This is a genomic window from Streptomyces spiramenti (genome assembly GCF_012034385.1).
Taxonomy (GTDB): Bacteria; Actinomycetota; Actinomycetes; order Streptomycetales; family Streptomycetaceae; genus Streptomyces; species Streptomyces spiramenti.
In genome coordinates this window covers 1-55901 of sequence record NZ_JAAVJB010000010.1, presented here as the reverse complement: position 1 = coordinate 55901, position 55901 = coordinate 1, and the positions used below count along the sequence as shown (strand labels likewise).

Here is a 55901-nt window from a genome sequence, read left to right as displayed (position 1 = left end):
GCCGAGCCGCCCGGCCCCGCGCCCGCCTGACCCGGAGCCGGCCGACGCCGGTCACGGACGGTCCCGGGCCGTCCGTCCCCGTCAGTCCCCTCCGGCGGACGGGAACGGCGGCGGGAGGAAGCCCTCGACGCGCGTGCCCACGCCCTCCGCCCGCGCCGCACGCAGCACCAGGTCGGCGACGGCGAGGTCGAGGACGCCCAGACCGAACGGCGAGAACAGCGTGACGCGTTCCGGGTCGCGCGGCAGCGGGGCACCGGCCGAGAGCAGTCCGCCGAGCGTCGCGGAGACGAACCCCCTGCCGCCGGTGGCCTGCTCCGCCAGGTGCACGGAGGTCTCCGCGCGGCAGACGTGGTCGGGGTCGTCCACGATGTTCACCGCCGCCAGCACCGCGGGAACGGTCACGTCCCGCAGCGAGACGTGGAGCACCAGCGTGCCCGGGGCGCACGCGGCCAGGTCCTGATGGGGGACGGTCGCCGTCGTGGCGAGCGAGACCAGGCGGTGCGCGCCCAGCGCCTCCTCCACGTCGGAGGCGACCCGCACCGTCCGCCCCTCGCCGGCCAGCTCCGCCGCACAGCGGTCACGGAACCCCCCGGCACGTTCGGCGTCCAGGTCGAAGACCGTGATCTCGGTGATCTCCGGTCGTACCACCAGCAGGAATCGCAGCACCTCGTAGTTGATGACGCCGCACCCCACGAGGGTCACCCCGGTCTCCGTGCCGCCCCCCGGCGGCAGGGCTCCGGCGGCCAGCGCCGCGCTCGCCGCGGTGCGGCGGGCCGAGATGGTCGATCCCTCGACCAGCGCCTCGGGGACGCCCGTCTCCATCGAGTTCAGGATGATGGCGGCCGAGGCCCGTTCCCGGCCCCGCGCGACGTTGCCGGGGAACGAGGAGATCCACTTGATGCCGGCCTTCGGCTCCTCGCCCCCGAGGTGGGCGGGGAGCGCGATGATCCGGTTGCGGTCGTCGCCGGGGAACCGCAGGAAGACGGAGTGCGGCAGCGCGCTGCGCCCCGCCTCGTGGTGCAGGTAGGCGTCGCGCACGGCGCCCAGGAGTTCCTTCTCCCGGCCGTCGAGGACCCGCCTCACGTCCGCGTTGCCGAGCGTCAGCATCGACCCGCCCCCGCCATCTCGTCCTTCCACAGGTGCGTCACCTCTCCGAACTGGGCCTTGACCCAGGCGTCGTCGTAGATCGTGTCCAGGTACCGCTCACCGCGGTCGGGCATCACCAGAACGCAGTCCGAGCCGTCCGGCACCCGGTCGCTCATCCGGTCGAGCGCGGTCGCCAGCGCGCCGGAGGACCCGCCGAGCAGCAGCCCCTCCGAGAGCGCGAGGCGGCGGCAGCCGACGACGCTGTCCAGGTCGCTGACGTGCATCACCTCGTCGGCGAGCCCGCTGCGGAACAACGGCGGGCGGACGGCGGCGCCGTGACCGGGGAGCAGCCGTCGGCCGGTCGGCGGTCCGAAGATGGCGCTGCCCTCCGCGTCGACCGTCACGACCCGCGTCGCGTGGCCCCGCTCGCGGATCCAGTCGGCGCAGCCGCGCAGCGTGCCGGAGGAGCTGATGGTGCACAGCAGGTGGTCGGGGGCGCGGCCGAGTTCGTCCTCGATCTCGCGCATGGTGACCCGGTGGGCCCAGCCGTTGCGGGGGTTGGCGTACTGGTTGGGCCAGTACGCGCCGGGCAGGGAGGCCACCAGCTCCCGGACCCGTGCGATCCGCACCGGCTGGTACTCGCCGGTGGCGGAGTCGCGTGCGGTCACCAGGTGCACGGCGGCGCCGAGCGCCCGCATGATCGCGATGTTCTGGGGGTTGGTGCGGGGGTCGACCACGCAGACGAAACGCAGCCCGAGCGCGCGGCACGCCTGGGCCATGCCGATCCCGAGGTTGCCCGAACTCGACTCGACCACCGTTCCGCTGCCGGGGACGACCGCGCCGGTGGCGATCGCGTGGCTCAGCATCACGTACGCGGAGCGGTCCTTGATGCTGCCGCCGGGGTTGGACGACTCGAGCTTGGCCCAGATCCGGAACCGGGCGCCGGGCAGCAGCCGGGTGAGCCGCACCAGCGGTGTCGACCCGACCGCGGTGAGGACCCCCGTGCGGTCGTCGCCGTAACCGGCGGCGACCGGGGCGTTCTCGTCGGCGGCGGCCACGGCCCCCACGGCGGTGGGGCGGGGCATGGTCTGGGAGATGATGGTCATCGCGGGGCTTCTCCTCGGGTTGGCGACGCTGCTCAGACCGGGGTGCTCTCTCGGCCCTGCTCCGCCACCGCCCCGGTCGCCGCGCCCACGGCGCCGCTGTCGGACCGGCGGCGCAGGCTGGCGGGCCGCAGGTCCGTCCACACCCGCCCGATGTGGTCCAGGCACTCCTGCCGCGTGCCCTCCGTGCCCTCCGCGTACCAACCGGCGGGCAGGTCCCGGTCGGCCTGCCAGATCGAGTACTGCTCCTCGTCGTTGAGCACCACGCGGAACACGGTCTCGGGGTGTTCGGACATGTCCGTCCCTCCTCGGTGACGTCGGTCGCCGGACGGCCACCGGCGCTCCGCACGAGCGTGCCGTGACGGGCGGACCGGCCGTAGAGACAAACGGGCAGCCGTGAACGCCGCACTCGCCCGCCGTTCCTCCCCTGCCCCGGTGCCGCTGCCGGGCGGTCCGCGGCCGGCTGGTCCGCTTCGGGCCGGCCACCTGTCCGAACTCGGGCCGGTGGGCGCCGAACTCCGTAGAATCGCTTCCGGTAAAGGGCTCCGAGGACCAACGCGGTCCACGCCGTGGCCGGCCGGGACGAAAAACACGCGCCGAGCAACGTTCCACAGACGATCAGGGGGCGCATCCATGCCACGACTGGCGCTCACGGAGGGTTTCCTCTCAGATTTCAGCTTGCTGGGCTCCCATGAACGCAAGCAGGTCACGGAGAGCATCAAGGCTTTCGGGAACTTCTCCGTATCGGAGCTGCGCGCGCACAAAGGCCTCCACCTCGAGAAGCTGCAGGGCGCCAGAGACCCACGGATTCGCACCATCCGGGTGTCGCGCTCCCTCCGCGGGGTCCTGCTGGCGCCGGATGACAGCAGCGAACTCTTCACACTGCTCCGAGTCCGTGCCCACGACGAGGCGAATTCCTGGGCCGTCAGCCGCGCATACTCGGTGAACAGCGCCACCGGCGCGCTGGAGGTGCGGAACGTCACTCAGTTGGAACATCTGGAGACCTACTACGAAGATCGCGCCGCACAGGCGCCGACCCGGTTGTTCGCCGCGCACTCCAACACCGTCCTCCGCGACCTGGGCATCGACGAGCAGGTGCTGCGGTTGGCTCGGATCTGTGTCGAGGAATCGGACCTTGCGGCGATGCGACCGCCGCTGCTCCCGGCCGACCAGTTCGAAGCACTGGAGTACCTCGCCGCCGGGCACTCCGCGGACGAGGTGTGGGAACAGCTGATCGTGCCCCGAGGGCAGACGGTCCGCTCGGCCGACAGCCGCGAGACGGTCACGATGTCCGAGGCCGTGTCGCGCACGTCGGATCGGATCGTCGAGGTGACCGGGCCCGGCGAGCTCGATCGCGTCCTCTCGGGCGACTTCGACCGCTGGCGGATCTTCCTCCACCCGACCCAGCATCGGCATGCCTACCACCCCCGGTACCGCGGCCCGGCTCAGGTCACAGGCGGCCCCGGCACCGGCAAGACGGTGGTCGCGCTCCACCGCGTACGGCACCTCCTTCGTACCGGGCTTCCGGAGGACCGCCTGCTGCTGACCACCTTCACGACGGCGATGGCCTCCACTCTTCGGGACCAGCTGGCACTGCTCCTGGGAGAAGCTGATGCCCATCTGCTGACGCGGGTCGAGGTGACAACGGTGGACGCGTTCGCGGCCAAGGTGCTCAAAGCCACGCCAGGGGGAACACCACGACCGCTGACGGAAGCTTCCGAACGCACCGCGTGGACGCGTGCGCTGCGTGACGAGCGGGGCGAGTGGTCGGAGCGGTTCCTGGCGCAGGAGTATCGGAACGTGGTGCTTGCGCAGGATCTCCGGACCGCGGCGGAATACCTGTCGTGCACCAGGCACGGCCGTGGGTCGCAGCTCGGGCGGGTCCAACGGGCCCGGCTCTGGAAGATCATGGAGCGGTTCCGCGAGGAGACCGCCTCGCGGGGCACGGCTACGTTCGCGCATCTCGCAGCACGCGCCGCAGCGTGGTTGGCCACGCACGGCCCGCAGTACCGGCACGTGGTCGTCGACGAGGCCCAGGACCTCCACCCGGCCCAGTGGCGCGTGCTGCGGGCCGCGGTGGCGCCTGCGCCGGACGACATCTTCCTCGTGGGCGACCCGCATCAGCGGATCTACGACAACAGGGTGTCGCTTCGCTCTGTCGGCGTCCACGTCCGGGGGCGGTCCTCGGGGCTGCGCGTGAACTACCGCAGCACCGAAGAGATCTTGTCCTGGTCGGTCCGACTCCTCTCCGACCACGCGTTCAACGAGCTGGGCGCGGACGACGAGGCGGACGGGGGTACGGATTCCCTGGCCGGCTGCCGTTCGGTCCTCCGGGGGCCGGTACCGACGCAGCGGTCGTTCGCCTCCCCGCGCGAGGAACTGGCCGCCCTCGTCGCCCAGGTACGCCACTGGTCGGAGCGTGACGGCGTGCCTCTTGCCGAGATCGCGGTGGGCGCGCGTCTCAACTCGACGGTGGACGCGGTGGTGGCCAGGCTGCGGCGTGACGGCCTGGCAGCCGTCGGGGTACGAGCGGATCCCGCGCCGGGGTCGGCAGGTGTGCGGGTGTCGACCATGCACGGCCTCAAGGGACTGGAGTTCCGGTGCGTGGCCCTGGTGGGCCTGACCTCCAGCGCCCTGCCGTATCTGCAACAGGTCTCCGCCGCGGACGAGGATCCCGCACAGCACCGCCACGATCTGCTGGCCGAGCGCTGTCTCTTGTTCGTCGCCGCGACGCGGGCACGTGACGCCCTGGCAGTGTCGTGGAGCGGCCAACCGTCGTCGCTCCTCGATCCGACCGTGCGCTGAGCGCCTGCCGGCGACACCCGGTGGTGCGCGCCCGAACGGGCACGCACCACCGGCACGTCCGCCGTCAGCAACTCACCTCGCGGACCCGTACCGTGGACGGCTTGCCCGGGGTCGCCTCGTAGGCCAGCTCGGTGCCCACCGCCTGCCACAGCAAGCGGGAGCCCAGTGGTGAGGACGGCGAGATGGTCTCGGCGTCCTCACACGGCAGTTCCGCGACGGTGTACAGGACCTCGCGGTCCCAGCGGCCGTCGAACTCCAGGGAGACGAGCGCACCGGGGACGACTGCTGCGGGCGCCTGCAGCGACGGGTCGACCGTCGCGGTGTCCGAGAAGGAGCGCAGTACCCCCAGATGGCGGGCCCTGCGCTCACGCTGTTCCCGCAGAGTGCGCCGGAGGAACACCACACGCGCGGCATCGGTCTCGCCTTCGAGGGGGTCGTCGGTGGCGCCGAGCGCTGCCTCCAGGTGGCGCATCTCGTCCATCACCCTTCGCAGCACCGCATACGGAACTGGCTCCCGCGTGGGATCGGGCGAGGACTCCTCGGCGGCCGGTGCCTCGCCCTCGGCGGCGGCCTCGCCCCTCGTTGCTGCGGACAGGGCTTCCCGGCCGGGTGTACCGGCGACGGCAGAGTCCTGCGGCCTGAGGTCGGCCACCGTCTCCGCCGATTCCGTTCCGGCGGACACTCCGACGCCATCCGGTTCGGCCAGGGCCGGTTCGGACGGGACCGGTTCGATGCCGAGGTCCCCCAGGCGTCCCCACAACGGCGCCAGCGCTCGCTCGCGGTCCAGGTGGAAGCGACTGGCCCGGATCCGCACGAAGACCCAGTCCACGCGTTCCAGGTCGCGCTGACGACGCGCGGCGGTCTCGGCGTCCTCCCCCTCCGCGAACGAGTCACCGTCGCAGCAGACCGCCAGCCGCCGGCTGCCGCCTTCGACCACCAGGTCGAGTGTGTGTCCGCCGACGCGGTACCCGGGCCGTACCCGGAACCCCCGAGCGGTGATTTCTCGGTAGACCAGCTGCTGGAACAGGTTGTCGAATGCCGGGTGCCGCACGTCCGGTCGGACCTCGCCATCGACAATCTGCTCGGGGGCGGCCTCGATCGGGCGGCTCAGGTGGTCCAGCCAGTGTCGCCGCAGGTCGCCCGCGTGGAACTGGTCGGCGCGTGCGCTGTGGAACACCCAGACCTGGTCCCGGGCGCGGGAAGCAGCGACGTTGAGGCGCCGCTCGAACGTGGGGCCGTTGAAGCTGCCCGGCACCGTTCCGGCGGCGGTGCTCGCCGAGTTCACGCAGGAGATGAAGACGACATCGCGCTCATCCCCCTGGAACGCCGCCGCAGCGCCGACGCGAAGGCGCCGCTGCTCCCGTTGTTCGTAGCCGATCCGCTCGACCAGCAGGTTCTCCAACTCCGTGGCGTGACCCACGGCACTCCGCAGAACGATGACACCCATCGTCAGCCCCGTGTAGGCCGGGTCGGCACAGCTGCGGGCGACCGCGTCGACAAGAGCTTCGGCCTCCGCGTGGTTGACCAGGCGCTTGTCGACGCCCGTCGCTTCTCCGTCCGGTACCTGGACCGTCCTCACCGGTGGCAGCCGGTCGGCCCCGAACTGGCGCAGCGGAAGCAGGTCACCGCTGTAGCACAGCTCGTTGGAGAAGGAGATGATCTCCGGCATGCACCGGAAGTGCTCCTTGAGCATGAGCGTTCCCCGGCCCGACGACAGCGCCTCGGTCAGGTCGAAGAAGCTGGAGTCCGGCCCGAAGAGACTCCGGATGTCCGGCTCCAGGGCGGTGAGGAGCCGGTCACGCAGCTGGAAGTAGTCCTCCCGTTTGAGGCCCACGTTCTCCGGACTGACCTGCTTGCTGTCGCCGACCACGACCATCCGGTCCGCGAGCCAACTCAACAGCATCGCCTCCAGCCCGGACTGGCTCGCCTCGTCGACGATGACGACGTCGAAGAGCCCGGGGCGGTCCATCGGCACGGTCTCCGCCACCTGGTGGAGGGGCATGATCCAGGCCGGGACGGCGCTCTGCGCCTTGGCCAGTGCCAGCTGCGCGTCCTTCCGGTAGCGCTGCTGGTACTTGCCACGGATCCGGCCCGCTGCCTGCTGGTACGCCTTCAGCGCCCGGGACTGGTCATCGGTCAGCAACCGGAGGCACTGGTGCCAGGCCTGCCGCGCGGCCAGGCGGCCGAGGGTGATGCGGGCCTCGTCATCGGCTTCGGTGAGCTGCCGGAGGAGCTTCTCCTCCGTCTGCGGGTCGGTGAGGCGTTCCAGACGCTCACGCCAGGCCGTCCACGCCCAGGCCTGTGCCAGCCGCGGCAGCTGCTGGTCCCAGGCGGGGTCGGCCGGCGATGTGACGATACGTTCGGCAAGGCGGGGGAAGGCCGCATCCACCCGAGCGTGAGCGGCGTACTGTTCGGCCCTGGAGCGCGCCGCCTCGCGGACCTCGGACAGCGTCTCGCAGTGCTGCCGGTACCGCTCGGTGTCGCGGTCGCGCACGGCGGCATGGGCCTCGGTCACCGCCGCGGCGCAACCGGGGCGATCGGTCCATTCGGAGAGCAGCTTCTCAGCGGAGTTGAGCAGCTGCTCGGCGCTCTCGGCCTGCTGCACCCCCACCACGGCACGCAGGAGGTCCCGGACCGCTTCGCGGGTCACCTTCTCCTGCCACGGCGCGTCGGTCAGGCCGGGAGCGGCGGCGCCCACCGCCCCGAGGTCGATCCGGGCACGCACCACGGCACACAACGCGTCGAGCACCTCAAGGTCCTGCTGGATGCGCGCCACCCGCGACGCAAGCCCCTGCCAGGGACGACTCTCGCCGTACCACTCCGTCTCGGCCTCGCAGAGGCTCAGCTCGGCCAGGACGCGGGCGTGCACGACAGCAGCCGCTTCGGCGTCGTGCGATGACCGCCCGTCTACGGTCACCGTGTCGGCGAAGGTGCCGACGGACTTCGCAAGTCTGGTCCGCATCCCGAACGGGCCCCGCAGTCGACCTCCCTCGGCCAGCCCCTGCGACAACAGGGTCGCGGGGGCGAGAGCTTCCTGGGGTGAGTGCGCCTCCAGGCCTGCGACCCTCCGGGACCCGATCGTGGCGGACGCCGCCGACACGTCGTCCAGTGCCCGCATGAGACCGTCGCGGCGGGCCGTGATCCGGCGGTCGCGGCCGCGACGGGCCTCTCTCTCCAGTTCGACCGCCCAGCTGCCGGCGCCCTCCGCGAGATCAGCCGCTCGGGCGCAGGCGGTGGTGAAGGCGTCGAGCCGCTCCGAGATGCGGTGCAGCTCCGGCGAGGTGAGTCCCCGCACGGCCTCGTCGTAGGGGCGACACGCCTCGTTGGCGCGGGCACGTTCCAGTGCGTCGAACGCCTGCCGGGTGGTGGCCACCGCACGGTCGAAGTCGCCCGGCCCCGGCAACTCGGCCGGGCCGGGGACCTCCGCCGCCAGCGCCTGTCGTTCCGCGGTGAACGCGCGCGTCGCGCGCAGCAGTTCGAGCGCTTCCTCAGCAGTGAGCGAAGGCTGCTCGCCCGGAACCGGCCCGAGCCACCTGTGGGCGTCGGTCTCGGCGACGAGACGTTGCGCGATCTCCTGCAGACTGCCGGCATAGTCACCGATGTCAGGCTCGAAGCGGTGGGTCTCCTGATTCCTCAGCACGGCCAGGTCTGCGAGGCGGACGCGTTGGGCGTCCCGCGCACGGTCGAGGCGCGTGCGGAGTGAGCTGATCTCCCGCTCCGCCGCCCCAGGATCGTAGGTGGCGTACTCACGGAGGATGCGCTGGACCGATGCCTCGAGTTCCCGCTGCGCGGCCGACCCGTCCTCGGTACGGCTGACGCACAGGTCGCGGACGGTGTCGGGGAGTTTGTCCCGCAGAACACGCAGCGCGCGAGCGGTGTGGCTGGTGATCAGGACACGCTTACCCTGCGCCAGCAGGTCGGTAACGAGGTTGGCGATGGTGTGCGTCTTGCCGGTACCGGGCGGTCCCTGGACCACGACCAGACGGTTGGCCCGGAGCCGTCGGGCGATGGTCCGCTGTTCGTCGTTGGCGGGCAGGGCGAAGAAGACCTCACCACCGGTGGGGTCTTCTTCGCCGGCGGCGTGGTCCGCCGCGGTGAGTGAGCCGCCGCGGCCGGCGATGTGGGCGAGCAGCTCGGTGGGTTCCACCCCTTCGTCGACGGCTCGCGCGATGGTCTTGAGCGCGTCCAGCGTGGAACTACGATCGCGTTCTCGCAGGACCAGTGCGGGGGTGAGGCCGACCTGCGGGCTCTCCAGCGTCGCGGGACGTGCCCGCGAGATTCCCTGGTGGTAGGCGCCGGCCGCGTGTGCGGCGTTGACCCAGACCCGCAGGGCGTCGTGCACCGCGGTGAGGTGCGTGGCAGCCGTGAGATCACCGGCGTCCGCCAGGCGGGCGACGATTTCCTCACGTACGCTGCCCGCCACGTGCTGCCCGCCGTCGAGCATGCCCTCTTCGAGCTCCGGCCCCATGGCGAGCGGGGCGGGCCCCGCGGACAGCGCCCCGCTCGCGCTGTCCAGGGCCAGGACCGCACGGTGCGTGACGAGGTGGCGCTCGACGCGGTGCCCCGCCTCGGTCTGCCAGGTGAGCCGCCCCAGCCCGAGGACGAGTTCGTACGCCTCACCGAGCTCCGCGGCGTCCTCGTGCATCTTGTGGAGTCGGTCGTACAGCTCGATCTGGGGGTCCATCGCGCGGCGCCGCTCCGCCCACCCGAGCCACTCCAACCGCCAGGCCTCGTACGTCTTCTCGATGCGCTCGCGCTGCGGGTGGTCGTCCAGAACGTCGTAGTTCTTCTCCAGCGGCACCCCCTCCGACCAGTCGGGGAACTGCGGTTCGATCCGCCGCAGCAGCACGGGCGCCTGCTTCCGGCGGAAATCGCGCAACCCCGTCTCTTCCACCCAGAGCTCGATGAGCTCGGGCAGGGCCGGCGCCTCCTCCCGTGCCGGGCGTTCGACCCGCAGCCACGCCGGTGCCCCCTCCGTCAGCGGCGCGTCGAGCACCACGGACACCGCAGGGTCGGACGGAAGATCGTCGAACCAGACGATCCCCGCCACGCCGTCGAGCGTCCTCTTCGGGCGGGCCTTGGACTCCTCCGCGTCCGCCAGGAAACGGAAGATCTGTTGGACTCGCCTGCTGTCGATCCCCGGCTTCGGCACGTCGCTGTCCCCGTCATGGCCCATTGGCCACCCCACTTCTCCCGAGGGCACATCGCGCCGTGACAGCGCGGTCCCCGCCCCCAAACCCACTGATGACAAGCACTGCGCACCCCAAGATCAACTGTGAACCGGGTACACAGAGGCTGAGATTAGCAGGAAATGACACTGCGTCAGCCTTGATGCCGAAGCTTGAGTTCCGGCGACGCCGCAGCGCCCCCTCGCCGGGTCTCCGCACCGTCACTCTCCCGCAGAGAACGCACCAACCGGCGAGGACTACGGTCCGCACGTTCGGTGCCGGTGACCCGTGAGGACACCGGCCGCCTCCGCGGGGGGCGGGGCACGGTTACGCAGCAGTTCAGCCCTCGCGGCGCTCACCGGGCGGCTGCCGAGGCAGTTCCTCGCCGGCTGCGGTCGCGTGGAATGGCGCCGCGCCGTCAAAGCCGTCAAAGGGGCCCTGCGCCGACGTGGTCGTCGGCCTCCCCCCGGACCCACTCGCGCCGGCCGCCCTCCGCTCGTCCGGTTCAGCGGCGGAACGCTGAGCGGGGAGTTCGACTCCCCGGCTCCGGGAAATCTGGCACCGACACCCAGCAGTCAGCCGCCGCCACGGCGGCGGCGGTTTCGCTCCGCCTGCGGCAGGGTGTCGTCGCTGAGCGCCGCCAGCACGAGGTTGCGCTGCCCGCGGAAGGTGCGGATCACCTGCTGGCGCACCAGCTCGGTACTGGTCCCCGAGGTTCCGATCTGTCCCGACTCCACCAGCCGGGAAAACAGGGTGTTGTCCAGGTAGCCGGGCACATTCTGGTAGCCGAACCGCACGGCGCCGCCCCGACCGTCCCGCAGCCGCGCGTCGCGGCGCAGCGACTCGAACTGCCGCCGGGAGAAGTACATGCCGTGGATCATTTCGTTCGTGTGGCGCATCGTCGACTGCGGGTGGCAGAGCTTCACCCAGCTCGGGCTGGGGTCAAGACGCTGTTCGTCCTCCTCGCCCGCAACCCGGGCGGCGTAACGGTCCAGTGCCTTCATGCGCCGCAGTTCCTTGCCGAACTGCCTGTCGCTGCTCGGGTAGTAGAAGCCCTTGCGTGCCGCGTCGAGCTTCTTGTACTGGACCAGGACGAGCGATTCGCGGGTCACGTTGTAGTAGACGATGTCGCAGCCCAGCAGGGTCTCCGCAGGTGTCCGGTTGGCGTTGGCGACCAGCAGCGTCCGACCGTGCTCCCGGAACTCGCGCCAGGCGACATCGGAGGTCTCGATGCTCAGCCATCCGAGCATCGTCTCGGCGTCGCGCGCGATGAGATGGTCCTCCAGCGCGGGGCGGGTGCGCCCACCCGCCAGTGCGAGGAAGGTGGGAGGTGGCCGATCGACGTCCAGCTCACCCGCGGGCGGGTCCCACTCCGCGAGCTCCGTGGCGTCGAACCCCGCCATCCTCGCCGCCCCCAGCGTGGCGTCGCGTTGCAGCGCCACTTCCTGCGCCGCGCGGTTCTCGCCGAACGTCCACGGGGCGACCGCGCCTTCGATCAGCTTCACCGCTTCGGTGGCCGCCGGCCGCAGTCTCAGCAGCCCATCGCGGAGCGCCTTGCTCACCCCGTCGGTCTGGTGGCCCTGCTCGGCCAGACGACGGTGTTGAACGGGTGCCAGCACCGCCAGCAGTTCGGTGAGCCGCAAGGGTTCGGCGAGTCGGAAGACCAGCGAGACGGTCAGCTGCTGGTCCTGGTCCTTCGCTGCCTTGCCTCGGACGGACTTCCCCACGTGCGTGACGTACATCTGCCCGTCGTCGTCCCGCGCAGCGATCAGCAGCAGCCGGCGGCTCCTGCCTTTGGCCCACGGGGCCCGCGGCCGGGTGAACGACCAGTTCCAGTCCCACCGCCGCAAGGCGTACAGATCTTCCTTCTGCCGGAGGAAGTCGGCCTCATGATCCCAGCACTGCACGATCGCCACCATGCAGGCCATCCTGCACGGTCGCCCCCGCCCCCGTTCCCTGGGCCCACGCAGCCTCCGGGAGGAACGCCCTTCCGGGACACTCCAGTTCGCCGTTGTTGCGTAGCGCCTCCACCGACCGGCCGTCCCCTGCGCTTTCTCTCCACAGGACTCGACGGGCACTGCAACCACGACCGAGCGGGCGGAGGAGGCGAGTCCCGGCAGTGACGCTGCCCGGGGGCGCGGGCGGTGTCCGCCTGCACCGTGCGTCGGTCCGGCGGGGCCTAACGCGCCCGGCGCCGAGAGCCTCTGCCGGTGAACAACGAGGCCGACACGGTTTCCTCACCCCAGTGCCTCGGCCAGATCCGTCAGCAGGACGTCCGCCACCATCTCCTCGACCACGGCGATCCCGTGCTCGGCCATGGCCGACGTCAGCACGGGGTCCCAGGGCGCCTCGGTGAGCCGGCCGGGCGGGGGGCCGTGCCCTGCCCGCGCCACCGCCGCGCGGTAGTCTCCCACCGCCATTCGCCAGGGCCTGGCAGCCGTCCGGTCGAAGAGGTGCGCGGCGATGCGAACGCCCTCCCCGTCGAGGTCTCCGTGGTACCGGAGAGCCGCACCGCGTTCGGCCAGCAGCCGCAGCAGAGCCACGGCGGCGCCGTTGGGCCAGCCGGAGGTGCAGACGAGCGGCGGGCAGTCCCGGCCGAAGCGCCGTACCGCCAGCGCGAGGATGCTCGGATTCTCCACGACGTGAACCAACGCTGCCGAACCCGGGGGAAGCGCGAAGTCGCCGGGGGCACGCAGTTGGGCGAGAGTCACGCTGGCGGCCTGGCCGGCCTCGGCACACGCCCGTGTCACCCGGGCGAGCGCGCCGGCTCCCACCGGGCAGAGTCCCCCGACGAGAACAGTCGACGACAGGTCGTCGTCCGCGACCCCCGCACGGGCCCACAGCGCCCGCCGGTCGGCCGCGGACTCCGGCACCGCCGTCTCGTACAGCGCGGCCAGGGCACGTAGCACCAGCGCGGACAGGCGGGTTCCGTCGTCGAGTGCGTGCGGATCACCCCGCAGGGCTCGCGCGGCGATGACGGGCAGCGGTTCGGCCTCCGCCGGGAGCACCGCGAGCACCGTCAGCGCGTCGCCGAGCAGCGCGCGGGTCCGCTCGACCGAGCCCTCGATCAGACCGGTGCTCCGGCACGCCCCGGCCCAGCCGGCCAGGGCGGGCCGGGCCCGCACCGTGGCGTGCGCGTCCAGCCACGCCCACAGTTCAGCACGATCCTCCCCCTCACGGCTCCGTTGCGCGGCGCGGTCGCCGAGCGGCCCGACGAGCTCGGTGACGGTCTCCCGCACCGACCGCCCGGACAGCTCGGAGACGGCGGTCTCCAGCCGGGCCAGCGCGACCGAGGCGTCGACTCCCGGGAAGCGTTCCAGTCCCAGGAGATCCGCCAGGGCCTCGCGCTGCGCCTCGTCGAGCGGCCCGACACGTACCCGCGTCACGGTGCGTCCTGAGGACAGGCGGCGGTGGAGCGCCTGCCAGAGGAAAGAGAGCTCGGGCCGTCTGAGGGAAGACTCCCCCGGGGCCGGCTCGGCGCGCGTCATCCTGCCGCCAGATCGGTGCCGTTCCACACGAACCGCGCGCTCGTCACCGCGTCGTCGTCACCGTCGGTCAGCAGCTGGTGGACCGCGATACCGGGGAGCTCCCCGTAGGTGCACCACTCGTGGTCGGAGGTGACCATCAGATCGAGGTCGAGAGCGGCCAGCAGCGCGAAGACCTGACCGCGGTTGACCGCGTCCACTCCCACGAAGACCTCGTCGAGAAGGATGAGGCGGGGCGCCGAGGTCACAGCCTCGTAGTGCGCGGCGACCGCGGCAAACAGCGGCAGGTGGAGGGCGATGGCCTTCTCGCCACCCGAGAGCGCGCCGTGCAGCTTCTTGGTCAGCAGCTGCCAGCCTTCTCCCTTCGCCCGATCGAGCCGCACGGTGAAGCGGTGCCAGGCGGTGTAGTCGAGCACCTGGGCGAGCTGTTCCTCCCAACTCGCAGCGGTGTCGCTGCTCTTGGCCTCCTCGATCCGGGTACGGAAGAAGGCGTGCAACGCCTCGCGGTCCGCCGTGTCGACCCGTCCAGGATCCTTGAGGAGCAACTGGCGGGCCGTTCGGGTCCCTTCGGGAAGATCCGGACGGACGTCCCAGACCAGCTGCACGGCGACGTCGGAGGCGGTGCGGACCCGTTCCAGATGTCCGTTCATCCGGTCGACCAGTTCGCCGGCCCTGCGGATACGGGTGGCGAGATGGCGGCGGATGTCACCCGTGAGGATCTGATCGAACAGATGCTGCTCGGCGGAGGTGATGTCCTGACTGCTGCGGTCTCGCTCCTGCGTGAGCGCGGTGAGCAGTCCGCTCGCGCCCACGCGCACCCCGTCCAGGGTGGCGGTGAACAGCTGACTGTCCTCGTCGGGCTCGAGGTCGAGGTCCGCGCGGGCACCGAGGCGCTGGCGGGCCTCGTGGACCGCTTCGGAGAGCCGCGTCGCGGCGTCGCCCAGGTTCCGCGGCGCGTGCGGCACGGTGGGCCAGGCCGCCGCCACGGCGCGGGCGGACTCCAGCGTGGCTCGCGCCCCGTCCTCGGCGTCGAGCTCCGGTGCGATCCCCGCGTCCTGCGCGAACCCCACCAGACACAGGTGTCGAAAGCGGCGCGCCGCAGCGTCCCTGGCCACGAAGGCCTGCTCCCGTAGTTCGGCGTCCCGGCCGCTGGTCGCCCGCAGCCCCCCGATGCGGCCCTCCAGGCGTACGAGACGACCAGCCGCCTCACGTTCCTCCTCACGGCAGCGCGCCAGTTGGGTGCGCGCCTCGTGGACCCGGGCGAGCCGCTTCCGATAGTCCTCACCGACGGTGGCGTCGGCCGTCTCGAAGCGTGCTCTCGCCCCCACCGCCTCGGTCTCCGCTGCGGCGGCGTCGCGGTCCAGCTCCCGGGCGGCGTGCCGCGAGCGAGCCGCCTGCTCGGCGAGGTCACGCGACCTGCCGCCGGCGGCCGAGGCCGAGAGGTGTGCGTCCACCCAGCTGTCGGCGGCGTCCCGGAAGTTCTCGACCGCCGAGGAGAGCTCCGAGAGGCGGCCCCGGTCGGTCGGCAGCCGGTGCGCTGCGCCCTGCGCCCCGAGGGTGCGCAGCGCTGCCACGACCGCGGCTTCGGACTCGGCCAGCCGGGTCGCGGTGTCCCGGACGGCGTCGTCGTGGACCGCCACCTCGGTCTCGGCGCGTTCCAGGCCACGACGGCGGGCGTCGAGCTCCCGGTGGTCCGGTCGGGCCGCGCGGTCCGCGTCCAGCCGGGCTCGGCGGCTGCCGAGCTCCTGCCGCTGGTCGGCGAGGGCGTCGAGCGCCGCGTCAACCTCGTTGACAGCGCCGACCAGTTCGCCGATCCTGCGTTGCCTGGCGCGCTCCCGTGCCGGCGCGCCGATGTACACCGGCTCCGGTTTGCTCCAGCTTCCCGCGGTGAGCGCCAGTCGCCAGGCGCCGTCGGCGGCGACTTCGGCCGGGTGCTCGCCGGGCAGCGAGGTGCCGTAGGCGATACCGGAGAGGATGCGGTCGACCACCTCGGTGGGAACCGAGGCGCCTTCCTCGGGTCTCAGTACCTCCGTGAGATTCGCCCCGGGGGCCGCCACGGCCAAGGCCGCCTCGGCCCGGGTGTCGTGGCCGGGCAGCACGATCCCGTGATGGGAGTCGACCCAGGCGTCGAGGAGCCCCGAGGCCTCCAGCGCCGCCTCCACCGCAGCCTGCACGGCGAGGGGAACGCCGTCCCGGAAAGCGACCAGGCGCCACAGGGGTGCGCCGGCCGCCGTCGCCCGGTCGCTGGTGCGGTGAGCGGGAAGCGGTGGGGACAGATCCTTCTCCTCCCTCAGCCGCCGGAGTTCCTGAGCGCGCCGGTCCCGCTCTTCCCGCAGCGCCCGGCCGGTCGCGTCGGCGGCGGCCTCCGCGGTGGCCAGCTCCTGTTCCAGCGGGCGCGCGGCGGCTTCGATCAGCGCGGTCACCTCGGCCTCGTGCGCGGCGGCGGCCGCCGGCGCCTCGGGGTCGGCAAAGCGCAGTTCCGCACAGCCACCTGCCCAGGCGAGCAGCCGGTCCTGTTGCGCGGCCAGGGCCGACTCCCAGGCGCCGGCCGCCTCCTCCCGCCGGGTGATCACGTGGGCGAGCCGACCGCGGGCCTTCTCCACCAACGCTTCGGCGGAGCCCCGGTCCCGTACGGCCCGCTCGTGCTCGTCCAGCGCCCCGGCGACCTGGGCGAGCTGTTGGCGCCGGGCGGTCACGGCACCCCGCAGCAGTCCGCGCGCCTCGCGCGACGCGTTGCTGGCCGGTGCAGGGCCGCCGGAGGCATCGGCGGGGCCGTCCTCGACACCTTCCTCGCTCCGACCGGCCGCGCCTTTCTCCGGGGGGTGGGACGCCCCCAGCAGCACGCTCATCTCGTGGTGGATCGACTCCACCCCCGCGGCCCGGGCCGACCTGCCCGCGGCCACGGCTGCTTCGCGAGCGTGCTGGTCGAGGGCTTCCGCCCGGGTGGCCGCCGCCTCGGCGTGCCGCTCGTCCTCCCCCGCTGCGGCCCCGGCGACCTGTGCCTCCTCGTGCTGTGTCCGAGCGCGCCTCTCCGCCTCCTGCGCACTCCGGAGAAGCCGGTCGAGTCCCTTCCCGTGCCGGAACTCGTCACTGTCGACCAGCGTGCGCACCGTCTCCTCCAGCGCCACCTCGGTCAGCTCCCGTTCCCGGCGTCGCTCCCCGACGGAGTCCCGTTCCGTCAGGGCCTCCCGTAGCTCCTCGGAACTCCGGCGCGCCGCGCGGGTGAGGTCGTCCATCTCCGTTGTCGCGGAGATCAGCACGGCCGCACCCGCCCGCAGCACGCGCTGTGCGTAGGCGCGTTGCCGGGCGGCGACCGCCGAAGCCGCCGCGACTTCGTCGTCGAGTCGCCTGAGGTGCTCACGCTGGCGGTCCAGCCGCTCGAACCCCTCCGCGAGCTCGGCGACCTCCCCCTCCCCCAGGGGTGGAAGCGCACGGGAGAGCAGGGTGGAGAGCAACGCGGGGTCGAGGCGCTCCGACAACTTGGGCTGCCGCAGCTGGAGCAGGGCGGACAGCAACGACTCGTACCGCTGCTCCCCCATGCCGTCGAACAGCTCCCGCCGGACGGCCGCACGATGATCGCCGGCCGATGCGTGCACCTCCCCATGGTCACCCACCGCGTCGACCAGAGCTGCGCGGGTCAGCGGCTGTCCCGCGTCGTTGACGAGCGCTACACCTCCCGGAGCCGCGATCCGGGAGCGGGTGGTGAAGTAGTCGGCCTGCACGCCGGTGGTGTGCACGCTCGCCTGCAGGCGAGCCCCGCACCCGAACCACTGCTCGCCGCCGTCGTCGTCGAAGCGGCGGAACTCCATCCAGACGTACCCCACGCGGGTCTTGCCCGTAGCACCTTCGCCGATCAGGTTCCAGTGCATGGTGCGTTCCGAACCGCCGAATGTGGAGAGCCGGTTGGGACGCAGACTGGCGTCGAAGAGGAAGGGCAGGAGGAGTTCGAGGGCCTTGGACTTGCCCGACCCGTTCTGCCCCCGCAGCAGCAGGCGTCCGTCGTGGAAGGTGAACGTCTCGTCGTAGTAGCGCCAGACGTTGAGGACGCCGGCGCGGTGCGGTTGCCAGCGGACGCGACCGGCTTCCGCGGCCGGCGCCCGCACCCCTACGTGCTCCGGCTGCCCCTGGGCCGGGATCGCTGTCACACCCACTCCTCGTCACCCTCCGTCGATGCTACTGCCGTGGGACACGGGCCCGGCCGCTCACCGCAGCCCACAGCCCCGGTCACCACCCGTCGTCCCGATCCGGTGCGGCCGCCTCTGCCAGGCGATACCGGTGGGCGGCCGGGCGGGCCACCACCCGGCCCTCGACCAGGCCGGCCAGGCCGACGTCCCGGAGAACCGCCACCGCGTCCTCGGCCAATCGCACCGCTCCCTCCTCGGACCGGTAGGCCTTGGCCCAGCGCGGGAAGCGACGCAACCATCCCGCTCCGGCCTCCGCGAGCTGCTCGGGCAGCAGCCCGGCGGGGGCGGCACACAGTGGCTCCAGCAGCAGCAGCGCGGCAACCCTGGCGGTGGACCCGTCGTCGGGGAATCGCGTGTCGGTGGCGATCCCGTCCGGGTCCACCAGCAGAAAGCCCTCCGCGCGCTCCTCCAGCACGAAACCGGCCTGCTCCACCGTCCGCAGCAGGATCTGGCGCCCGGTCAGTGAGCCGACGTAACCCAGCTCCTCCTCACTGAGGTCCGTCCGGTACACCACGGGGTCATCGAAGAGCCGACGCAGGACGGAGTGCCGCAACCTCAGGTTGCGTTGCGCCTCGGTGGCGGCGCTCTCCCCCTGCTCCGCCTCGGTGGCGTCGTCAACCACCGCGGCACCGTACCGGCGTTCCCGTACCAGGCCGGCGAGCAACTCCTCGAACCGTCCGGGCACCTCCTCCCACGGAACGGCGAGCCGGGACGCGCCCACCGGTGCGGCGCTCAACCGCAGCAGCAGTGTCGCGTCGACCCGGTAGAGGACCTTGGCGTCCGCCGAGGTGACATAGGCGTCGGTCGAACCGTCCACCGCACGCAGCACCTCGTACTTCTCCAACAGCTTCAGCACATCGACAAACGCCATCCGCTGTGGCTTCCGGACCGGGTCGAACGCGGCGAGCGCCCGGTCAGCCGCCGTGGCCTGCACGACGCGGTCGGCCAGCATGCCGATGGTCGTCATCGGCACCTGCAACAGCTCCGCCGCCGTGACGCACAGCAGCACGTACCGCTGCCGGTCGAACGGCGCCCGTCCGGAGCGGGGCCTCCGGGCCGGGCGGGAGCCGTCCGGATCGGCCCGCACCTTGGCGAGCCGCGCGTAGCCTCGACGAGGCTCCACGACCAGGCTCCAGCCGACGGCGTAGTCGAACCACCGGGCCAACGGCACGCGTCGGCGACGTACCAGCTCGAACCCCGACGGATCGGCCGTCGCCGTGAGCAGCGGCCGGGCCAGCAGGAGCCGAACGGCTCGGGCGACCTCCTCCCGCTCCGCGGCGGCGAGTTGATTGGCCAGCGTGCTCACACCACCACCCCCCGCGGCGCGGGGGGTGGTGGGGACGGAAGGCGCGCGGCCCCGGCCGCGGTGACATGGACGACGTAGTCCGGCCCGGTGAGAGCGCCCTTCGCTGTGCGCAGCACCGCCCTGCGCTCGTCCGGAGGTGGCATCAGGACAATCTCCACCCGGCCGTCTCCCGTCGTGGCTCGCCTGGAACCGTCGGCGGACGGCCTCGAGGCGAGGGCACGGCCCACGAGGTCGAGCAGCCTGTCGAAGACGGCGGGCTCCAGAGTCCCGAAGGCGGACAGCCGTACGGGGCCGTCGGTCTCCAGGACCTCCCAGGCGAGGGCCAGTTCGGCCCGCTCGGCACGAGCGCGCTCGGCACGCTCGGCTCTGACGGCCGCGACGTCCCGCACTCTGGCCGTGCGGGTGAACCGCTCGGTCCGGCCGCTGCTCCGCAGCAGCGCCGACACCTCGACCGGCGGGGACTGGGCCCAGCTCTCGGACGGCGGGATCAGCTCGGGGTCGGGGTGGGCGAGATGGGCGTGACGCGCCGACCCGAGACCGAACGCCGCCGACCACAGCCGATGGAGGTCGTCCTCGGCGGGGGCAGCCGCGAACCAGCGTGCCAGCTCCCGGAAGTCCTGTACCGCGCTGGAGGAGCGGCGTCGGGATTCGTTGATCCGTTCCAGCACCTGCAGGAGCGACACGATGGCGCGCCTGGCGATGTCGTGGAGCTGCTCGATCCGGGGGCGTGCGCCTCCGTCCTCGACAAACCACGCGCGGAGCCCCTCCCACCGCGCTCGCCTGCTCTCCAACCAGCCGGCCGCGGGATCCTCGCCGGCCACGGGCGGGAGCTCCGCCCCTCGCAACGCCCTTTCCTGCAGGGCGGGCACGTCCCGCTGTTCGGCGCGGGCCACGGCGGCGCCGACCGTCTGCCCGCGCCGGTCGAGGTTGACCAGGAACTCCTGCAAGTAGGCGACGGTGGCCGCCTTGACCTCTCGGAACACCTCCGGGTCCGCGCCCTCGGCCCGCAGGAGACGCTGCAGCTCCGCGTTGAACGCCTTGGTGTTCTCGACCAGAGCGTCCAGATGCCCCTCCAGCTCGCGGAGCGTGGTGAAGATCCGCCGATCGGCCGAGGCGGGTTTCTCCGCGAGGAGACACAGCTCGTCGAGCCGGTCGGCGATCGCCTCCAGCACCGCCGTCTGCAGCGCCCCCGTGGAGGCGAGGGCGTCGAGTGCGTGCCGCACCGCCGTGAGAGCGGCCTCGCCTCGGCGGGTCAACGAGTACTGGAGATTGCGTCGTTCGTACTCTTCTGCCGTCCGGTAGTTCTCCGCGTGGTTGTGCACCACGTCCAGGAGGCCCCACTGCACGAGCTTCCGGAGAACGTCGTGCAGTTCCTCGTCCTCCACGGCGGCCAGCCAGCCGGCCCCGCGCAGCCGCTCCCGCACGGTGTCGAGTCCCAGGGCGGTCTCCAGGTGTTCACCTGCGACGCCGAAGACTTCCACCACGGCGCTGTAGAGGTCGGACCTCTCCACCGTGGTGAACCGGAACATCTCCGGCGGAACCCTGCGCACGTCCCTCGCCCCTCGTCTCTCCACCTGTCTCACCCCACCGTAGAGGGAGACACCGACACCCGGGGCACGAACGGCGGTGTCGGCCTCGGCGAGGGTGCCGTCGCCACCCGCACACTCGCGACGAGGAAGGACACCGTCGGTAGGACGGTTCGCGCGAGTGGAGCCACGGGCAGATGATGCGCCACCATGCTGTAGGCAGCGCGAGTTCGCAGCGGGCCGTTCCCGGCCTCTCCGCCGACGTCGCCGCAGCGGTCGGGCGTCCGCTCCCTGGCCTGCCGCTGTGCGGCCGCTGTCGCTTCTGGACCGCTGGCTGTCGGTGTCACCGTCTAGGATTTCTTCCGGGAATTCGGCCGGGCGGCCCGGGACGCACCAGCAAGCAGGCGACCGGCGCGCACGGACATGAGCTGACACGGGGCGGGAGCCGCATGGAGGATGGCCGGTGGACGACGGTCACCGAGTCCGAGTTCGAGCACGAGCGCCGCGGTCTTGAGGCCATCCGGAGGCTCCTGCCGAACGAGGAGCCCTGGCGTGCCTGGTCGAACTTCACCTTCACGGCGGACAGGGGGCACGTCCGCGAGGTCGATCTCATGGTCACCGCGCCGGCCGGTGTGTTCCTGATCGAGCTGAAGGACTGGCACGGGTCGGTGAGCGGTGGTGGGAGCAGCTGGGTGCAGACGAAACTCAGCGGCGCCCAGCGCCGGCACGGCAACCCGTTGCATTTGACCAACAAGAAGGCCAAGGAGCTGGCGGGCCTGATCAAGGGCGTCGAGAAGGGCGCCCGTAGACAGCCGGGGATCTGGGTGGGTGAGGCGGTCTGCTTCACCCACGACAAGCTCCGGGTGAATCTGGCGAGCGCCGACCTGAACGGCGTCTTCACGATCAGGCAGCTGGTGGAGATGCTCGCTCGTCCCCCGGAGGGCGACCGGGGGCAGGTGACCGCCGCGGTCTCGCTCCGGGTCGACGCGGCCCTCAAGAAGCTCCACATCGCTCCCGTCCGACGTCAGCACGAGGTGGGGTCGTACCTCCTGGAGTCGAAGTCGTTCGACTCCGGTCCGACCTGGGCCGACTACCTGGGGCGTCACACCCAGCTGCACGATCTGGCACGGGTGCGGGTCTTCCTCAGCGAACGGGGTGCTTCGGACGCAGCGCGCGCCTCGGTGGAGAAGGCCGCCGCGCGTGAGGCCGCGGTGCTCAACCGGTTCCGGCACCCGGGGGCCGTCCAGCTGAAGAGCTACCTGCCGTCAGGACACCCCGCGGGCCCGACCATCCTCTTCGACTACCACCCGGAGACCGTCAGGCTCGACGACTACCTGGTGGAGCACGGCGAGCGCCTCGACCTGCCCGGCCGTCTCGCGCTGGTCCGCCAGCTCGCCGAGACGCTCCGTTCCGCGCACTCCAAGCGACTGCATCACCGCACGCTGGCGGCGCACGCGGTGCACGTGATCCCGCGCAACCGCGGTCCGCGTGGGCACGAGCTGAGCGAGGAGCAGCGCTGGCTGAGCCCCCGGCTGCAGATCGCGGACTGGCAGATCGCCTCCGGCCACAGCGGCAGCCAGGGCAAGCCGCTGCCGCACGCCACCTCCGGCGTCTCCGGGGTGCACCTCTCCCAGCAGACCGACCCGTATCTGGCACCCGAGCTGCGGATCCCGAAGGCGGACCCGGTCCGGCTCGACGTGTACGGGCTCGGCGTGCTCACGTACCTCCTGGTCACCGGGCAGCCGCCGGGTGCGACCCAGGCTGAGGTCCTGGCCCGCCTGGAGGCGGGTGAGACGCTCGCCCCGAGCGCGCTGGTGGACGGCCTCGATCCCGACATCGACGACCTGGTGGAGGCGTCCACCGCGTACGAGCCGAGCCGCCGGCTCTCGACCGTCGATGACTTCCTGGAGATGCTGGAGTTCGTCGAGGAGTCGTTCGCCGCCAAGGACGTCAAGGACGCCGCGGACGGCGACTCGGCTTCCGGCGCTGCCCCGGCCTCGGCGGCCGGCGGCGAGCAGACCGATCCGGAGAAGGACCCGCTGGAGGCCGGCGCCGGTGATCTGCTCGCCGGGCGCTGGGAGGTCCTGCGCCGGCTCGGCACGGGCTCGACCGCGCGGGCGTTCCTGGTCCGCGACCTGGCGGGCGAGCCGCGTCGCAGTGGCAGCCTGCCGGTTGCGGTGCTCAAGGTCGCGCTCAGCGAGGCGAAGCACGTGGTGCTCGACCGGGAGGCCGATGTCCTGGCCCGGATCCACCGGGATTCCAGCATCATCGCGCTGTACGAGCGGGAACCGCTGACCCTCGCGGGCCGCCGGGTGCTCGCCCTGGAGTACGTGGGTGACAGCCGCGCCCTGGATACGGAGGGCACGGGCAAGCCCGCACACCGGCGCGAGGAGACCGTCGCCCGTCAGCTGCGGGACTACGGCCGCCTCCGGATGGACCAGCTGGAGGCGTACGGGACGTATCTGTTCGGCGCGGTGGAGCACCTGGAGGCGGAGGGCATCTGGCACCGGGACCTGAAGCCGGACAACATCGCGATCCGGATCCGTCCCAACGGCACCCGCCAGCTCGTGCTGATCGACTTCTCGCTGGCCGGATATCCCGCGAAGGAGATCGAGGCGGGCACCGAGGGCTATCTCGACCCCTTCGTCGGCGTCATCACACGCAGTTCGTACGACGGCCACGCCGAGCGGTACGCGCTGGCCGTCACGCTGCACGAGATGGCCTCCCGCGAGCTGCCCCGCTGGGGCGACGGATCGGTCACGCCCCGCCAGACGGATGCGAAGAAGTGGCCGTACCCGGACTTGGTGGCCGACGCCTTCGACGACCCGGTCCGGGACGGCCTGGTGGCCTTCTTCCGCAAGGCCCTGGCCCGGGACGTGAAGGACCGCTTCCCGGACCTGAAGCCGATGGTGCGCGCCTGGAACGCGATCTTCCTGGACGCCCGGCGGACGACGGCGCCGAGCTCCGGGCACGGCAACACGACGGCGGCAGTGGAGGGCGCTGCGCCGCGGATCGGCCAGAGCGACGACGACGCCTCGGCCGAGGAGATCCGCGACAAGCAGGCCGAGCAGGCCGACCGTTCCACACCGCTGTCGGTGGCGGGCCTGACGCAGGCGGCGCAGTCCCAGCTGTTCGACCTGGGCCTGAACACCGTGGGGGACGTCCTCGACTACTCGGTGCGGAAATTCCTGACGGCGCCGGGCATGGGCGCCCGGACCCGCACCGAGATCCAGAACCGGCAGAAGCAGTGGAACCTGCGGCTCGGCAGAACGCCGGCGCCGATGAGCAACGAGGCGCTCAAGGCCGCCCGCGAGGAGGCCACCGAGCTGGAGCAGGCGGTCGCCGAGTCGGTCGCGGCGGACGGCGGCGAGACCGGCCAGGAGGTGCTGCGCGGGTTGAGCCTGGACGCCCTCGCCTCCCGCTTGGTGCCGCGCCCGTCGAGCGGCAACGCCCGTTCCAACGCGACGGAGCGCGAGGCTGTCCGGCTGCTGCTCCGGCTTCCCGACGACAACGGCGAGCTGCCCGAGGGGCTGCCCTGGGTCCGGCAGGCGGACGTCGCCAAGGCCCTCGGCCTCACCGTGGGCCGCATCCCGCAGATCGTGAAGAAGGCGCGCGAACGCTGGTACCGCGATGCCGCGCTGGGGCCGCTGAGCGACGACCTGGTCGAGCTGGTCGCCGAGCGCGGCCGGGTCGTGCCGGTGCTGGAACTCGCCGACGCGCTGCTCGCGCAGCGCGGCAGCAAGGTGGCGAAGCGTCGGGACCGGCGCGCGCTGGCGCTGTCGCTGCTGCGTGCGGTGGTGGAGCGGGAGCAGTTCCGGGAGCAGATCGAGGAGACGCCGCCGCGGTTCCGTTACTTCCACGCCCGGCTGCCCAAGGGCGCCGACCCGGTGCTCGGCTTGATCGTCATCGACGTCCGCGACGGGGAGGACGGTGACGACGGAGCGGACACCCCGACCCTGCCGGCGCTCCGCGAGTACGCGCTCAAGCTGGGCGCGCAGGCGGACGAGCTGGCGGGTCTGGAGTCCTTGCCGACGGCGAGCACGGTCCTCACCAAGCTGGCCGCGATCCGGCAGCCGCCGGGGACGCTCGGCTGGGACGAGCGGCGGACGGCCGAGATCGCGGTCGCGGCGTCCCCGGGGGCCGCGCTCACACCCCGCCTGGAGATCTATCCGCGCGATCTGGACCTCGTGCGCGCGCTGCGGATCACCCAGGCCGGGGTGGTCGCCGTGCAACCGGGCGTCGAGGAGGAGCGCCAGCCAGGACTGACCGTCGACGCGCTGCACAAGCGGGTCGCGACCCGCTTCCCCGACCTGGGCGACGATCCCCTCGTTCCGCGCGAACTGCCGGACGGCAGCGCGCTGGTGCGGTTGCTGAAGGAGGCCGGCTTCGAGCTGAAGCTGGCGACCCGCTACGACAAGACCCTCCGGCTCGTCCCGGAGCTGCCCGCCGGGGAGTTCACCGGCGGGCTGACCTCGGCGAGTTGGGGTGCGACCTCGTCGGCGCGGCGGGCCGCGCCGACGCAGTACGACGCGGACGCGGCGGTCGCGGCGGCGGTGAAGGCCGAGCAGCGGCTCGTGCACTCGGCGCGGCAGGACGGGTTCCGAGTCCTGACCGTGCCGCAGCAGGGCGCCGAGACGGCGGTACGACGGCTGGCCGACCCGCCCTACGGGGCGGCGGTCGTCTCGGTGACCGAGCTGTTCCTGGCCGAGCTGCGCGCCGTGATCGCCGAGGCGGCCAAGCCGACCTGGGAGACCGTCCTCAAGGCGGACGCCGCCGAAGCGGGCACCCGGCACCACCAGCAGCTGCGGGTCCGTACGGACAAGGCGTGGGGACGCGTCGAGCCGCTCCTTCGCGAGCGTCTGGCCCAGGCCGGCGGTCCGCTGCTGCTCACCGACACGGCCGCGCTCGCCCGCTACGACGCCTTCGACCTCCTGGGTCGACTCGCAGAGGAGTCCCGGCAGGGCGGCAGCCCGCTGTGGCTGCTGGTCGCCCAGTCCGACCCGGCGCGCGCGCCGAGGCTGGCCGGGCAGAACGTGTCGTACCAGGCCGGGTTCGACGAATGGATCGTCGTGCCGGACGCGTGGGTGGCGCGGAAGCACCTGCCGCCGGACGCCGCCTGACGTACGGCGGATCGCCGTCCCTTCTCTATCCTTCTCGTCTCGCCTTCCACCACCCAGTCACCACTTCGGGAGCAGTCCGTGATCGACCGCAAGAGCCTCCTCAGCGACCTGCAGAAGCAGGTGAAGGCGGCAGAGACCGACCTGGACACACAGGTCAAGGCCGTTCCGAAGGTCGGGGCACGGCTGCGCGGCGAGTACGACCAGGCGAAGAAGCTCGGGCGGACGGCGGCGACCTGGAACTCCTGGCTCGGGGAGCGGGTCACGCAGGTCGCGGTGGCATGGGTGCTCGGCACGGTGTTCGTCCGGTTCAGCGAGGACAACCAGCTGATCGCGGAGCCGTACATCACCGCGCCGGAGGTGGCGGGGCGGGAGGTCGCCCAGGCGCGGTACGAGGAGTACATGGCGGAGGACGCCAACCCGACGTATCGCGGGTGGCTGGAGAGGGCGTTCGCAGAGCTGGGCGCAGGGCAGGCGGGACGGCTGCTGTTCGACCAGGACCACAACCCGCTGTACCAGATTCCGCTGTCGCACGACGGGGCGGGAGCGCTGCTGGCGTTCTGGCGGGAGCAGAAGTCGGTGGAGGGCGAGGAGGGCTCCGGCAACACGTCGGTGCTGGTGCACGACTTCACCGACCCGCTGAGCGAGGACGGCACGGAGGGCTGGGACACCCGGTTCCTGGGCGACCTGTACCAGGACCTGAGCGAGGCGGCGCGAAAGACGTACGCGCTGCTCCAGACCCCGGAGTTCGTGGAGGAGTTCATCCTCGACCGGACGATGACGCCTGCGGTGCGGGAGTTCGGCTTCGAAGAGCTGAAGATGATCGACCCGACGTGCGGGTCGGGGCACTTTGTGCTGGGGGCATTCCGGCGGATGGTGCGGTTGTGGGCCGAGGAGCGGCCGGAGGTCGGTGCGTACGAGCGAGTGCGGGCGGCGCTGGAATCAGTGCACGGGGTGGACCTCAACCCGTTCGCGGTGGCGGTGGCGCGGTTCCGGTTGCTCGTTGCAGCGATGGCGGCGAGCGGGATGCGGACGTTCGCGGCGGCGCGGGACTACGAGTGGCCAATCCAGTTGGCGGTGGGCGACTCGCTCATCAAGGACAGGCAGTTGGAGCTGCAGCTGGGGCTCGGGGAGGAGGGCGCGCCTGGTGACCCGCTGGCGGAGTTCTCGTACGCGACGGAGGACGTGCACGAGTACCCGGGAATTCTGCAGCAGGGGCGGTACCACGTGGTGGTGGGGAACCCGCCGTACATCACGGTCAAGGACAAAAAGCTCAACGAGCTGTACCGGAGACTTTATAACGCCTGCTCAGGTAAGTACGCGCTGTCCGTTCCCTTCATGCAGCGATTCTTTGAACTGGCCAAGCGGGGCAAGCGTAACGGAGACCACCGTGGCATGGTCGGCCAGATCACCGCAAACTCCTTCATGAAGCGTGAATTTGGAACCAAGCTTATCGATGACTTCTTCAGGAGTAAAGCCGAGCTTACTGAGGTGATCGACACTTCAGGAGCTTTCATCCCAGGCCATGGAACTCCGACTGTTATCTTGGTAGGCAAACCGAATGACGGTAACACTCGATCAACGACGGTCCGAACCGCCCGAAGCGTTCAAGGCGAGCCGAGCACGCCGGAGAACGCAGAGGACGGGGTGGTTTGGCGGGCCATCACGAATCAGATCGACGAGCCTGGATCGACCAGCCAGTGGGTATCCGTGGGCGAATTGGAGCGAGATCGCTACTTCCAAAATCAGCCATGGGTGCTCACTGACAGTGGCCAGGAAATGCTTGATCAGATCTCCAAAAAATCTACCAAGACGATCTCGGAATCGGTCGAGTCTATCGGAATTGCAGCCTTTACCGGCGACGACGCCCTGTTCGTGTACGAAAGCCCTGGGGCAACTTGGCTGAACGCCCGTCCAGTACCCGCGCGCCCCTTCGTCACAGGCGACCAAGTGCGCGACTGGTGCTGCCATCTGGCCGCAAATGCCATTTTTGCTCCCGATGGCACCGCGCAGCAACGCCTCTCCCTTGAGGCCCGAACCCTTTGGCCGGGCCGAACCCTCCTTCGACGAAGCTTGGTTTTCTCAAAGACCAAGGAAGAACGGGGCCTTCCCTGGTCGAACTACTCGTTTGAGATTCCCTCACGCCTACGAGCAAAGTCCCTGATCACGTTCCCTTTCGTTGCGACACATAACCATTTCGCCATGGCCGGGCCAGGACGCGTCTACAACCGTCACGCACCTGTAGTAACTCTCCGGGATGGCGCAACCGACGAGAATCACGCGGAACTCCTCGGACTGCTCAACAGCTCGACGGCGGGGCTGTGGCTCAAAATGGTGAGCCACAGCAAGGGAACCGAGGGGCACCAGTCGGGAATCAAAACGGAACTCTGGGAACAGTTCTATGAGTTCACCGGAACCAAGCTGCAAAACTTTCCCCTTCCTGTCGAGTTTCCCACCACTCTGGCCATCAAGATCGACAATCTCGCCCAGCAGCTCTCCGCCGCAACCCCCGCCGCCCTCGCGACACAAGCCACCCCCGCCGCCCCTACTCTCCGTGAGGCCGAAACCCGCTACGCCTCCACCCGCGCCCGAATGATCGCCCTCCAGGAGGAACTCGACTGGCAGGTGTACTCCCTCTACAACCTGAACTCAGAGGACCTGCGCCTGCCTGACTCCTCCGCTGTGCCCGAACTTGCCCTCGGTGAGCGCGCCTTCGAGATCGTGCTCGCGCGCCGCGTCGCTGTCGGCGAGGCCAGCGGCGAATGGTTCAAGCGGCACGGGTCCACCCCCATCACCGAGATTCCCACTCACTGGCCCGAGGACTACCGCGCTCTTGTCCAGAAGCGCATCGATGTCATCGAGTCGAACCGTGCCATCGGCATGATCGAGCGCCCGGAGTACAAGCGGCGCTGGGCAACCGAGGGGTGGGACTCGATGCGGCAGAAGGCGCTGAAGTCCTGGCTGCTCGATCGCATCGAGAACCGCACCTACTGGTTCGACGCGAACGACAACCCCACTGTCACCACCCTCGCCCGCCTGACTGAAGCCCTCTCCGCCGATGAGGACTTCACCTCCGTTGCCGACCTCTACGCACCCCGGCAGGACCTCGCCAAGACCGTCCGCGATCTGCTCTCCGAGGAGCACGTCCCCTTCGTTTCGGCCCTTCGCTACAAGCCCGCCGCGCTCAAGAAGCGGGCCGACTGGGAGCATGTCTGGGATCTCCAGCGGGAGGAGGACGCCGCACCGGACGAGCCAGCCAAGCGGAAGATCCGGGAGCGGACGCCCGTACCGCCGAAGTACACGTCCGCAGACTTCCTCAAGCCCAGTTACTGGCGAGCCCGGGGCAAGCTCGACGTGCCCAAGGAACGGTTCGTCTCGTACGGCACGGTGAACGCGCAGTCGCCTGAGCTGTACGGGTGGGCCGGCTGGGACCACCTGGAGCAGGCGCTCGCGCTCGCCTCGTACATCCAGACCGCCGGTCTCGGCAACGAGGAGATCGTGCCGTTCCTGGCCGGCCTGCTGGAGCTCCAGCCCTGGCTGGAGCAGTGGTACGGCGAGTACGACGCCGACTTCAGCGCCTCCCCTGCCGCCGAGATCCTCGCCTTCCGCCAGCAGAAGCAGGGCGAGCTCGGCCTGAGCGACGACACGTTGCGCGCCTGGCGCCCCGCCCCCGCCACCCGCGCGAAGAAGGCCGCTGCCCCGAAGAAGAAGGCAGCGGCCTCCGCAGAGTCCGACTGAACCGTGCGTCTGTGAGGTGGCTGATCCGCCGCCTCACAGACGCCGGTCAGGCACCCGACACGTGCGCGGTGAAAGCTGCCCAGGCGCCAGGTGCGACGGCGAACGAATCGCTGTCGAGGTCCTTGGAGTCCCGGACGCGGACTGCTTCGGCGCCCAGCGCGACCTCGATGCAATTGTCACCGTCGCCACCGCTGTAGCTGCTCTTGAACCAGCTCAGGTCTTCCGTGGTGCTCATAGCACTCCTCGCATCTGTTCCAGCAAGCCCACCGTAGCCCGGCAATCCAGGGCCTGGGAACGCAGCTTGCCATAGCGCTGGAGCAGGATGCTGACTTCGCCGGGAGCGGTGATCAGGGCACTCGACCGGTGTCCCTCGACGTAACCGAACCACTGGTTACCAGCACTCTCCGCCAAGTACATCTGACCATCGACCCCCGTGTGATCCTCCTGCCGCGTCGGCATGACCTGGATCTCAATGTTCGTGCGCCGCCCAAGCTCAAGAAGGTGGTCGATGACGGCCTTGGTGACAGCCGTCCCACCCACGTGCCGCTCAAAGATGCACTGCTCGATGATGAAGCTGAAGGCGGTGTTCGGGCGTTCGGACAACAGCCGCTGCCGTTCGGTGCGAGCCGCCACCTGCCGTTCGATCTGGTCCGGCGTGAGCGGCGGCAACTGCCGCTCGAACAGTGCTCGGATGTATCCCTCCGGCTGCAACAACCCCGGGATCCCCCGGCACTCGTAGGCGTACAGCGTGATCGCCTCTTCCTCGATCCCCGCCCACTGCAGGAACCATGACGCCAGCCCCGCCTTCCTCCGCAGGGTCTTCGCGGCTGCCGCGAGAACCTTGCCCGCGACGGGTCCGAGCGCCTCGCCCGCCTTCCCCGGCAGCGTCTCCGGTGGGAACCGCCTGCCCTGCTCGATCTTCGCGACGTACGCCGGCGAGTACCGCACCCGAGCCGCGAGCTCCTCCTGCGTGAACCCTCCGGCCTCCCGCAACGCCTTCAAGACGGCCCCGAACGTCTGGAGACTGTCCGACAGTTCGGTTTCCCCGCACACCGCCGTGCCGCTGCCGTCCTGGTCCGCCGTCATCGCCGCCCCGCTTCCCGTGCTCTGTGCCATGCGCCCCGTTCGCCGCGTCGGCCAACCAGCCCAAAATTACCTTGGGTCACCCGGTCAGCCCCGAGAGTGAACCAGGACAGACGCATCTGTATGGGCACCGTCCTGGTAGAACGGCAGGCACAGCAGGCCCTCCCGGACGGTTATGCGCACGACGCATCCCAGGCCACACCGCCCCGGACCATCCGCCGATCGCGTGGCAGGCGACGGTCTCGGTCGGCGGCACGACTCACCAGCTTGGGCAGGCCCTCGCAGCGGCGAGCGTGCCGCTCATGCTTCCTCCGCCGCGTCGGTCACGTCCCCGCGCAGGAGTGCCCGTTTGGCGTCGACCGCCGCCTGGCCCACGGGCCCGTGTTCGGCTTCGGCCTCCGCGATCAGCTCGCGCAGCCGCTCCCGTTCGAGCCGGCGCTGCAGGAGGGCTGCCGCGGACACGGACCTCCCGCGAGTGCCGGTGCGCGCCCCGAGGGCGGCGATGACGCTGCCGGGAGAGCAGACGGAGACCGGGCGGGCGGGGCCTTCGCCAGCGATGGAGTCAGGGTTGGCGGTCATGGAGCAACTTCACCCCACCGCGGTGCGCAGACGCGACCGGATCAGCACCCGCCCGGTCCAGAGCGTGAACCCGCACAGGTGGATCTGTACGGGTGGCGTCCCTGTCGGCACGACGGGCACCGCCGTAACCCGGCTCGACGACCGGGGTGGCTCCTCCTCGTGTCACGCGGGGTCCGTGCGGCCGGTGAAACGCGTGGTCGCAGCTGCGTCCCCGACATCACGCACCGTGCTACGCGGATGCTGTGAATCGCACGGCGCGCTGTCGGTGGCGCCCACTACGATTGCTCGGGCAGCTCAGCTGATCGAGCTGCCCGAGGACCGGCCGGGCGAGGAGCTTCACAGACACCATGGCGTTCATGAGCAGGAACACCCCCCGCCCCGAGGACCGCCCTCTCCTGCGCGAGCTGATCCGCATCCCGGAGCGGGTCTCGACCTCCGACTTCGTGCTGAAGCTCGGCGAGGCCGTCACGCCCGAGGGCGCCGAGGCCGCGCTGCGGGACTACGTCGTCACCGACCGCCTGCGCGGCAACTTCGACGAGGCCCTCGACCTGATCAAGTCGGCGCTCGACAGCCACTCCTCCAAGGCCGCCTACCTGCACGGCTCGTTCGGTTCCGGTAAGTCGCACTTCATGGCGGTGCTCTACGCCCTGCTCTCCGGCCACCAGGCCGCCCGCTCCAAGACGGGCCTCGACCCCGTCCGCGGCAACCACTCCTGGCTGGACGCGGGAGACCGCACGTTCCTCCTCGTCCCGTACCACATGCTCGGCGCCAAGTCCCTTGAGCAGCGCATCCTCGGCAAGTACGTGGAGCACGTGCGCAAGGTGCACCCGGGCTGCGATCTGCCGCAGGTCTATCTGACCGACGGCCTCTTCGAGGACTTCGCCGCCCATCGCCGTGGCAGCGGCGACGACCGGGTGATCGCGCAGCTCGCCGAGGCGGACAGCGGTGAGGGCGACGAGTGGGGCGAGGCGTTCGCCTGGACCACCGAGCTGCTCGACCAGGCCGTCGCCGCGCAGGAGGAGCACGAGAACACCAAGGGCTTCGACCTGGACAACCCGACCACCCCGCAGGAGCTGCGGGCCCGGCTCGTCCAGGACCTGACCAAGACCCTCTTCCCGTCCTTCGCCCGCAACGCCTCGGAGAACTCCGACGGTTTCGTCTCCCTGGACAAGGGCCTCGGCATCATCGCCGCGCACGCCAAGTCCCTCGGCTACGACGGCCTCGTCCTCTTCATGGACGAGCTGATCCTGTGGCTGGCCACCCTCATCCACGACCAGAAGGCGCTCGGTCGCGAGGCGGGCAAGGTCACCAACTTCGTGGAGGGCGCCGACGAGCGCCGCGCCATCCCCGTCGTCTCGTTCATCGCGCGCCAGCGCGACCTGCGCGAGCTGGTCGGCGAGGAGATGTCCGGCGCCGCCGAGGCCGCCGTGCAGGACACGCTGAAGCTCAACGGCGGCCGGTACGACTCGATCGTCCTGGAGGACCGCAACCTGCCGACGATCGCACGGGCCCGGCTGCTGAACCCCGTGGACGACGAGGCCGAGGCGAAGGTCGCGGCGGCCTTCGACGAGGCGAAGAAGCTCGGCCCGGACGTCTGGCAGACCCTGCTCGGCCACAAGGACTCCACCACCGGCGCGGACGAGGACGCCTTCCGGCGCACCTACCCCTTCCCGCCGGCCTTCATGGACACCCTGGTGCACATCTCCGGGGCTTTGCAGCGCTCGCGCACCGGCCTCAAGCTGATGAGCCAGCTGCTGGTCGACCACCGGGACGACTGGCGGCTCGGCCAGCTCGTACCGCTCGGCGATCTGTACCCGGCGATCGTCGGCGGCGGCGACAAGGCGTTCAGCGGCGAGACCAGCGTCCACTTCGAGGCGGCGGACAAGCTGTACCGCGAGAAGCTGCGCCCGTACCTGCTGAAGACCAACCAGGTCACCGAGGACGACGTGGAGACGTACCGGCGGCGTCCGGAATCGATCGACGACCCGCAGCTGAAGGCCCGCTGCCGGGACTTCACCGGTGACAGCCGGCTGGTCCAGACGCTGCTCCTCTCCGCGCTGGCGCCGAGCGTCCCCGCCCTGTCCGACCTGACCCTGGCCCGGCTCAACGCGCTCAACCACGGATCCATCACCACCCGGATCGCCGGAACCGAGATCGGCCGCCTGGAGCAGAAGACCAAGGAATGGGCGGCGACCTTCCCCGAGATCAAGGTCGCCGGCACCGGCCCCGGCGCGGTCGTCCGCCTGGAGCTGACCGGCGTCGACCTCGACGCGGTGCTCGCCAACGCCCAGGTCCACAACAACCTGGGCAACCGCCGGACCACCATGCGCACCCTGCTGAAGGAGGCGCTCGGCGTCACCGACGGAGCCGGCGGGTTCGACCCGTACGACACCCTCGACCTGGTGTGGAAGGGCACCGAGCGGCAGGTCGAGGTGGTCTTCGGGAACGTCGCCGACGTCGACTCGCTGTCGGACGCGGCGCTGCGGCCCAGCCAGGAGGACGCCTGGCGGCTCGTCGTCGGCTTCCCGTACGACGAGGGCGAGTTCGGGCCGATGGACGACCTGCAGCGGCTGCGCACGCTGCGGGAGAAGACGGGCGGCGCCTCCCGGACCCTGGCCTGGCTGCCCACCCACCTCACCGACGCGACCCGCGGCGACTTCGAACGTCTCGTCGTCATCACCAAGGCACTCTCCGACGAGGCCCGCTTCGACTCCGAGTTCGCGCGCAGTCTCAACGCCGACGACAAGGCCCGCGCCAAGGGCATGCTGCAGTCGCAGCGGGAGGTCCTCACCGAGCGGGTCCTGGGCGCGCTGAAGCAAGCGTACGGACTCGCGCAGAAGCAGGAAGGCATCGTCGACCTCGGCTTCGCCGGCCACCTGGAGGCCCAGCAGCAGGTGGCGGGGCTCCAGCTGCCGATCGGCGCGCAGCTGGGCGACGCCGCACGTCAGCTGGCCGGGAAGCTGCTCGGCCACCAGTTCCCCGCCCACCCCGAGCTGGACCCGGAGGGCACCGGCAAGCCGCTGCGGGCCGCCGAGATCAAGACCGTCTTCGAGTACGTGCGCAAGGCCGCCGAGGACCGTGACGGGCAGGTGGAGGTCGAGGCCAAGGACCGCAAGGTCATGGCACGGATCGCGGGCGGCCTGGGGCTCGGTGCGATGCACGAGGCGTACTACCGGCAGTCCACCCTCTGGCTCGACCACTTCACCGCGCAGGCCCGCCGGGACGGCGTCGCCGAGCCGACCCTGGTCAAACTTGCCGACTGGACCGACCGGCCCGACCCCCGCGGTCTGCCCGAGCCGCTGCGTCGGCTGCTCGCCGCCGCGTACGCGGAGATGTCCGACCGCGTGTGGGTGCGCGGCGGAGTCGCGGTCGAACCCGCGCCGCTGCCGAGCGACCTGAAGCGTGACTACGCACTGCGGGAGCAGCCGCTGCCCACCGAGGCGGACTGGGCGGAGGCGCGCAAGCGGTACGAGACGGTGTTCGGCACCCCCGCGCCGCAGTTGCGGCGCGGGCGGATCGTGAACCAGTTCGCCGGGCAGATCCGCAAGGCCGCGAACGGGTTCGCGCCCGACGCGGAACGGCTCGTCACGGAGCTGGAGAAGCACCGGAGGTTCCTGCACCTGGACGACGCCTCGCCCCGCCTCGTGCTCGCCCGGCGGGCCCAGGAGCTGGTGGCCGCGGTGCGCGAGGAGAACCTGGGAGCCAAGGCCGTGGTGGACCGGCTGGCCGGCTTCGACCTCGGTGGCTTCACCGCCCACCGGTACAGCATGTCGCTGACCGGTGCCCGGGCTGTGGCCGACGCGCTGCAGAACACCAGCTGGAGTGAGCAGCTGGAACTCGCGGACACGCTCGGCCGGGACGGGGCGGCCATCATGGAGCGGGTGCGCGACGCCGCCGCCGGCGACCCCGGCGACTACCCCGACCTGCCGTCCGTGCTGAAGAAGGGCAGCCGGGAGGTGATGGCGCTGCTCCGGTCCCGGCAGAGCCCGACGCCGGCCCCGGAGCCGCAGCCCGCCGCTGCGGGGCTCGGCGCCGAGGCAGTGCCCCTGGACGGCGGCTCCGCCCATCCGCAGGTGCTGCCGACGCCGCCCGCGCCGCGTGATCCGTCTCGCCCGGTAGCCCGATCCGGTGGTGGCCGGACGACGGCCGCCAAGGCGGTCGTGGAGCTGCAGGCCGAGATCGCGGCACTCGCCGCGGCCCACCCCGACGCCACCGTCGAGGTCACCTGGAAGGTCGTCGACTGATGTCCGGCTCGATCGCCGCCTCCGCTGCCGGGCCGGGCCCGTCCGCCGCGGGTCCCGCCCGCCTCTCGGTGAGCACGGTCCGCCAGTTCGTCGCCGCGCGCAGCAAGCTCTGCGACGGCACGGTCCGCGTCATGCTGCTGCGGGCCGCCCCGCAGTGGGACGGGCCCGCCGAGCAGCCGGCGGCGCACGGGACGCGGGTGCGGGTGGTCGTCGCGCCGTCCGTCCTGGCGGTGCACGAGCAGATCCTGCGCCACCTGGAGGCGCCGGCACCGCCGGAGCCGCGCGTCCTCGTCGTCCTCACCGACCGGGAGAACACCGAGCTCGACCCCGGTCTGCTCGCCCGCGTCTACGGTCACCGCATCAGGTCCGTCGACAACTGGGAGGTGGTGCAGGAGGCGTTCGGGGCGAGCGGCCTCGACACCCGGCTGCGCGGCGAAACCTGGGCGGCCGAGGCGCTGCTGGACGCGGCCGGCACCCGGGGCTGGCGCACGATCGGCAGGGGCGTGCTCTCCCGCGACGAGGCCCTCGCCCGGCTGACCCGGCGGCGCCTCCGTCTCGACGACGACAGCGGCGACACACCGGCGGGCCGCGTCCCACCGGGAGTGTCGGACCGGGTCGACCCCGTCGCCCTGTTCCGGTGGACCCTCACCCCCGGCGGCCCGGAGCTCCTGCGCGAGCTGCGCGGCCCGGAGAAGGCCGGCCTCTCCCGCTTCCTCGCCGCCCCCGAGCAGGGCGGCGCCGCGGGCCGGGTGATCACCGCGCTGGTCGATGCCGACCATGGCCCCGACTCGGCCGCCTACGCGGTGGTCTGCGCCGCCCTGTGGGGCCACGCGGAGGCCGACCACGACCTGTACCGCGCACGCGGCCGGGCCGAACGGTGGCTCGGCGAGCAGCCGCCCGCCCAGGGCGACGAACTCGACCGCCTCCTGGCCTCCTTCGCCCGCAGCGGCGAGGCGTACGTACGCGATCTTCTCGACCGGGGTGAGCACCGCCTCGCCGACCCGGTCCTGACCCGGGCCGCACAGCTGGTCGCCCAGTTCGGGGCGCAGGCAGCCGCCACGGCCAGTCCGCTCCTGCCCGCCGGGCTCGACGCCCGGTTCACCGCCGCCGGCCACGCGCTGGCCGGCGACTCCACCGAGGTGGTCACGGACTCCGTCACCGCGCTTCGCGCGCATGCCCTCGCCCGCCGAGACGGCGAGACCCGGGCCCGGATCGAGCGGGTCCGGATGGCCGTCCGGCTGCGGCGCTGGCTGGCCGGGAACCCGTCGGAGAAGATCGACTCGGTGTCCGACGGGACGGACCGCCAGATCCGCGAACTCGGCTGGGCCGACCGCGCGCTGGAACACCTGGAGGCGGGCGGCGACCCCGACGCCGTCCTCGCCGGCGCGTACAACCGGATCGGCGACCAGGTGCGACGGACCCGCCGCGCGCTCGACCACGCCTTCAGCGAACGGCTCGCCGTGTGGACGGCGGACGCCGGCTCCCCCGGCTCCCTGCTCACCGTCGAGTCGCTCCTGACGCGCGTCGTCGCGCCGGTCGTCGCCGAGCCGGGGCGCCGGGTCCTGCTGCTGCTCCTGGACGGGATGAGCGCGGCCGTCGCGGCCGAGCTGGGGCAGGAACTGCGGCGGCAGTGGGCCGAGTTCGACCCGCTTCCCGGGGCGCACGGCGCACCGGAGCGCCGTGGCGTGGCAGCAGCGCTGCCCACCCTCACCGCCGTCTCGCGCACCTCGCTCTTCACCGGAACCCTGATGAAGGGCGACCAGAACGACGAGAAGCGGCTCTTCCCGCTCCACGCCTGCTGGCAGGGCGCCCCGGCGGCGGTCTTTCACAAGGACGACCTGCGTGGCCCCGACACCGGCTCCCCCTTCTCCACCGCCCTCGGCGAGGCCCTCGCCGACGAGCGCATGCATGTCGCCGTCGTCCTCAACACTGTCGACGACCGGCTCGCCAAGGAGCAGAAGCTCGGCGACGGAGCCTGGCGCGCCAACGAAGTCAGCGGTCTCGAACCGCTGTTGCGAGCCGCGCGGGCCAACGGCATGACCGTGCTCCTGACCTCCGACCACGGCCATGTCGTCGAACGACGGAGCAGCAAGCTCGACGCGCCTGCCGGAGCCATCGGCTCGGCCCGCCACCGCGGCCCCGGAGATCCGGTGGCCCCCTCCGAGATCGCACTGGCCGGGCCGCGCGTGGTCTGGCCGGAGCCCGGCGCGCACATCGTCGCGCTGCGCGACCACGACGCCCGGTACACCGCCCTCAAGGCGGGCTACCACGGCGGGGCGACGCTGGCCGAGTTCACCGTCCCGCTGCTCGCCCTGCTGCCCTTCGGCGCGGAACCGCCCCCGGGATGGCGGGAGCTGGGCGATCCGGCTCCGCTGTGGTGGTCCGAGGGGACGGGCATCGAGACGGAACCCGGCGCCGAGGCCGTCGCCGCCTCCGGCGCCGCTGCTCCCGCCGCCACGCCGTCGCGTCCGGGCGCCAGGCAGTCCAGGAAGGCCGCCCCGCCCCCGGCGGAGGGCGTCATCAGTCTCTTCGGCGAGGACGCGCTCGCCCCGCTCGCCCCGCTCGCCTCCCCGAACCCTGCCGACCCGGCGACGAAGCCCGAAGCACCCTCCCCCCAGGCCCAGTCCCCTGCCGTCGCGCTCGTGGAACGTCTCGTCGCCACCGAGCTGTACGCGGCGCAGCTGGAGCTGCTCGCCCGGAAGCCCCGGGAGCCGTCCTCCCTCCCCAAGGCGCTGGTCGCCCTCGTCGAAGCGGGCACCCTGCCCCTGACCGCCCTGGCCGAACGCGCGGGCCAGCCCGCCAGCCGCGCCCACGGCTTCGCCGCGACCCTGGCACAGCTCCTCAACTACGACGGTGCCCAGATCCTGGAGATCCTCCCCGACAACCGCACCCTGCGCCTGCACCGCGCGCAGCTGATCGAGCAGTTCGGACTGCGCACCCCATGAGCACGACCAACCCGATCCGCCTGCCGGCACTCCGGCCCTCCAGCCGCCTCCCCGATGGGAGACTGTCCGGGTGAACTCGTTCGGATCCTCAACTCCCCGTGCCGGTGTACCCGTCGGCGCCGTACGCCGCCGTGCCGTCGTGGACGCGTTGCGACGTGGTGCCGTCCCCGAGAGCGGCCTCGACCTGCTCGCCACCGGCCTGGGCCGCTTCGAGCAGGCGATCGACGAGGAACTCGACACCGTCGCCGCCGGCGGCTCGGTCTTCAAGGCAGTGCGCGGTGAGTACGGCTCCGGCAAGACGTTCTTCACCCGCTGGCTCTGCGAGCGGGCCAAACGGCGCAGCTTCGCCGTGGCCGAGGTACAGGTGTCGGAGACCGAGACCCCGCTGCACAAGCTGGAGACGGTCTACCGACGGCTCACCGAACGCCTGACCACCCCGAGCTTCCCGCCCAGTGCGCTGCGGCCCGTCGCCGATGCCTGGTTCTACGCCCTGGAGGAGGACGCGCTCGCCGACGGCGCGGCCGAGAGCGACCTGCCGCAGGCCGTGGAACGGCTGCTCACTGCCCGCCTGGCCGAGGTGTCCCGCCAGGCCCCCGCCTTCGCCACCGCCCTGCGCGGGTACAAGCAGTCCCTCGACGCCGGTGACGAGGCGACCGCCGCCGCGGTGATGGCCTGGCTCGGCGGCCAGCCGCACGTCGCCGCCGCCGCCCGGCGCAGCGCGGGGGTCCGCGGCGACCTCGACCACTTCGGCGCCTTCGGCTTCCTCCAGGGGTTGCTGACCATGCTCAAGGACGCGGGGCACGGCGGGCTCGTTCTCGTCCTGGACGAAGTGGAGACGCTGCAGCGGGTCCGCTCCGACGCCCGTGACAAGGCGCTCAACGCCCTGCGCCAGCTCATCGACGAGGTGCACTCCGGTCGGTTCCCCGGCCTCTACCTCGTCATCACCGGCACGCCCGCCTTCTACGACGGACAGCAGGGCGTCCAGCGCCTCCCCCCGCTCGCCCAGCGCCTGGCCACCGACTTCACCACCGACCCGCGCTTCGACAACCCGCGCGCCGTGCAGATCCGGCTCCCCGGATTCACCGAGGAGTCCCTGACCGCTCTGGGTGCCACCATCCGCGACCTGTACGCGGACGGCGTCTCCACCCCCGACTCCGCCGAGCGGATCAAGCGACTCGCCGACGACGCGTACCTGGCGGACCTGGCACGGGCCGTGGGCGGGGCGTTGGGAGGCAGAGTCGGAGTGGCACCGCGCCTCTACCTGAAGAAGCTGGTCGGGGACGTCCTCGACCGGATCGACCAGTTCGACGACTTCGATCCGCGTGCGCACTACACCCTGACCCTCGGCAGCGGCGATCTCACGGCCACCGAACGCAACCTCGCCGCGCCCCCGGCGGCCACATCGGCCGACGACCTCGATCTCGACCTCTGATCTGTCGCCTTCCCCTCCCATTCCCGGAAGGCCAAGCGCAGGGAGCCACCCACGTGCAGGACCAGCCGCCCGGCCCCGACCCGCTCGAACGCCTCGATCCGGTCGTCCTGCACCACATCGTCAACTCGCTCGGATGGCCTGATCTGCGCCCGCTGCAGAAGGCCGCCGTGGGACCACTGATGGACGGCGAGGACGCGATCCTGCTCGCGCCGACTGCGGGCGGGAAGACGGAAGCCGCCACCTTCCCTGTCCTGTCCGCCATGCGGGAGCAGCACTGGACGGGCACCTCCGTCCTCTACCTGGCCCCGCTCAAAGCCCTCCTCAACAACCTCGTCCATCGCGTCGACAGCTACGCCCAGTGGCTCGGTCGCCGCGCCGCGCTCTGGCACGGCGACACCCCGGAGTCCGTACGCCGCCGTATCCGCACCGAGTCGCCCGACGTCCTGCTCACCACACCCGAGTCGCTCGAAGCAATGCTGATCAGCGTCAAGACGGACCACGCGCACATGCTCGGCCGGGTCCGTGCCGTGATCATCGACGAGGTGCACGCCTTCGCGGGTGACGACCGGGGGTGGCACCTGCTTGCCGTGCTGGAGAGGCTGGAGTGGCTGACCGGCCACCGGATCCAGCGGATCGGGCTCTCCGCCACCGTCGGCAACCCGGACACACTGCTCACGTGGCTGCAGGGGGCACGCCCCGCCGAACGGCCGGGCCGGGTCGTCGCGCCCGGCGTGACTCTGCCGGACGCCGCCGGCGACACCCCGCTGCCGAGGCCCGCGGGGGACGTCGAACTCGACTACGTCGGCTCACTCGCCAACGCCGCCAGGGTGATCGCCGCCCTGCACCGCGGCGAGAAGCGTCTGGTCTTCTGCGACTCCCGCAAGCAGGTCGAGGAACTCGGCGCGGCGCTCCGGGCCCGCGACGTCACCGTGTTCCTCTCGCACGCCTCGCTCTCCACCGATGAACGGGCCCGCTCCGAGCAGGCGTTCGCCGAGGCGCGTGACTGCGTCATCGTGTCGACCTCCACCCTGGAGCTCGGCATCGACGTCGGCGACCTCGACCGAGTCATCCAGATCGACTCCCCCGGCAGCGTCGCCTCGTTCCTGCAACGCATCGGCCGCACCGGCCGTCGCGCCGACACCTCCCGCAACTGTCTCTTCCTCGCCACCCGCCCCGAGTCGCTGCTGCAGGCCGCCGGGCTGCTCACCCTCTGGGCCCGGGGCTGGGTCGAGCCCGTCACCCCGCCACCATCGCCCCGTCACCTCGTCGCCCAGCAGCTGCTCGCGCTCACCCTGCAGGAACACCGCATCGGTGACCGGCTCTGGCCGGACCGGTGGAACGGCCTCGCGCCCTTCGACCGGTCGGCCGCCCCGCTCCTGAAGCACCTGATCGACGAGGGCTTCCTGGACAGCGACAACGGCATGCTCTTCATCGGCCCCGAGGCCGAGAAGCACTTCGGCCGCCGCCACTTCATGGAGCTCACCGCTTCCTTCACCGCGCCGCCCGAGTTCACGGTCCTCGCCGGGCGCACCGAGATCGGCACCACCGACCCCACGGTGCTCACCGAGGAACGCCCCGGCCCGCGCCGCCTCCTGCTTGCCGGACGCAGCTGGCAGGTCACGTTCATCGACTGGGCCCGTCGCCGTGCCTTCGTCGAACCCGTCGAGGACGGTGGTGTGGCCAAATGGCAGGGCGGCGAGCCACGCGGTCTGTCGTTCACCCTCACCCGCGCCATGCGCGACGTCCTGCTCGGCACCGACCCCGACGTCCGGCTCACCCGCCGCGCCACCGCTGCCCTCGCCGAGCTGCGCACCGATCGCGCCCCCCACGAGGTCCACCCCGCCGGAACTCTCGTGATCCGCGACGCCGATGCCACACGCTGGTGGACCTGGGCCGGCTACCGCGCCAACGCGACCCTCGCCGCGTCCCTCGGCAATCTGGCCGACCCCGTCCAGCGGCCCACCGACACCCATCTCCGCCTGCGCCAGGACCTCTCCCCCGCCGACTGGAAGTCCGCCCGCACCGAACTCCCGGACGCTCTCACGCTGCCCACCGTCGACCCACGCGCCGTCCGCGGCCTGAAGTTCTCCGCTGCCCTCCCGCCGCGCGTGGCCACCGCCACCCTGGCCGAACGCCTCGCGGACTTCGACGGGGCACTGACCGCGGCGCGAGAGCCGGTACGGCTCGAATGGGGAATGTGAACTCGGGGCCCCGGTCCTAGCACTCCAGGTCTCTGCCAGGCGCCGCTGCCAGGCCCGCCGGGACTCGGCGGGTGGTGTGGGGGGGTGGTCCGTTCCGGGTGGGCGAGGTCAGCGCGGGAGCCGGCTGGTCCTCCCGGGCGGTGGCGGGCACCAGGGCGTCGCGCGCCTGGACGAGCGCAGGCCGAAGCTTAGGGCGCCACGCGACAGCGCCTGTAGGTCAGCACCCCTTGTCGGCGGCCTCCAGGATCACCGCGCAATCCAGATGAGGAGTCAACGGACCGATCCCGACCCGGACATGGTTCAGAAGAACCTCAGCAAGGACGACGCCTCGGACGCAATCTGCCTGGACGTCAGAGCGGAAGATCGTCCGGGAGCAGCCGGAACGCCTTGTGGTGACCCAGCGGGCGCACCGCGCGGAAGTCACGACGGTCGAGAGTGAGCACCGCGTCGGTGTCGAAGTCGGCGGCGAGGGCCACGTTCACAGCATCCGTCAGATCCAGGTCGAGGTCCCGGTAGCGGGCGCGCACGGTCTGGGCGACCCCCAGGTGGTCCTCCGTGATCTCGGGGACGGCGACACGACCGCGACGCATCCAGTTCCGGATGTCGTCGACGGCGCTGAGCGCGGCTTCACGACCGAGTTCGCGAGTGGCCACGTGATCGATCTCCGCAAGCAGAAGCGGCGACATCACCAGCAGACCGGCGGCCATGATCGCTACGTTCGACGCCTGGTGCTCAGGGTGGGTGGAGTCGAGCGCAGCGAGGAGCCCGGACGTGTCCGCGATGACGATGATCACGCAGCGGTGCCTGCTTCGGTCTCGCGGCATACAGCATCGGCCACCGTGTCACGCACCTCGCCCCTGTCCAGCGTGCGACCGGCCCCCTCGAAAGTGCGGGAGAAGAGCGGCTCGTCCCAGACGCGGTTCGCCATGGCCGCGAGGTGGATACCCTGCCTGATGATCTCGGCCTCACTGATGCCGCGCCGCTTGGCCGCCGCCTTGATGATGGCGAGGTCCTCCGGGTCGGCATAGACGTTGGTTCGCTTCATGGACATGTACCAACGATAACGTATGTACCAGACTGATGTATAAGTGTGAGCACATCGAATCCGACCAACCCAGACTCTCCTCGACCCCGGTCGCCGGCCGCGGCTGACGACAGGCCCCCGTACCGCACGGCGCTGCCCGAAGGCGCCGTAATGAGCTGACGGCGTCTCGCGCGCGGCCGGGGCAACTCGTCACCCGCGTAGGCCCTCGCGCGCCATGGCAGGCACCCCTGCCGCCGCGCACACCGAGCACCGCCCTCGGTCTGCCCCGCACGTATCGGACGGCGAACCCGCACGACGCCGGGACAAACCCGTGTCCCCGTCTTCGTCCCGAGCGTCACCCCGTAGCCCGCCGGCATCCCGCCCGGTCGGCCGGCGAAAGTGTGGCGCGCGGGGCCGGCAGGACCGGGTACCGTCATTGCCATGTTCTTCCAGACGCCGGTCTACGAGTGAGCGTGACGGGCCCCCGCTGACGTCCTCCGACGTCGCCGCCCGTCCCCACCGATGAATCCGCAGATCACTTCACATCACCACCGGGAGAACCCGTGACCGACAGCAAGAACATCAACAACCCCGTGGGCCAGGGCGGCGGCCAGCGCAAGCGGCGGTCCCGCGCCGAACAGCAGAACAACGGCCCGCACCGAAATCTCGACCGCCAGGGCGCCGCCGACCAGAAGGCGGAGCTGGTGCGCAAGATGCGCGAGAAGCTGAACGCACCCGAGAACGCCGGACAGGCGGACGACGGCACCGAGAAGAACTGACGCACCGCCGCCCCGGGGCGGCACCGCACGGGCAGGGCCCGGACCGCGACAGCCGGTCCGGGCCCTGCTGCACGCTCGACGCGCGGCGGGCTCCCTCGCCGCCCGCGGGACGCCGAGACGGCCCGGGACTCAGCCGACTGCCACCACGTCGTGAGGACGAGGCGCGGCCCGGCGGTTCTTCCCCAGAACCAGCGAGGAACGCCCGGGCCGAGCAGCTGAGCGAGCGCGGTGGTCCGCTGCTGGGGGCCCGGCCGGAGCAAGTTGTGCACGGCCCGGCAGGGGAGCACGGCGTGGGACTCGTCTCCCCACCGGCCTCACCCCCGCCGCAGAGAGCGACGTCGACGCCCGGCCGCACGAACGGCCACGCCGGCCCCGGCCCGGGGAATGTGGTGCCCGATTCGCCTACCAGGCAGCACACCACCGGTAGGATGGATCGCATGAGTGAAGCCACCGGCAAGTACTCCATCACCATGCCGCAGGACATCGCCGAGGCCGCACGCGCGCGCAGCGGGCCGTCGGGCCTCTCCGCCTATGTCGCCGCAGCGGTCGCGCGTCAGATTGAGCGCGACAATCTCAACGAGCTCATCGCGGTCGGCGAGGCGCAGCACGGCCCCGTCACCGAGGAGGAGATCCAGGCTCTGCGTGAGAAGCTCCACCGGGCCCGGCTGCAGCAGGATCCGGGCCGGGCGGATGCCGCGTGACCCGCACTCCGGCCGCGGTCCCGGGCGGCACCCTCGTACTGGACAGCGAAGGCCTGGCCAAGGCTGTCCAACGCGATCGTGCTGCCACCACCTGGCTCGCGCTCGCCAGGGCGGACGACCTCCGAGTCATCACCTCCGCGGCCACGTTGGTCGAGGTCGTGCACCCGCGGATCAACCGCCCCGCTCTGGAGTGGACCCTTTCCCGGCTGGTCGTGGAGCCCGTCACCGACCCACTCGCCCGGCACGCCGCCGCGCTGCTAGCCGACGCCGGACTCCACGGCCACAAGCACGCGATCGACGCCATGCTTGCTGCGACCGCGCTCGCGGCCCCCGGCCCTGCCACCGTGCTCACTTCCGACCCGGAGGACCTGGCCGCTCTCTGCGGAACACGGGTCACCGTGATCGCTGTCTGACCGGTACCTCCGGGGGCTCCTGCCCGTCCGCGTCAGGAGCGCCTGGCAGTCGTCCTCTTCCCCTCCGGACCGAGCCACGCGCCGCTCCGGGACGACGGCGCGTGGTGGGACGAGCAGGTCAGGCGTCCTTCTTGACCGGCTCCAGGATGGCCACGCACTCCAGGTGGTGGGTCATCGGGAAGAGGTCGAAGGCGCGGAGGAAGCGGGGGCGGTAGCCGGCAGTGCGGAAGTGGGCCAGGTCCCGGGAGAGCGCGGCCGGGTCGCAGGCGACGTAGGCGATGCGGCGCGGGCCGAGCGCCGCGACGCGCTCGACGGTGCGCTTCCCGGCGCCGGCGCGCGGCGGGTCGAGGACGACGAGGTCCGCCTCGCTGATGCCGGTGCGCGGCAGCACCTTGTCGACCGTGCCGTGCTCGATGCGGACCCGCGGGTAGTCGGTCAGGTTGTGGCGGGCGTCCTCGACGGCGCGCTTGCCGGACTCGATGCCCAGCACGGCGCCCTCCTCGCCGACCCGGTCGGCGAGCGCCCCGGCGAAGAGGCCGACGCCGCAGTAGAGGTCGAGGGCGCTCTCGCCCTTGCGGGGGGTCAACCCCCGCATCACCGCGTCGATGAGCAGTTCGGCGGCCTGCGGGTGGACCTGCCAGAAACCGCCCGCCCCGACGCGCCAGGTCCGGCCGTCGGCGCGCTCCCGGACGAAGCTGCGGCCGTGGACGGGCAGCACCTTCTTGTCCTTCTCGTTGACGCGCATGACCGACGCGGGGCGGTCCAGCTCGACGATGGGCAGCCGCCCGCCGGGGCGGGGGGTGAGCACGACCTGGCGGTCCTGCGAGCCGGTCGCCGCGATGGCGTCGACGGCGGCGATCTGCGGCCACTCCCGGGCCTCGATGCCGAGCTCGCTGACGCCCTCGGCGGCGATCAGGCAGCGGTCGATCGGCTCGACCTCGTGCGAGCGGTGGCGCCGCAGCCCGGCGCGGCCGTCGGCGTCGACGGCGTACTGGACGCGGGTGCGCCACGCGGGCACCTCGCCGGCGGGCAGCTTGTCACCGGGTGCCGGTTCGACGGTGCCGTCCCAGCCGGCCTCCTCGGGAGTCATCCGCGCGAGGTGGCCGAGCTGCTCGGTGAGGACGTCGCCCTTGAGCTTCCGCTGCCGTCCCGGCTTCACGTGCTGCCAGTCGCAGCCGCCGCAGCGCCCCGGCCCGGAGAACGCGCAGGGCGCCTCGATGCGGTCCTTGTCGGCCTCGATGACCTCGACGGCGTCCGCCCGCAGGAAGCGGGAGTCCTCCCGGCCGTCGGTGACCCGCACCCGGACGCGCTCGCCGGGGAGGGTGTGGCGCACGAACAGCACCTGGCCGCCGGGGGTGCGGGCCACGCAGTGACCGCCGTGCGCGACCGGCCCGACCTCCACCTCGTACTCGGTGCCGACCAGGGACGCGGCCTGCTCGGCGGGCGTCACGGTGTCGGTTCCGGTGTCACGGTCGGAAGTCATCGGGAGGGGCTCCGTTGCGTCTGCCCCGGCCGGCACGATGCGCACGGCGCGCGCTGCGGGCGCGCACAGCACGGCGTTCGCCGGGGGCGGGGGCGGTGTGTGGGTTTCGCCCGACGTCACGGGTGGCTCTCGGCACGGTCCTGACGCGGGGGACGCCCCAGTCTAGGGCCTCGGCCGGGTGCGGCGACCGGCGCGGCCCCACGACGCCCGTCACGTCCGGGCCGGAGGCGCGAAGGAGGTGGTCGGCGGTACGGGAGGTGACCGGAGACGGCCGGAGGCGGCCCACTCGACGGCCGGGCCCTCGGCCACCGGCGCCTCCACCGGCGTGGGCGCCGGGGCGCGCGGTGGACGGTAGGGAGTGGCGGGGCGGCGGGGCGGCCGGGCGAGGCTTACCGTGTGCTTGCGGGGATCGGACCATCGGCCACGGGGGTCGCGTGCACATCGTCATCATGGGATGCGGTCGGGTGGGCGCCTCGCTGGCCGCCGCCCTGGAGGACCTCGGGCACTCGGTGGCCGTCGTCGACCGCGACCCGGCCGCTTTCCGGCGGCTGGGCTCCGGCTTCGCCGGCCGGACCGTCACCGGGCCCGGATTCGACCGCGCGACGCTGCTGGCGGCGGGGGTGGCCGAGGCCGGGGCGTTCGCCGCGGTCAGCAGCGGCGACAACTCGAACATCATCGCCGCGCGGGTGGCGCGGGAGATCTTCGGTGTGGAGAACGTCGCCGCCCGGGTGTACGACATACGGCGAGCGGAGATCTACGAGCGGCTGGGCATCCCGACCGTGGCCACCGTCCGCTGGACGACGGACCAGATGTTGCGGCGGCTGGTGCCCTCCGGGGCGGAACCGCTGTGGCGCCATCCGGGCGGCTCGCTGGAGCTGGCCGAGCTGCCTGTCGCCGACTCGTGGTTCGGCCGACGGGTCAGCGAATTCCAGGAGCGCACGGGTGTGCGGGTCGCGTTCCTCACCCGTCTGGGTGAGCCGATGCTGCCGCACTCGCGGACCGTGCTCCAGGACGGGGACCTGGTGCACGTGCTGATGCACTACGACCGGGTGGCCGAGGTGGAGGCTGCCGCGCTGCGTGGCCCGAAGGAGGACGCACGATGAGGGTGATGATCGCCGGAGCGGGCGCGGTCGGCGTCTCGATCGCCTCCGAGCTCTCCGACAACGGCCACCGGGTCCTGCTGGTGGACCACTCCCCCGACGCGGTGCGGGTGGAGCGGGAACCGCGCGCCGAATGGCTGTTGGCCGACGCGTGCGAGATCGCCACCCTGGACGACGCCGGACTGGAGCGCTACGACGCGGTGATCGCCGCCACCGGCGACGACAAGGTCAATCTGGTCGTCTCGTTGCTCTCCCGTACCGAGTTCGGGGTCGACCGGGTGGTCGCCCGGGTGAACGACCCGCGGAACGAGTGGCTGTTCAACGAGGGCTGGGGCGTCGATGTCGCAGTCTCCACCCCCCGGCTGATGTCCGCGCTGGTCGAGGAGGCCGTCAGCGTCGGCGACCCGGTCCGGCTGCTGCGGTTCAGCCAGGGCGACGCCGGACTGGTCGAGGTGACCCTGCCGGCCGACGCCGCGCTGGTGGGATCCGGGGTCGGCGAGGTGGCGTGGCCGCGTGACGTGGCGCTGGTCGCCATCGTCCGCGGCTCGCGGGTGCTGGTGCCGGAGCGGGACGAGCGGCTCGCGGCCGGTGACGAGCTGCTGCTGGTCGCCACGACCAACGGGGAGCAGCTGATCGCCGGGCTCTTCGCCCCGCCCCGCCACACCACGGGGGCACGCCACTCTGCCGCGGCGAAACCGGAGGGGCCGGTGGAGGGCGGAGCCGCCGAGGGGGCGGCCGAGCCGGCGGGGGTGCCCTCCGACGCGGGCACCCCGAACACGACGGTGGCCGACCCGACGGAGATCGGATCGGCCGAGGAGGGCGGGGACGAGGGCACCGGCAGCACCCGGCGGCCCGGGGCAGGCCGGGAGCCGGGCGACCGCGACACGGCGGGCGGCACGCCCGGCCGGTAGGACAGGCCGACGGCCCGGGGCCTCGCGGGCCCCAGGCCGTCGGATGATCCGTCGCGCGGTTTCGCGCGGTTTCCCGCCCTGCTACCCGTGGTGTCCCGGGGGCCCGGGACGGTGCTCGGGCCCCTCGGCGGCGGACGGCTCGGCGGCGGGCCCCCCGACGGGGCCGGTCTCCGCCGACTGGGCCGCCGTCGCGACGCGCTGAGCCGCCTGCTCCTTGGCCGTGGCCGCCTCCGCGGCCTCCTCCGCCTCCATCTCCGCGATGACGTCGATGGGCGGCGGCGCCTTCACGAGGATGACCCAGGTGAAGTACACGGCGACCAGGAAGGGCGGGATGCCGAGCGCGACCCGGAGCCAGCCCAGCTGGGTGGCGTCACCCCAGAAGTAGATCGGGAAGGTGATGGCGGACTTGGCCAGCAGGATGCCGCCCCAGACGTAGCTGGCCTTGACGTAGGCCCGCTTGCGGCCGGGGTTCCGCGTCCGCCAGGAGAGGTTCTCCTTGAAGACCGGGCCGAGGACGAGGCCCAGCAGCGGCACACCGCTGGCGGCGGTCACCACGTAGGCGATGCCGAGGCCCAGGGTGTACACCATGCCGGGCAGGTAGAAGTTCTTCGCGTCGCCGGTCATCATCGCGAAGACCGCGCCGAACACCACCCCGAAGACACCGGTGAAGGCGTGCTTGGTGGTGCCGCGCTGCACCACGCGGGCCAGGAACATGACGCCGGTGATGGCGAGCGCCAGGATCGCGGAGAGCTGGATGTCGCGGGTGATGGTGTAGCAGAGCACGAACACCAGACCCGGGACGGTCGTCTCCACCATCCCGCGCACGCCGCCGAAGGCGTCGAAGAACGCCGCCTTCGTGGCCTGCTCGTCGGCGACAGGTGGTGCGTCCACCCGCTCGGTGTCCGGGAGGCCCTTGGCAAGGGTCTCGTTGGCCTGCTTGTCGAGTGAGGTCACCCGCACTCCTCCGTTCCGGGAGGTCGTAGCTCGTATCTGGGGTTGAAGAGCACCGGGTGCCCGTCGAGGTTCGCCATCCGGCCGGACGCGGTCAGGCAGCGGCCGGGCACCACCCCGGAGAGCCGATCACGGCCGAGCCACACCACGTCCAGCGAGGCGGACCCGTCGTCGAGCTCGGCCCGCAGTGCGGGCGCCCCACCGACGGGTTGCGTGCTGACCGCACGCAGCGTACCGCTCACCGTGACGACCGGACGGCCGGCCGCCGTGGCCCGGCATTCGGAGATCCGACGCCGGTCGGCCTCGGAGAGGCCGTCGCCCTGGGGCGGCAGGCCGTCTGAGGCGGGCTCCGGCCGGGCCGGCAACCACCACATCCAACCGGGCCGGGCAGTGTTCCGGCCGTCGCGCGTCATACGTTCAGCGTAACCGTCCGACACCGGGGGCGAACCCGGGCGAGCCCGGCTCCACCGCGCGACGACGCGGGGGCGCCGGCACCGGCCCGTCGGCACACCAGTGCCAGGGGTGAACCGCGCTCGGTGGCACGACCGGTCCCGCGTCCCGCGCTGCGGGAGGCTCAGCGGACCTCGCTGATCTCCGGCCCGCGCCGCAGCTTGTCCATACCGCCGGCGAACCGCGACGGAGCGGCGTCGTCGGAGTCGGCCTGCTGCTGGCGTACCCCGTCGGGAACCATCTTGGCGTCCTCGGGAAGCTTCAGGACGATCGGGTCGCGCGGCGCCATCGGGGTGTCGCCCCGGACGACGACGGTGTCCTTGAAGATCTGCTCCAGCAGCCCCGCGGCCTGCGGCTGCACCGCACCCTGGCCGGAGATCACGCCGCGCAGGAACCACCGCGGGCCGTCGACACCGATGAACCGCACGACCTGCATGCCGCGCTTGCCGTCGGGCAGCTGCACCGGGACCTGCGCGCGCAGCTCCCAGCCGAAGGGCCCCTCGGTCTCGTCGATGACACCACCCTGCTGGGTGATACCGCCGCCGATCTCCTCGCGCACCTCGCCCCAGATGCCCTCGCGCTTGGGGGCGGCGAACGCCTGGAGCTGGATGGCGCTGTCCTTCAGGACGAGAGTCGCCGCGACGATCGAGTCGCCCGCGACCTCGACCCGCAGCTCCATGCCCTGCACGCCGGGGACGTAGAGCCCGCCGAGGTCGACGCGGCCCTTGTTGGGCTCGCTCAGCTCGCTGATGTCCCAGGGGCCGTCCGGCCGCGGAGCGGGCTCAAGCTTGACGCGGCGCAGTTCGGCCTCGTCCGGGGCCTCCTGCGCGGTGGGGTCGATGCCCTCTTCGGGCTCCGCGTTCCGCTTCTGGCGACGTCCGAACACGTCACTGTCCTTTCAGGGCGTAGGAGTTGTGCTCACCGGCATGGCCACCGGTCGAGCCGAAGCCCCCGGTGTCACGCGCGGAACCGGGCAGCTGCGCCACCTCGTGGAACCGCACGGCCTCGACCCGCTGGACGACCAGCTGCGCGATCCGGTCGAACCGCTCGAAGCGCACGTTCTTCCGGGGGTCGAGGTTGATGACGATGACCTTGATCTCTCCACGGTACCCGGCGTCGACGGTCCCCGGGGCGTTCACGAGCGCGACCCCGCAGCGGGCGGCGAGCCCGGACCGGGGGTGGACGAACGCCGCGTAACCGTCGGGCAGCGCGATGGACACCCCCGTCGGCAGGACCGCGCGTTCGCCCGGCCCCAGCTCCGCGGCCTCGGTGGTCACCAGGTCGCACCCGGCGTCGCCGGGATGGGCCCGCGCGGGCAGGGGGACATCGGGATCGGTCCGGCGGATGAGGACATCCACGGGCGCGTGGTCCACTCTCAGGTCACCTCGATGGCTTCCGGTCAGCACTCACGGTGCAGACCATACCGCCGCGCGGTGCCCGGCGTGTCCCGCCTGCCATGCTTGGTCCCATGCAGCAGTACGACGAACGACTCCACGTCCCCCGCAGCTGGTGGCTGCTCGGTCTGCTCAGCTCGGCACTCGTGGGGGTGACGCTGCTGCCACTGGGAGTGATCCCGCTGCTCGCGGGCACCGCCGCTGCCGCCGCTGCCGCGGCTGCCGCGCTGAGTTCCTACGGATCGGCCCGCATCCGGGTCGTCGGGGACTCGTTGGTCGCGGGCTCCGCGCGGCTGCCGCTGAGCGCCCTCGGCGAGGCGCGGGCCCTGGACGCGGACGAGGCGCGGGCCTGGCGCACGCACAGGGCCGACGCCCGGGCGCACCTGCTGCTGCGGGGCTACGTCGCCACCGCGGTACGGGTGGAGGTCACCGACCCGCAGGACCCCACACCGTATCTGTACCTCTCCACGCGCCACCCGCTGCGGCTGGCGCGTGCGTTGTCGGCCGTACCCGCCGCCGGGGCGGCACGGCCGGAGGTCCGGGAGGCGGAGCGCTGACGAGCGTCCGGGCGAGACCCCGTGGGTCCCGCCCGTCGTTCCTCTGTCGTGTGGTTCCGCCGCCCGGCCTCACGCCGCGCAGTCGCGGCAGATCGGGTGCCCGTTCTTCTCGGCGGCCAGCTGCGACCGGTGGTGAACGAGGAAGCAGCTCATGCAGGTGAACTCGTCGGCCTGACGCGGGAGCACCCGCACCGACAGCTCCTCGTTGGACAGGTCGGCGCCGGGCAGTTCCAGGCCCTCGGCCTGCTCGAACTCGTCGACGTCGACGTTGGAGGCCGACTTGTCGTTCCGCCTGGCCTTCAGCTCCTCGATGCTGTCCTCGTTGACATCGTCCTCGGTCTTGCGTGGAGTGTCGTAATCCGTAGCCATGTCTGTTCTCCCCCTCTGGGTGTCTGGTGTCTCCAGCGCGGGTAACGCGCGAGAGGCCGGTCTTGTGCCCGACCTGAGGCGGAGATTTTGCCTCACTTCAAGCCCTGTTATTCAACCGACACGTAGCCGGACGCCTGAAGAGGTGATGATTCGGGCCGCCGGCCGGGCGCCGCACAGGCGGAACGGCCGGTCGGGGCCGTCCCCTGCCACCCGCCGAAGGCGGGCGTATGGGATTGGTCACATCTGCCGGTTCCTGCCGCTACATCATCTCAGACCGGCAGAAAGACCCGCATCGTGAGTCCCCCGTTCTCTCGTGGCTCCGCCGTGACGGAGCCGCCGTGCGCCCGGGCGACCGACCGGACGATGGACAGCCCGAGCCCGACTCCCTTGTCGCTGCCCGTGCGCTCGGTGCGCAACCGCCGGAACGGCTCGAACATCGTGTCCACCTCGTAGGCGGGCACCACCGGCCCGGTGTTGGTGACCACCAGCTCGGCGACGCTCCCGCGCACCTCCGTCCGCACCTCGACCCAGCCGTCGGCGGCCAGGTTGTAGCGGACGGCGTTCTGCACCAGGTTCAGCGCGATGCGTTCCAGCAGCACGCCGTTGCCCCGCACGTAGGCCGCGCGGCGCACGCCGCTGAGGGTGATCCCCGCTGCCGCGGCCTCCGCGCGTGCCTGTTCGACCGCGCGGTCGGCCACCTCGGCGAGGTCCACCGGTTTGCGGTCGACGATCTCGTTCTCGCTCCGGGCGAGCAGCAGCAGGCCCTCGACCAGTTGCTCGCTGCGCTCGTTGGTCGCGAGCAGGGTACGCCCCAGCTGCGTCAGCTCCGGCGACGCCTGCGGGTCGGAGAGCTGCACCTCCAGCAGCGTCCGGTTGATCGCGAGCGGGGTGCGCAGCTCGTGGGAGGCGTTGGCGACGAACCGCTGCTGGGCGGTGAAGGCCCGGTCGATGCGGTCCAGCATCTCGTCGAAGGTGTCCGCCAGCTCCTTCAGCTCGTCGTCGGGGCCGTCCAGCTCGATCCTGCGGTGCAGGTCGGAGCCGGCGACACGGCGGGCGGTGCGGGTGATCCGCCCCAGCGGGGAGAGGACCCGGCCCGCCATGACGTAGCCCAGCGCGAAGGCCGCGACCGCCAAGCCGAGGAGCGCGAGCAGCGACCGGCTGAGCAGCACGTCCAGGGCGGCGGCTCTCTGCACGTCGGCGCACTGCGCGTACCAGGCGCGGAAGGTCTCGGCGTCGACCTGGCCGCTGATGCTGCGGCAGGCGTCGGAGGTGATCTCCACCTCGGCCTGGCTGGTGAACCGGAACGGGACGGCGCTGCCGTCGTGCAGCGCGTTGGCGGCGAGCAGGTAGATGATCGCGAGCAGGACGATGCCCGCCATCAGGAACATGCCGCCGTAGAGCAGCGTGAGCCGGATCCGGATCGTCGGCCGCAGCCAGGGCGTCCGCCCGGTCGGCTGCGGGTCCCAGTGGGGCTTGGGGGGCGCCGCCGGGCGCGGGGGCGGCGGGGCGGCGCTCACTGCCCGATCCGGTAGCCGGAGCCGGGCACGGTGGTGATGACGGGCGGCTCGCCGAGCTTGCGGCGCAGCGTCATGACGGTGACGCGGACCACGTTGGTGAAGGGGTCGGTGTTCTCGTCCCAGGCCTTCTCCAGCAGCTGCTCGGCGGAGACGACCGACCCCTCGGCGCGCATCAGGACCTCCAGGACGGCGAACTCCTTCGGCGCGAGCTGCACCCGGCGCTCCTCGCGGAAGACCTCGCGCCGGTTGGGGTCGAGCCGGATACCTGCGCGCTCCAGCACCGGCGGCAGCGCGGTGGTGGCACGTCGGCCGAGCGCGCGCACCCGGGCCACCAGCTCGGCGAAGGCGAAGGGTTTGGGCAGGTAGTCGTCGGCGCCGATCTCCAGTCCCTCCACCCGGTCGCTGACGTCACCGGAGGCGGTGAGCATCAGCACGCGGGTGGGCAGCCCCAGCTCGACGATGTGGCGACAGACGTCGTCGCCGTGGAGGAGGGGGAGGTCCCGGTCGAGCACCACCACGTCGTACTCGTTGACGTCCACACGCTCCCTGGCCGCGGCGCCGTCGTAGACGACGTCCACCGCCATGGCCTCGCGGCGCAGCCCGGTGGCGACCGCGTCCGCCAGCAGTTCCTCGTCCTCGACGACGAGTACGCGCACCTTGCTCCTCCTCGGTTCCGGCAGCCGCGGCGCGGCTGCCCGGCGTCATCCTCTCCTGCCACCGGGTAAACCGGCGGTTAGCGACGGGCGCGCGGGGCCCGGGTGCGCCCCCGGCCCGCGGGTGGCGCTCAGTGCCGCGCGGGCGGCTCCCGGGGCCGCCCTGCGCCGTGCCGGGGCCGGTCGGCGGGGTCCGTGGGGCCGGTCGTACGTCGCGGGACGGTGGCCGCGCAGTGGCGGTCCGGTGACCGTCGGAGACAGTGGGATTTCCGTGGCGTCGCGAGGTTTCCCGCTTTCACGGCGGGGGGAAGACCCCTGGACACCCCACGAACGGCCGTTCCGGGCGGTAAGCCGTGTCGCTGCCGACCCGCCGGACGCATCCGTGGCCGCACACCCACCGGCACTCAGTGCCGCCGACCCGAGAGTAGGGGGCACCCCCATGGACGCGTTCACCACCGGCATCCTCCAGCGCATACGGCACGCCGAATCGAGCCTGCACGAAGCACGGGAGACGGGCGACGTGTACACCGTGGACGTCGAACAGGCGGAGCTCGACGACCTGCGCCGGATCGCGGCCGACCACGGTGTCGAGGTCGGCACCCCCGCCTGACACGCCCCGCGGCCCGACCCGCGTTCCCCGATCCACGCCCGATGTGCCCCGGACCTTCCCGGTCCGGGGCACATCGGCGTCCGGGTGCGCCGCTCAGTCGTGCCAGGCGCCGAGTTCCTCCAGCAGCGGCTGGAGGAGCGGGAAGACTCCGGGGGAGGCCGCGACGGTGAGGTCGCCGTTCGGCCGGGAGCCGGGGCGGCCACCGGTGAGTGCGCCGGCCTCGCGGGCGACGAGGTCGCCCGCGGCAAGGTCCCAGGGGGCGAGCCCGCGCTCGTAGAAGGCGTCGAGCCGCCCACCGCCCACATCGCAGAGGTCGATGGCGGCGGAGCCCGAGCGTCGGATGTCGCGGACTGCGGGGATCAGCCGCTGCGCGACCGCCGCCTGGTGGGTCTTGACGGCGGTCACGTAGTTGAAGCCGGTGCCGACGAGCGCGTGCTCCAGGGGCGGCGAGGGGCGGGGGGCCATCCGCTCGGCGGCGCCGCCCTCACGGATCCGCCAGGCGCCGCCGCCGAGCGTCGCGTGGTAGCTCTCGCGGCGCAGCGGCGCGTCCACGACGGCCGCCACGGTCTCGCCGTCCTGTTCCACCGCGATGGAGACGGCCCAGTTCGGCAGTCCGTAGAGGTAGTTGACCGTCCCGTCGAGGGGGTCGATGACCCACCGGACACCGCTGGTGCCCTCCGTGGTGCCGCCCTCCTCGCCGAGGATCGCGTCGTCGGGGCGATGCTCCGCGACGTACTCGCAGATGAGCTTCTCGGCGGCGAGGTCCATCTCCGTGACGACGTCGATGGGGCTGGACTTGGTGGCGGCGACGCCGAGGTCGGCGGGGCGGCCGTCGCGCAGCAGCGCTCCGGCGCGCGCCGCCGCCTCGCGGGCGAGCGCCAGCAGGTGGGCGTGGGCGGGGACGTGCTCATCGACGTGGGACACGTTGCTTCTCCGGGGTTCTCGTGCGGTGGCGGCCGGTCCGCCGCCGGGCGCGGCGGCGCGGGC

36 protein-coding genes and 1 pseudogene are annotated in these 55901 nt (G+C 72.0%); 14 read left to right on the top strand and 23 right to left on the bottom strand.

Annotation, left to right across the window (positions count from 1 at the left end; genetic code table 11):
- Positions 1–81: 81 nt before the first annotated feature.
- The 3 genes from sbnB to HCJ92_RS02810 are packed head-to-tail and all read right to left on the bottom strand — an operon-like array spanning position 82 to position 2485.
- Complete coding sequence (sbnB, locus tag HCJ92_RS02820; RefSeq protein ID WP_167931773.1) at positions 82–1107, bottom strand: 2,3-diaminopropionate biosynthesis protein SbnB; 1026 nt, start codon at positions 1105–1107, stop codon at positions 82–84.
- The gene (sbnA, locus tag HCJ92_RS02815; protein WP_167931771.1) at positions 1101–2192 is read right to left on the bottom strand and encodes a 2,3-diaminopropionate biosynthesis protein SbnA; all 1092 of its coding nucleotides are present in this window, start codon (positions 2190–2192) and stop codon (positions 1101–1103) included. The genes sbnB and sbnA overlap by 7 nt, the downstream gene beginning before the upstream one ends.
- 32 nt (positions 2193–2224) lie before the next feature.
- A complete protein-coding gene (locus HCJ92_RS02810) occupies positions 2225–2485 on the bottom strand; it encodes an MbtH family protein (protein WP_167931770.1) in 261 nt (86 codons plus the stop codon).
- A 337-nt stretch (positions 2486–2822) separates the two neighbouring features.
- On the opposite strand from HCJ92_RS02810, the gene HCJ92_RS02805 reads away from it, so the two are divergent.
- A complete protein-coding gene (locus tag HCJ92_RS02805; protein WP_167931769.1) occupies positions 2823–4994 on the top strand; it encodes a UvrD-helicase domain-containing protein in 2172 nt (723 codons plus the stop codon).
- Between the two features lie 64 nt (positions 4995–5058).
- On the opposite strand, the gene HCJ92_RS02800 is transcribed toward HCJ92_RS02805, so the two are convergent.
- From HCJ92_RS02800 to HCJ92_RS02775, 6 genes are all read right to left on the bottom strand, one after another.
- The gene (locus tag HCJ92_RS02800; RefSeq protein ID WP_167931768.1) at positions 5059–10170 is read right to left on the bottom strand and encodes an AAA domain-containing protein; all 5112 of its coding nucleotides are present in this window, start codon (positions 10168–10170) and stop codon (positions 5059–5061) included.
- A 567-nt stretch (positions 10171–10737) separates the two neighbouring features.
- The gene (locus tag HCJ92_RS02795) at positions 10738–12081 is read right to left on the bottom strand and encodes a hypothetical protein (RefSeq protein ID WP_167931767.1); all 1344 of its coding nucleotides are present in this window, start codon (positions 12079–12081) and stop codon (positions 10738–10740) included.
- Between the two features lie 318 nt (positions 12082–12399).
- Positions 12400–13548, bottom strand: coding sequence for a TIGR02679 family protein (locus HCJ92_RS02790; protein ID WP_338053985.1), 1149 nt, complete (start codon positions 13546–13548; stop codon positions 12400–12402).
- Between the two features lie 98 nt (positions 13549–13646).
- Positions 13647–17798, bottom strand: a complete 4152-nt coding sequence (locus tag HCJ92_RS02785) for a TIGR02680 family protein (protein ID WP_167931765.1) — start codon at positions 17796–17798, stop codon at positions 13647–13649.
- Between the two features lie 73 nt (positions 17799–17871).
- The gene (locus tag HCJ92_RS02780; protein WP_167931764.1) at positions 17872–19137 is read right to left on the bottom strand and encodes a TIGR02678 family protein; all 1266 of its coding nucleotides are present in this window, start codon (positions 19135–19137) and stop codon (positions 17872–17874) included.
- On the bottom strand, positions 19134–20666 hold the full coding sequence (locus HCJ92_RS02775; protein ID WP_209310656.1) for a TIGR02677 family protein: 1533 nt from the start codon (positions 20664–20666) through the stop codon (positions 19134–19136). The genes HCJ92_RS02780 and HCJ92_RS02775 overlap by 4 nt, the downstream gene beginning before the upstream one ends.
- 446 nt (positions 20667–21112) lie before the next feature.
- Between HCJ92_RS02775 and pglW the strand changes: the two genes are divergently transcribed.
- Positions 21113–25783 carry a BREX system serine/threonine kinase PglW gene (pglW, locus tag HCJ92_RS02770; RefSeq protein WP_167931762.1) on the top strand — a complete coding sequence of 1557 codons (4671 nt, stop codon included), beginning with the start codon at positions 21113–21115 and terminating at the stop codon, positions 25781–25783.
- 78 nt (positions 25784–25861) lie between these two features.
- On the top strand, positions 25862–29518 hold the full coding sequence (pglX, locus tag HCJ92_RS02765) for a BREX-2 system adenine-specific DNA-methyltransferase PglX (protein WP_167931761.1): 3657 nt from the start codon (positions 25862–25864) through the stop codon (positions 29516–29518).
- A 46-nt stretch (positions 29519–29564) separates the two neighbouring features.
- Here the strand turns inward: pglX and HCJ92_RS02760 are convergent, their stop codons facing one another.
- The 3 genes from HCJ92_RS02760 to HCJ92_RS02750 all read right to left on the bottom strand — a co-directional run bounded on the left by HCJ92_RS02760 (position 29565) and on the right by HCJ92_RS02750 (position 31180).
- Entirely contained in the window at positions 29565–29753 is a 189-nt protein-coding gene (locus tag HCJ92_RS02760) for a DUF397 domain-containing protein (RefSeq protein ID WP_167931760.1), read from the bottom strand.
- Entirely contained in the window at positions 29750–30604 is an 855-nt protein-coding gene (locus HCJ92_RS02755; RefSeq protein WP_167931772.1) for a helix-turn-helix domain-containing protein, read from the bottom strand. Before HCJ92_RS02755 ends, HCJ92_RS02760 begins: the two co-directional genes overlap by 4 nt.
- A gap of 297 nt (positions 30605–30901) precedes the next feature.
- Positions 30902–31180: a hypothetical protein gene (locus tag HCJ92_RS02750; protein ID WP_167931759.1), complete on the bottom strand. Its 279-nt coding sequence runs from the start codon at positions 31178–31180 to the stop codon at positions 30902–30904.
- 347 nt (positions 31181–31527) lie between these two features.
- Between HCJ92_RS02750 and pglY the strand changes: the two genes are divergently transcribed.
- The 4 genes from pglY to HCJ92_RS02730 all read left to right on the top strand — a co-directional run bounded on the left by pglY (position 31528) and on the right by HCJ92_RS02730 (position 42002).
- Positions 31528–35424: a BREX-2 system ATPase PglY gene (gene pglY, locus HCJ92_RS02745; protein WP_167931758.1), complete on the top strand. Its 3897-nt coding sequence runs from the start codon at positions 31528–31530 to the stop codon at positions 35422–35424.
- The gene (gene pglZ / locus HCJ92_RS02740; protein ID WP_167931757.1) at positions 35424–38369 is read left to right on the top strand and encodes a BREX-2 system phosphatase PglZ; all 2946 of its coding nucleotides are present in this window, start codon (positions 35424–35426) and stop codon (positions 38367–38369) included. The genes pglY and pglZ overlap by 1 nt, the downstream gene beginning before the upstream one ends.
- 70 nt (positions 38370–38439) lie before the next feature.
- Complete coding sequence (gene brxD / locus HCJ92_RS02735) at positions 38440–39801, top strand: BREX system ATP-binding protein BrxD (RefSeq protein ID WP_167931756.1); 1362 nt, start codon at positions 38440–38442, stop codon at positions 39799–39801.
- A 53-nt stretch (positions 39802–39854) separates the two neighbouring features.
- Positions 39855–42002 (top strand): DEAD/DEAH box helicase, encoded by a 2148-nt coding sequence (locus tag HCJ92_RS02730; RefSeq protein WP_167931755.1) that lies wholly within the window; start codon positions 39855–39857, stop codon positions 42000–42002.
- Positions 42003–42352: 350 nt separating this feature from the next.
- Here HCJ92_RS02730 and HCJ92_RS02725 read toward each other — a convergent pair whose 3' ends face one another.
- Both HCJ92_RS02725 and HCJ92_RS02720 read right to left on the bottom strand, forming a co-directional pair.
- Positions 42353–42796, bottom strand: a complete 444-nt coding sequence (locus HCJ92_RS02725) for a PIN domain-containing protein (protein ID WP_167931754.1) — start codon at positions 42794–42796, stop codon at positions 42353–42355.
- A complete protein-coding gene (locus tag HCJ92_RS02720; protein ID WP_167931753.1) occupies positions 42793–43053 on the bottom strand; it encodes a ribbon-helix-helix domain-containing protein in 261 nt (86 codons plus the stop codon). The genes HCJ92_RS02725 and HCJ92_RS02720 overlap by 4 nt, the downstream gene beginning before the upstream one ends.
- 536 nt (positions 43054–43589) lie before the next feature.
- Here HCJ92_RS02720 and HCJ92_RS02715 point away from each other — a divergent pair.
- From HCJ92_RS02715 to HCJ92_RS02705, 3 genes are all read left to right on the top strand, one after another.
- Positions 43590–43805: a DUF6243 family protein gene (locus HCJ92_RS02715; RefSeq protein WP_167931752.1), complete on the top strand. Its 216-nt coding sequence runs from the start codon at positions 43590–43592 to the stop codon at positions 43803–43805.
- A 437-nt stretch (positions 43806–44242) separates the two neighbouring features.
- Entirely contained in the window at positions 44243–44506 is a 264-nt protein-coding gene (locus HCJ92_RS02710) for a CopG family transcriptional regulator (protein ID WP_167931751.1), read from the top strand.
- The gene (locus tag HCJ92_RS02705) at positions 44503–44919 is read left to right on the top strand and encodes a PIN domain-containing protein (RefSeq protein ID WP_167931750.1); all 417 of its coding nucleotides are present in this window, start codon (positions 44503–44505) and stop codon (positions 44917–44919) included. Before HCJ92_RS02710 ends, HCJ92_RS02705 begins: the two co-directional genes overlap by 4 nt.
- A gap of 118 nt (positions 44920–45037) precedes the next feature.
- Here the strand turns inward: HCJ92_RS02705 and HCJ92_RS02700 are convergent, their stop codons facing one another.
- Positions 45038–46402 (bottom strand): class I SAM-dependent RNA methyltransferase, encoded by a 1365-nt coding sequence (locus HCJ92_RS02700; protein WP_167931749.1) that lies wholly within the window; start codon positions 46400–46402, stop codon positions 45038–45040.
- Positions 46403–46836: 434 nt separating this feature from the next.
- Between HCJ92_RS02700 and HCJ92_RS02695 the strand changes: the two genes are divergently transcribed.
- Positions 46837–47505: an NAD-binding protein gene (locus tag HCJ92_RS02695; protein ID WP_167931748.1), complete on the top strand. Its 669-nt coding sequence runs from the start codon at positions 46837–46839 to the stop codon at positions 47503–47505.
- Positions 47502–48161 (top strand): annotated as a pseudogene (locus tag HCJ92_RS02690) (potassium channel family protein); the annotation flags it as partial. The gene HCJ92_RS02695 and the pseudogene HCJ92_RS02690, both read left to right, overlap by 4 nt.
- 333 nt (positions 48162–48494) lie before the next feature.
- Here the strand turns inward: HCJ92_RS02690 and HCJ92_RS02685 are convergent.
- The 4 genes from HCJ92_RS02685 to dut all read right to left on the bottom strand — a co-directional run bounded on the left by HCJ92_RS02685 (position 48495) and on the right by dut (position 51187).
- Entirely contained in the window at positions 48495–49367 is an 873-nt protein-coding gene (locus HCJ92_RS02685) for a DUF3159 domain-containing protein (protein ID WP_167931746.1), read from the bottom strand.
- A complete protein-coding gene (locus tag HCJ92_RS02680; RefSeq protein WP_167931745.1) occupies positions 49364–49777 on the bottom strand; it encodes an OB-fold nucleic acid binding domain-containing protein in 414 nt (137 codons plus the stop codon). Before HCJ92_RS02680 ends, HCJ92_RS02685 begins: the two co-directional genes overlap by 4 nt.
- A gap of 161 nt (positions 49778–49938) precedes the next feature.
- Positions 49939–50700, bottom strand: a complete 762-nt coding sequence (locus tag HCJ92_RS02675; RefSeq protein WP_167931744.1) for a DUF3710 domain-containing protein — start codon at positions 50698–50700, stop codon at positions 49939–49941.
- 1 nt (position 50701) lies between these two features.
- On the bottom strand, positions 50702–51187 hold the full coding sequence (dut, locus tag HCJ92_RS02670) for a dUTP diphosphatase (RefSeq protein WP_167931743.1): 486 nt from the start codon (positions 51185–51187) through the stop codon (positions 50702–50704).
- 95 nt (positions 51188–51282) lie between these two features.
- Here dut and HCJ92_RS02665 point away from each other — a divergent pair, with 95 nt between their 5' ends.
- A complete protein-coding gene (locus tag HCJ92_RS02665) occupies positions 51283–51765 on the top strand; it encodes a DUF3093 domain-containing protein (protein ID WP_167931742.1) in 483 nt (160 codons plus the stop codon).
- Between the two features lie 69 nt (positions 51766–51834).
- On the opposite strand, the gene HCJ92_RS02660 is transcribed toward HCJ92_RS02665, so the two are convergent.
- From HCJ92_RS02660 to HCJ92_RS02650, 3 genes are all read right to left on the bottom strand, one after another.
- Positions 51835–52134 carry a DUF4193 domain-containing protein gene (locus HCJ92_RS02660; RefSeq protein WP_103503706.1) on the bottom strand — a complete coding sequence of 100 codons (300 nt, stop codon included), beginning with the start codon at positions 52132–52134 and terminating at the stop codon, positions 51835–51837.
- A 269-nt stretch (positions 52135–52403) separates the two neighbouring features.
- Positions 52404–53651 (bottom strand): ATP-binding protein, encoded by a 1248-nt coding sequence (locus HCJ92_RS02655; RefSeq protein WP_167931741.1) that lies wholly within the window; start codon positions 53649–53651, stop codon positions 52404–52406.
- Positions 53648–54307, bottom strand: a complete 660-nt coding sequence (locus tag HCJ92_RS02650) for a response regulator transcription factor (protein ID WP_167931740.1) — start codon at positions 54305–54307, stop codon at positions 53648–53650. The genes HCJ92_RS02655 and HCJ92_RS02650 overlap by 4 nt, the downstream gene beginning before the upstream one ends.
- A gap of 436 nt (positions 54308–54743) precedes the next feature.
- Between HCJ92_RS02650 and HCJ92_RS02645 the strand changes: the two genes are divergently transcribed.
- Positions 54744–54914 carry a hypothetical protein gene (locus tag HCJ92_RS02645; RefSeq protein ID WP_167931739.1) on the top strand — a complete coding sequence of 57 codons (171 nt, stop codon included), beginning with the start codon at positions 54744–54746 and terminating at the stop codon, positions 54912–54914.
- A 93-nt stretch (positions 54915–55007) separates the two neighbouring features.
- Here HCJ92_RS02645 and HCJ92_RS02640 read toward each other — a convergent pair whose 3' ends face one another.
- A complete protein-coding gene (locus HCJ92_RS02640; protein WP_167931738.1) occupies positions 55008–55838 on the bottom strand; it encodes an inositol monophosphatase family protein in 831 nt (276 codons plus the stop codon).
- Positions 55839–55901: the final 63 nt, after the last annotated feature.

Excerpts from the sequence above, each read along its gene's own strand:
- HCJ92_RS02700 (WP_167931749.1), bottom strand. The coding sequence starts at position 46,402 with ATGACTTCCGACCGTGACACCGGAACCGACACCGTGACGCCCGCCGAG.
- HCJ92_RS02810 (WP_167931770.1), bottom strand. The coding sequence starts at position 2,485 with ATGTCCGAACACCCCGAGACCGTGTTCCGCGTGGTGCTCAACGACGAG.
- HCJ92_RS02795 (WP_167931767.1), bottom strand. The coding sequence starts at position 12,081 with ATGGTGGCGATCGTGCAGTGCTGGGATCATGAGGCCGACTTCCTCCGG.
- HCJ92_RS02750 (WP_167931759.1), bottom strand. The coding sequence starts at position 31,180 with ATGACCGCCAACCCTGACTCCATCGCTGGCGAAGGCCCCGCCCGCCCG.
- HCJ92_RS02660 (WP_103503706.1), bottom strand. The coding sequence starts at position 52,134 with ATGGCTACGGATTACGACACTCCACGCAAGACCGAGGACGATGTCAAC.
- HCJ92_RS02665 (WP_167931742.1), top strand. The coding sequence starts at position 51,283 with ATGCAGCAGTACGACGAACGACTCCACGTCCCCCGCAGCTGGTGGCTG.
- HCJ92_RS02760 (WP_167931760.1), bottom strand. The coding sequence starts at position 29,753 with ATGAGCACCACGGAAGACCTGAGCTGGTTCAAGAGCAGCTACAGCGGT.
- sbnB (WP_167931773.1), bottom strand. The coding sequence starts at position 1,107 with ATGCTGACGCTCGGCAACGCGGACGTGAGGCGGGTCCTCGACGGCCGG.
- HCJ92_RS02710 (WP_167931751.1), top strand. The coding sequence starts at position 44,243 with ATGAGTGAAGCCACCGGCAAGTACTCCATCACCATGCCGCAGGACATC.
- HCJ92_RS02680 (WP_167931745.1), bottom strand. The coding sequence starts at position 49,777 with ATGACGCGCGACGGCCGGAACACTGCCCGGCCCGGTTGGATGTGGTGG.
- HCJ92_RS02720 (WP_167931753.1), bottom strand. The coding sequence starts at position 43,053 with ATGTCCATGAAGCGAACCAACGTCTATGCCGACCCGGAGGACCTCGCC.
- HCJ92_RS02755 (WP_167931772.1), bottom strand. The coding sequence starts at position 30,604 with ATGACGGCGGACCAGGACGGCAGCGGCACGGCGGTGTGCGGGGAAACC.
- sbnA (WP_167931771.1), bottom strand. The coding sequence starts at position 2,192 with ATGACCATCATCTCCCAGACCATGCCCCGCCCCACCGCCGTGGGGGCC.
- HCJ92_RS02800 (WP_167931768.1), bottom strand. The coding sequence starts at position 10,170 with ATGGGCCATGACGGGGACAGCGACGTGCCGAAGCCGGGGATCGACAGC.
- HCJ92_RS02805 (WP_167931769.1), top strand. The coding sequence starts at position 2,823 with ATGCCACGACTGGCGCTCACGGAGGGTTTCCTCTCAGATTTCAGCTTG.
- pglZ (WP_167931757.1), top strand. The coding sequence starts at position 35,424 with ATGTCCGGCTCGATCGCCGCCTCCGCTGCCGGGCCGGGCCCGTCCGCC.
- pglW (WP_167931762.1), top strand. The coding sequence starts at position 21,113 with ATGGAGGATGGCCGGTGGACGACGGTCACCGAGTCCGAGTTCGAGCAC.
- HCJ92_RS02775 (WP_209310656.1), bottom strand. The coding sequence starts at position 20,666 with ATGTTCCGGTTCACCACGGTGGAGAGGTCCGACCTCTACAGCGCCGTG.
- HCJ92_RS02645 (WP_167931739.1), top strand. The coding sequence starts at position 54,744 with ATGGACGCGTTCACCACCGGCATCCTCCAGCGCATACGGCACGCCGAA.
- pglY (WP_167931758.1), top strand. The coding sequence starts at position 31,528 with ATGGCGTTCATGAGCAGGAACACCCCCCGCCCCGAGGACCGCCCTCTC.